This is a genomic window from Streptomyces verrucosisporus (assembly GCF_017114865.1).
Taxonomy (GTDB): domain Bacteria; phylum Actinomycetota; class Actinomycetes; order Streptomycetales; family Streptomycetaceae; genus Streptomyces; species Streptomyces fenghuangensis.
Window position 1 is genome coordinate 54756 of the sequence record NZ_JADEYH010000009.1, and the last position, 57671, is coordinate 112426.

At 72.5% G+C, this 57671-nt stretch carries 48 protein-coding genes (2 of these 48 cut by a window edge); 32 read left to right on the forward strand and 16 right to left on the reverse strand.

Annotated features, from left to right (window positions below; translation table 11 throughout):
- A protein-coding gene (locus IQ279_RS12565; protein ID WP_206348499.1) for a DUF192 domain-containing protein crosses the window boundary here: on the reverse strand, positions 1 to 12 show its 5' end (the start). Its footprint begins 345 nt before the window's first position; the window shows 12 of its 357 coding nt (coding positions 1-12); it begins with the start codon at positions 10 to 12; its stop codon lies beyond the left edge, outside the window.
- A gap of 162 nt (positions 13 to 174) precedes the next feature.
- On the opposite strand from IQ279_RS12565, the gene IQ279_RS12570 reads away from it, so the two are divergent.
- The gene (locus IQ279_RS12570; protein WP_206348500.1) at positions 175 to 966 is read left to right on the forward strand and encodes a prepilin peptidase; all 792 of its coding nucleotides are present in this window, start codon (positions 175 to 177) and stop codon (positions 964 to 966) included.
- A 142-nt stretch (positions 967 to 1108) separates the two neighbouring features.
- Here IQ279_RS12570 and mgrA read toward each other — a convergent pair whose 3' ends face one another.
- The gene (gene mgrA, locus IQ279_RS12575) at positions 1109 to 2152 is read right to left on the reverse strand and encodes an L-glyceraldehyde 3-phosphate reductase (RefSeq protein ID WP_206348501.1); all 1044 of its coding nucleotides are present in this window, start codon (positions 2150 to 2152) and stop codon (positions 1109 to 1111) included.
- Between the two features lie 280 nt (positions 2153 to 2432).
- Here mgrA and IQ279_RS12580 point away from each other — a divergent pair, with 280 nt between their 5' ends.
- From IQ279_RS12580 to IQ279_RS12620, 9 genes are all read left to right on the forward strand, one after another.
- Positions 2433 to 3230, forward strand: coding sequence for an isoprenyl transferase (locus tag IQ279_RS12580; protein ID WP_206348502.1), 798 nt, complete (start codon positions 2433 to 2435; stop codon positions 3228 to 3230).
- 302 nt (positions 3231 to 3532) lie between these two features.
- On the forward strand, positions 3533 to 4867 hold the full coding sequence (gene phoH2 / locus IQ279_RS12585) for an RNA 5'-3' helicase PhoH2 (RefSeq protein WP_206348503.1): 1335 nt from the start codon (positions 3533 to 3535) through the stop codon (positions 4865 to 4867).
- Positions 4868 to 5254: 387 nt separating this feature from the next.
- Positions 5255 to 5944: an aggregation-promoting factor C-terminal-like domain-containing protein gene (locus IQ279_RS12590; RefSeq protein ID WP_206348504.1), complete on the forward strand. Its 690-nt coding sequence runs from the start codon at positions 5255 to 5257 to the stop codon at positions 5942 to 5944.
- Between the two features lie 224 nt (positions 5945 to 6168).
- Entirely contained in the window at positions 6169 to 7524 is a 1356-nt protein-coding gene (locus IQ279_RS12595) for an AI-2E family transporter (protein ID WP_206348505.1), read from the forward strand.
- A 149-nt stretch (positions 7525 to 7673) separates the two neighbouring features.
- Positions 7674 to 8627, forward strand: coding sequence for an SPFH domain-containing protein (locus IQ279_RS12600; RefSeq protein WP_206348506.1), 954 nt, complete (start codon positions 7674 to 7676; stop codon positions 8625 to 8627).
- On the forward strand, positions 8624 to 8890 hold the full coding sequence (locus IQ279_RS12605; RefSeq protein WP_206348507.1) for a type II toxin-antitoxin system antitoxin: 267 nt from the start codon (positions 8624 to 8626) through the stop codon (positions 8888 to 8890). The genes IQ279_RS12600 and IQ279_RS12605 overlap by 4 nt, the downstream gene beginning before the upstream one ends.
- A 102-nt stretch (positions 8891 to 8992) precedes the next feature.
- Positions 8993 to 9517: a PadR family transcriptional regulator gene (locus IQ279_RS12610; RefSeq protein ID WP_206348508.1), complete on the forward strand. Its 525-nt coding sequence runs from the start codon at positions 8993 to 8995 to the stop codon at positions 9515 to 9517.
- A complete protein-coding gene (locus IQ279_RS12615) occupies positions 9514 to 10200 on the forward strand; it encodes an ABC transporter ATP-binding protein (protein ID WP_206348509.1) in 687 nt (228 codons plus the stop codon). Before IQ279_RS12610 ends, IQ279_RS12615 begins: the two co-directional genes overlap by 4 nt.
- Positions 10197 to 12629, forward strand: coding sequence for an ABC transporter permease (locus IQ279_RS12620; protein WP_307792329.1), 2433 nt, complete (start codon positions 10197 to 10199; stop codon positions 12627 to 12629). Before IQ279_RS12615 ends, IQ279_RS12620 begins: the two co-directional genes overlap by 4 nt.
- Before the next feature lie 121 nt (positions 12630 to 12750).
- Here the strand turns inward: IQ279_RS12620 and IQ279_RS12625 are convergent, their stop codons facing one another.
- Positions 12751 to 13386 (reverse strand): DUF1707 SHOCT-like domain-containing protein, encoded by a 636-nt coding sequence (locus IQ279_RS12625; protein ID WP_206348510.1) that lies wholly within the window; start codon positions 13384 to 13386, stop codon positions 12751 to 12753.
- Positions 13387 to 13556: 170 nt separating this feature from the next.
- Between IQ279_RS12625 and IQ279_RS12630 the strand changes: the two genes are divergently transcribed.
- The 5 genes from IQ279_RS12630 to IQ279_RS12650 all read left to right on the forward strand — a co-directional run bounded on the left by IQ279_RS12630 (position 13557) and on the right by IQ279_RS12650 (position 20497).
- Positions 13557 to 15263 (forward strand): fumarate hydratase, encoded by a 1707-nt coding sequence (locus IQ279_RS12630; protein ID WP_241028012.1) that lies wholly within the window; start codon positions 13557 to 13559, stop codon positions 15261 to 15263.
- A 27-nt stretch (positions 15264 to 15290) separates the two neighbouring features.
- Positions 15291 to 16697, forward strand: coding sequence for a class II fumarate hydratase (locus IQ279_RS12635; protein ID WP_206348511.1), 1407 nt, complete (start codon positions 15291 to 15293; stop codon positions 16695 to 16697).
- 91 nt (positions 16698 to 16788) lie between these two features.
- The gene (fomD, locus tag IQ279_RS12640; protein ID WP_206348512.1) at positions 16789 to 17472 is read left to right on the forward strand and encodes a cytidylyl-2-hydroxypropylphosphonate hydrolase; all 684 of its coding nucleotides are present in this window, start codon (positions 16789 to 16791) and stop codon (positions 17470 to 17472) included.
- A gap of 176 nt (positions 17473 to 17648) precedes the next feature.
- The gene (locus IQ279_RS12645) at positions 17649 to 18326 is read left to right on the forward strand and encodes a class I SAM-dependent methyltransferase (protein ID WP_206348513.1); all 678 of its coding nucleotides are present in this window, start codon (positions 17649 to 17651) and stop codon (positions 18324 to 18326) included.
- Positions 18327 to 18388: 62 nt separating this feature from the next.
- Positions 18389 to 20497 carry a SpoIIE family protein phosphatase gene (locus IQ279_RS12650; RefSeq protein ID WP_372445124.1) on the forward strand — a complete coding sequence of 703 codons (2109 nt, stop codon included), beginning with the start codon at positions 18389 to 18391 and terminating at the stop codon, positions 20495 to 20497.
- Positions 20498 to 20620: 123 nt separating this feature from the next.
- Here the strand turns inward: IQ279_RS12650 and IQ279_RS12655 are convergent, their stop codons facing one another.
- Positions 20621 to 21187, reverse strand: a complete 567-nt coding sequence (locus tag IQ279_RS12655; RefSeq protein WP_206348515.1) for an alkyl hydroperoxide reductase — start codon at positions 21185 to 21187, stop codon at positions 20621 to 20623.
- 17 nt (positions 21188 to 21204) lie between these two features.
- Positions 21205 to 21759 (reverse strand): peroxiredoxin, encoded by a 555-nt coding sequence (locus IQ279_RS12660; RefSeq protein WP_206348517.1) that lies wholly within the window; start codon positions 21757 to 21759, stop codon positions 21205 to 21207.
- 192 nt (positions 21760 to 21951) lie between these two features.
- On the opposite strand from IQ279_RS12660, the gene IQ279_RS12665 reads away from it, so the two are divergent.
- Both IQ279_RS12665 and IQ279_RS12670 read left to right on the forward strand, forming a co-directional pair.
- Positions 21952 to 22914: a hydrogen peroxide-inducible genes activator gene (locus IQ279_RS12665; protein WP_206348519.1), complete on the forward strand. Its 963-nt coding sequence runs from the start codon at positions 21952 to 21954 to the stop codon at positions 22912 to 22914.
- 265 nt (positions 22915 to 23179) lie between these two features.
- Positions 23180 to 23539, forward strand: coding sequence for a WhiB family transcriptional regulator (locus IQ279_RS12670; protein WP_206348521.1), 360 nt, complete (start codon positions 23180 to 23182; stop codon positions 23537 to 23539).
- Between the two features lie 158 nt (positions 23540 to 23697).
- On the opposite strand, the gene glpX is transcribed toward IQ279_RS12670, so the two are convergent.
- Positions 23698 to 24732, reverse strand: a complete 1035-nt coding sequence (gene glpX, locus IQ279_RS12675) for a class II fructose-bisphosphatase (protein ID WP_206348523.1) — start codon at positions 24730 to 24732, stop codon at positions 23698 to 23700.
- A gap of 151 nt (positions 24733 to 24883) precedes the next feature.
- Here glpX and IQ279_RS12680 point away from each other — a divergent pair, with 151 nt between their 5' ends.
- A complete protein-coding gene (locus tag IQ279_RS12680; protein ID WP_206348525.1) occupies positions 24884 to 25504 on the forward strand; it encodes a DUF4245 domain-containing protein in 621 nt (206 codons plus the stop codon).
- A 116-nt stretch (positions 25505 to 25620) separates the two neighbouring features.
- On the opposite strand, the gene IQ279_RS12685 is transcribed toward IQ279_RS12680, so the two are convergent.
- Both IQ279_RS12685 and xseA read right to left on the reverse strand, forming a co-directional pair.
- The gene (locus tag IQ279_RS12685; protein ID WP_206348527.1) at positions 25621 to 25896 is read right to left on the reverse strand and encodes an exodeoxyribonuclease VII small subunit; all 276 of its coding nucleotides are present in this window, start codon (positions 25894 to 25896) and stop codon (positions 25621 to 25623) included.
- Positions 25897 to 25936: 40 nt separating this feature from the next.
- Positions 25937 to 27157: an exodeoxyribonuclease VII large subunit gene (gene xseA, locus IQ279_RS12690; protein WP_206348529.1), complete on the reverse strand. Its 1221-nt coding sequence runs from the start codon at positions 27155 to 27157 to the stop codon at positions 25937 to 25939.
- Between the two features lie 106 nt (positions 27158 to 27263).
- On the opposite strand from xseA, the gene IQ279_RS12695 reads away from it, so the two are divergent.
- Positions 27264 to 28244: a 4-hydroxy-3-methylbut-2-enyl diphosphate reductase gene (locus IQ279_RS12695; RefSeq protein WP_206348531.1), complete on the forward strand. Its 981-nt coding sequence runs from the start codon at positions 27264 to 27266 to the stop codon at positions 28242 to 28244.
- Here IQ279_RS12695 and IQ279_RS12700 read toward each other — a convergent pair.
- Complete coding sequence (locus IQ279_RS12700; protein ID WP_206348533.1) at positions 28241 to 28918, reverse strand: DUF6542 domain-containing protein; 678 nt, start codon at positions 28916 to 28918, stop codon at positions 28241 to 28243. The two genes, IQ279_RS12695 and IQ279_RS12700, sit on opposite strands and share 4 nt — an antisense overlap.
- 139 nt (positions 28919 to 29057) lie before the next feature.
- Here IQ279_RS12700 and ychF point away from each other — a divergent pair, with 139 nt between their 5' ends.
- Positions 29058 to 30146, forward strand: a complete 1089-nt coding sequence (gene ychF / locus IQ279_RS12705; RefSeq protein WP_206348535.1) for a redox-regulated ATPase YchF — start codon at positions 29058 to 29060, stop codon at positions 30144 to 30146.
- Between the two features lie 142 nt (positions 30147 to 30288).
- On the opposite strand, the gene IQ279_RS12710 is transcribed toward ychF, so the two are convergent.
- The 5 genes from IQ279_RS12710 to IQ279_RS12730 all read right to left on the reverse strand — a co-directional run bounded on the left by IQ279_RS12710 (position 30289) and on the right by IQ279_RS12730 (position 35888).
- On the reverse strand, positions 30289 to 30819 hold the full coding sequence (locus IQ279_RS12710; protein WP_241028013.1) for a Pycsar system effector family protein: 531 nt from the start codon (positions 30817 to 30819) through the stop codon (positions 30289 to 30291).
- Positions 30803 to 32020: a hypothetical protein gene (locus tag IQ279_RS12715; protein WP_206348537.1), complete on the reverse strand. Its 1218-nt coding sequence runs from the start codon at positions 32018 to 32020 to the stop codon at positions 30803 to 30805. Before IQ279_RS12715 ends, IQ279_RS12710 begins: the two co-directional genes overlap by 17 nt.
- Positions 32017 to 34323 (reverse strand): hypothetical protein, encoded by a 2307-nt coding sequence (locus IQ279_RS12720; RefSeq protein ID WP_206348539.1) that lies wholly within the window; start codon positions 34321 to 34323, stop codon positions 32017 to 32019. Before IQ279_RS12720 ends, IQ279_RS12715 begins: the two co-directional genes overlap by 4 nt.
- The gene (locus IQ279_RS12725) at positions 34320 to 35096 is read right to left on the reverse strand and encodes a hypothetical protein (RefSeq protein ID WP_206348540.1); all 777 of its coding nucleotides are present in this window, start codon (positions 35094 to 35096) and stop codon (positions 34320 to 34322) included. Before IQ279_RS12725 ends, IQ279_RS12720 begins: the two co-directional genes overlap by 4 nt.
- Before the next feature lie 105 nt (positions 35097 to 35201).
- Positions 35202 to 35888, reverse strand: a complete 687-nt coding sequence (locus IQ279_RS12730) for a Crp/Fnr family transcriptional regulator (RefSeq protein ID WP_206348542.1) — start codon at positions 35886 to 35888, stop codon at positions 35202 to 35204.
- A gap of 391 nt (positions 35889 to 36279) precedes the next feature.
- On the opposite strand from IQ279_RS12730, the gene IQ279_RS12735 reads away from it, so the two are divergent.
- Entirely contained in the window at positions 36280 to 39168 is a 2889-nt protein-coding gene (locus tag IQ279_RS12735; RefSeq protein WP_206348544.1) for an AfsR/SARP family transcriptional regulator, read from the forward strand.
- A 143-nt stretch (positions 39169 to 39311) separates the two neighbouring features.
- Here the strand turns inward: IQ279_RS12735 and IQ279_RS12740 are convergent, their stop codons facing one another.
- Entirely contained in the window at positions 39312 to 39890 is a 579-nt protein-coding gene (locus IQ279_RS12740; RefSeq protein ID WP_206348546.1) for a M23 family metallopeptidase, read from the reverse strand.
- Between the two features lie 318 nt (positions 39891 to 40208).
- Between IQ279_RS12740 and IQ279_RS12745 the strand changes: the two genes are divergently transcribed.
- From IQ279_RS12745 to IQ279_RS12795, 11 genes are all read left to right on the forward strand, one after another.
- Positions 40209 to 41789, forward strand: coding sequence for a S8 family peptidase (locus IQ279_RS12745; RefSeq protein ID WP_206348548.1), 1581 nt, complete (start codon positions 40209 to 40211; stop codon positions 41787 to 41789).
- 252 nt (positions 41790 to 42041) lie between these two features.
- Positions 42042 to 42794, forward strand: a complete 753-nt coding sequence (locus IQ279_RS12750; RefSeq protein WP_206348550.1) for a GntR family transcriptional regulator — start codon at positions 42042 to 42044, stop codon at positions 42792 to 42794.
- A 180-nt stretch (positions 42795 to 42974) separates the two neighbouring features.
- Positions 42975 to 43202: an SPOR domain-containing protein gene (locus tag IQ279_RS12755; RefSeq protein ID WP_206348553.1), complete on the forward strand. Its 228-nt coding sequence runs from the start codon at positions 42975 to 42977 to the stop codon at positions 43200 to 43202.
- Between the two features lie 88 nt (positions 43203 to 43290).
- The gene (locus tag IQ279_RS12760; RefSeq protein WP_307792330.1) at positions 43291 to 45804 is read left to right on the forward strand and encodes a SpoIIE family protein phosphatase; all 2514 of its coding nucleotides are present in this window, start codon (positions 43291 to 43293) and stop codon (positions 45802 to 45804) included.
- A gap of 326 nt (positions 45805 to 46130) precedes the next feature.
- Complete coding sequence (locus IQ279_RS12765; protein ID WP_206348555.1) at positions 46131 to 48002, forward strand: ATP-binding SpoIIE family protein phosphatase; 1872 nt, start codon at positions 46131 to 46133, stop codon at positions 48000 to 48002.
- A 338-nt stretch (positions 48003 to 48340) separates the two neighbouring features.
- Positions 48341 to 50248, forward strand: coding sequence for a translational GTPase TypA (gene typA, locus IQ279_RS12770; RefSeq protein WP_206348557.1), 1908 nt, complete (start codon positions 48341 to 48343; stop codon positions 50246 to 50248).
- A gap of 838 nt (positions 50249 to 51086) precedes the next feature.
- Positions 51087 to 52124, forward strand: coding sequence for an ABC transporter permease (locus tag IQ279_RS12775; RefSeq protein WP_206348559.1), 1038 nt, complete (start codon positions 51087 to 51089; stop codon positions 52122 to 52124).
- A 99-nt stretch (positions 52125 to 52223) separates the two neighbouring features.
- The gene (locus IQ279_RS12780; RefSeq protein WP_206348561.1) at positions 52224 to 54020 is read left to right on the forward strand and encodes an ABC transporter substrate-binding protein; all 1797 of its coding nucleotides are present in this window, start codon (positions 52224 to 52226) and stop codon (positions 54018 to 54020) included.
- Between the two features lie 119 nt (positions 54021 to 54139).
- Positions 54140 to 55117: an ABC transporter permease gene (locus IQ279_RS12785; RefSeq protein ID WP_206348563.1), complete on the forward strand. Its 978-nt coding sequence runs from the start codon at positions 54140 to 54142 to the stop codon at positions 55115 to 55117.
- A 10-nt stretch (positions 55118 to 55127) separates the two neighbouring features.
- Positions 55128 to 56192 (forward strand): ABC transporter ATP-binding protein, encoded by a 1065-nt coding sequence (locus IQ279_RS12790; RefSeq protein ID WP_206348565.1) that lies wholly within the window; start codon positions 55128 to 55130, stop codon positions 56190 to 56192.
- Positions 56193 to 56204: 12 nt separating this feature from the next.
- On the forward strand, positions 56205 to 57356 hold the full coding sequence (locus IQ279_RS12795) for an ABC transporter ATP-binding protein (protein ID WP_206348575.1): 1152 nt from the start codon (positions 56205 to 56207) through the stop codon (positions 57354 to 57356).
- Between the two features lie 103 nt (positions 57357 to 57459).
- Here IQ279_RS12795 and IQ279_RS12800 read toward each other — a convergent pair whose 3' ends face one another.
- On the reverse strand, positions 57460 to 57671 hold the end of the coding sequence (locus IQ279_RS12800) for a S9 family peptidase (RefSeq protein WP_241028015.1). Its footprint extends 2008 nt past the window's final position; only the last 212 of its 2220 coding nucleotides appear in the window; the start codon falls outside the window, past its right edge; the stop codon is at positions 57460 to 57462.

Here is a 57671-nt window from a genome sequence, read left to right on the forward strand (position 1 = left end):
CCATTTCGCCATGGCCCCCGACCGTAGCGGAAGCCGTGGGCCGCCACGGTGGGCGGAGACAGCGATGCGTCCACTCCCGGAGAGGGACAGCGCCCGGCCGACCGGAGACCAGAGGCCCGGGAGTGGGCCCCTGGGCCCATGACCGGCCGGCCGCGCGGTTCTAGAGTCGGCCGCGTGTACGCCACCCTGATCACCGCCGCCGCCCTGTGGGGTCTCCTCGCGGGGCTCCTCGTTCCGCGCGCCGCGTACCGGTTGTCCGTCGAGCCGGGGGAGCCGTGGCGGGCCGCCTGCGCGGCGGGGCACCCCTTCGCGGGTCCCGGGCGCGGATGGCTCGGCGGCGCACGGTGCGCGGCCTGCGCGGCCTGCGCGGTGACCGTACCGGCCGGCGCCGGCTCCGGCGGGCGGACCGGCGACCGGACCGAGGACCTCGCGCCGTCCCCCGGTGTGCCCACCGTCACGGCGCTCTCCTGCGCCGCGCTCGCCGCGGCCACCGGCTTCCGCCCGGAACTCGCCGTGTGGCTGCTGTTCACACCGGTCGCGGTCCTGCTGGCCGTCGTGGACCGCAGGGTCCACCGGCTGCCCGACCACCTGACACTGCCCCTCGCCGCCGCGGTGACCGTACTGCTGGGTGCCGCCGCACTGGTGCCCGCGCACACCGGGTCATGGTCCACCGCGCTGCTCGGGGGCCTCCTTCTCGGCGGCTTCTACTTCGTGCTCTTCCTGATCAACCCCGACGGAATGGGTTTCGGCGATGTGAAGCTGGCGCTCTCACTCGGCGTCGTACTCGGCTGGTACGGGTGGGGCATCCTCTTCGCCGGGGCGTTCGGCGGTCTCCTGTTCGGCGCGGTCTACGGGATGTCGCTGGTCCTCGCCCGGCGGGCGAGCCGCAAGGCGGCCATACCGTTCGGGCCGTTCATGGTGGCGGGGGCCCTCGTGGGTCTGCTGGCGGGGGGACTGACCGTGTGAACCGGGCCGCGGTCGCGCGCGGCGCGGCGCGGCAGGGGCTATGGTGGAAACCCCCCCTCGGGCCGGTCCGTATCCCCCCCCCACGGACCGGCCCGCTTCGCGTCCGGGCCCCGCCCGTCCCACTTTGCTGCGGCGGCCCTCGCTAGCCCTCGCTGCTGAGGGCCCAGATGTTCGCGCCGGGCGCCGAGATCGCGTAGGTGTCGATCTCCGCCAGCTCCTCCTCGGTCAGCTCCGGGCTCCGCACCGCCGCCACGTTCGCCTCCAGCTGCGCCACGCTGCTCGCGCCGATCAGCGCCGACGTCATCCGCGGATCCCGCAGTACCCAGCTCAGCGCGAGCTGGGCCAGGGTCTGGCCGCGCCGCTCGGCGATGGCGGCCAGGGCGCGCAGCCGCCCGACGACCTCCTCGGTCAGCAGGCCGGGGTCCAGGGAGGTGCCCCGTGCAGCGCGGGAGTCCTCCGGGACGCCGTCCAGGTACTTGTCGGTGAGCAGTCCCTGGGCCAGCGGGGCGAAGGAGATGCAGCCCATGCCCTCCGCCTCCAGCGTGTCCAGCAGGCGGTCGTCCTCCGTCCAGCGGTTGATCATGGAGTAGGACGGCTGGTGGATCAGCGGTCGCACCCCCATCTCCCGCAGGATCCGCGCCGCCTCGCGCGTGCGCCGCGCGCTGTAGGAGGAGACGCCCACGTACAGAGCCTTGCCCTGGTGGACGGCGGACGCCAGCGCGCCCATCGTCTCCTCCAGCGGGGTCTCGGGATCGTAGCGGTGGGAGTAGAAGACGTCGACGTACTCCAGGCCCATGCGCCCGAGCGAGGCGTCCAGGGAGGACAGCAGGTACTTGCGCGACCCCCACTCGCCGTACGGCCCGGGGTGCATCGGGTAGCCCGCCTTGGTGGAGATCACCAGCTCGTCGCGGTGGGGGCGGAAGTCGCGGGCGAGCAGACGGCCGAAGCCGGCCTCGGCCGCTCCGGGCGGCGGGCCGTAGTTGTTGGCCAGGTCGAAGTGGGTGACGCCCAGATCGAAGGCGCGGCGCAGGATCGCCCGCTGGGCCTCCAGCGGCTTGTCGTCGCCGAAGTTGTGCCACAGGCCCAGCGAGATCTCCGGGAGCAGCAGTCCGCTGCGCCCGGTGCGGCGGTAGCGCATGGTGTCGTAGCGGGAGCCGTCCGGGCGGTAGGGGGGTGAGTCGTTCATGGGCCCTGCCTATCACTGTCTTATCGCCGTTCTGTGACATTCCCGGCTCGTGCGGTCGTACGGCGTGGCAGTAAGGTGCTGAGGACCTGTCCGTCCGGTTCCTCGCGGCCCGCCCCGGCCGGGCGCGAGCCGCGGTCCCCCCCCACATCCCTCCCGGGTCCGCCCGGGCGAGAGCGCCTTGGCGGGGAGAGGGGCCACAGGGCGCCGAGGGCCGATCCGCGAGGACGCGACCGGACAGGGCCTGGTGCTCGGGACCTGCATGGAGGGGCTGAACAAACCGATGCTGCAATCTTCCCGGGGACGCACCCGGTATCCCCGGTGGCTGCGCCGCCTGGTCTACAGGCTCTACGCCCACCGGGTGGAAGGGCGTCTCGACCACGAGCAGGTGCCCAAGCACATCGGCGTCATCCTCGACGGCAACCGCCGCTGGGCGCGCGCCTCCGGCGGCACGACCGAGCAGGGCCACCAGGCGGGGGCCGAGAAGATCCGCGAGATGCTGGGCTGGTGCGCCGAGACGGACGTCGAGGTGGTCACCCTGTGGCTGCTGTCCACGGACAACCTCAGCCGGCCGGCCGAGGAGCTCAGGCCACTGCTGGGCATCATCGAGGACGCGGTGCGCGACCTGGCCTCGGACGGCCGCTGGCGGGTGCACCACGTCGGCACGCCGGACCTGCTGCCCGACCACACCCAGCGCGTGCTGAAGGACGCGGAGGAGAGCACCCGGGGCAACCGGGGCATCCTGGTCAACGTCGCCGTCGGCTACGGCGGCCGGCAGGAGATCGTGGACGCGGTGCGCTCCCTGCTCGCCGACCGGGCCGCGAGGGGCGCGACCCTGGAGGGGCTCGCGGAGGACCTCGCCCTGGAGGACATCGCCGAGCACCTGTACACGCGCGGGCAGCCCGACCCGGACCTGGTGATCCGCACCAGCGGCGAGCAGCGGCTGTCGGGCTTCATGCTCTGGCAGAGCGCCCACTCCGAGTACTACTTCTGCGACGTGTTCTGGCCCGCCTTCCGGAAGGTGGACTTCCTGCGGGCCCTGCGCGACTACGCGGCCCGCCACCGTCGCTACGGATCCTGACGGACGCGATTTTCGGCAGCGGCCGGTCTCCCCCGAAAGGGGGACACCGGCCGTTCATCGCACCGTAGGCATATGCCGGGGCATGGCGGCGGCCCCGGCAGGGAATATCCCCTCCAGGCCGGCTCCCGGCGCAGGGAGGCGGCCCCGGGAGGCCCCTTGCACACCACGGACGACCGTGCGGGCAGACGCACGCGAGGACGCGGCGGAGGGCCGGTGCCCGGCCCGTGCACGGGACCGGGACCCGGCCTCATCCCCCGCGACGCCGTCGCACCCCGACCTCTTCCGAGGGGGTAGGTCCATCCGTGGTGACCAGCACCAAGCGCCGGGAAGACCGGCGCACCTACGTCATCGACACCAGCGTCCTGCTCGCCGATCCGGCGGCCGTGACCCGCTTCGACGAGCACGAGGTCGTGCTCCCGGTGGTCGTGGTCACGGAGTTGGAGGCCAAGCGCCACCATCCGGAGCTGGGCTACTTCGCCCGCCAGGCCCTCAGACGGCTGGACGAGTACCGCGTACTGCACGGGCGGCTGGACGCCCCGATCCCGATCGGCGAGCTGGGCGGCACGCTCAGGGTCGAACTCAACCACTCGGATCCGGCGGTGCTGCCCTCCACCATGCGCGGAGACCACGGCCGGCCGCTCGACAACGACTCGCGCATCCTGGCGGTGGCCAGGAACCTCCAGGCCGAGGGGTACGACGTCACGGTCGTCTCCAAGGACCTGCCGCTGCGCATCAAGGCCTCCTCCGTCGGCCTGCTGGCCGAGGAGTACCGGGCCGAGCTGGCCGTCACCGAGTCAGGCTGGACGGGTATGACCGAACTCGCCCTGGCGGCCGAGGACGTGGACGAACTCTTCGCCGCGGAGAGCGTGTACGTGCCCGAGGCGGCCGAACTGCCCGTGCACACCGGCCTGGTCCTGCAGTCCGAGCGCGGCAGGGCCCTGGGCAGGGTCACGCCCGAGGGGCGGATCAGGCTGGTGCGCGGTGACAGCGAGGCGTTCGGCATCCACGGGCGCAGTGCCGAGCAGCGCGTCGCGCTGGACCTGCTGCTCGACCCGGAGGTCGGCATCGTCTCGATGGGCGGCCGGGCGGGCACCGGCAAGTCCGCGCTGGCGCTGTGCGCCGGACTGGAGGCCGTGCTGGAGAGGCGGCAGCACAGCAAGGTGATGGTGTTCCGGCCGCTGTACGCGGTCGGGGGCCAGGACCTGGGCTACCTGCCGGGCACCGCCGACGAGAAGATGAACCCCTGGGCGCAGGCGGTCTTCGACACCCTCTCGGCGGTGACGACACGCGAGGTGGTCGAGGAGATCACGGCCCGCGGCATGCTGGAGGTGCTGCCGCTCACGCACATCCGCGGCCGTTCCCTGCACGACGCCTTCGTGATCGTCGACGAGGCCCAGTCGCTGGAGCGGAACGTACTGCTGACGGTCCTCTCCAGGATCGGGCAGGACTCACGGGTCGTCCTCACCCATGACGTCGCCCAGCGCGACAACCTGCGCGTGGGGCGGTACGACGGGGTGGCCGCGGTGGTCGAACGGCTCAAGGGCCACCCGCTCTTCGCGCACATCACCCTCACCCGGTCCGAGCGGTCGCCGATCGCGGCACTGGTGACCGAAATGCTGGAGGACGGCCGGATCTGAGGCGGTCCGCGAACGGCCCCGCGCGGCGAAGCGCAGCACCCTAGCCGTGCGGGGCTTTTCGCGCGCCCTTTTCCGTCCAACCGGTCGGCGAAACGGAATGTGAGCTTTCCCACGTGTCACAGAATTGCATCCACGGTTCCGTCTCCGGCAGTGTGTGGGTCCTGTCAGGCCCCGCATACGGCACACGAACACCGTCCGCACCGTCCGGCGCGGACCCACAAGTCAACAGCAGCGCGCCGTATGCCGCCCGAAGCACCACGCGGCCCTCCCCTGCGGGAAGGGCCGGCCGGGCCAGCGCCTCCCGTGGCCAGTACGTGGGGAGGCCCGAGCCAGGGGCACGATTGCGCCCGCGAGGTCACCTGAGCGGGCAGTGTGGAAGGAAACCGTGTGACTCGGATCTCGGTCCGGGGGTTCGCAGTGGCGTCCGCCACCGCGGTCACCACCGTCGGCGCCGTCGTCGGTGTGGCCTCGGGAAGTGAGCAGGGAACGGCCGAACCGGTCGAGGCCACTGCCGCTGACGCGACGCTCCTCGCCGACATACCCGCAGGCCAGCAGGCTCAGACCGCTTCCCTCACACAGCAGGCGGACAACGCCGTGGCCGCGGCCGACGCCGCGGCGAAGAAGGCCGCCGAGGAGGCGGCCCGCAAGCAGGCGGCCAAGGACGCCCAGGCCAAGAGGGAGGCGGCCGAGAAGGCCGCCGAGGAGGCGAAGAAGCGGGAGGAGGCCCGGCAGCAGGCCGCCAGCCGTTCCGCGGAGCGCACCGACTTCGCGGTGCAGAGCTCCTACACCGTCGCCGAGGTCAAGGCGATGGCCCAGCAGATCGTGGGCGGCGGCCAGTTCCAGTGCTTCTCCAGCATCATCGAGCGCGAGAGCGGCTGGAACTACAAGGCCCAGAACCCCTCCTCCGGCGCCTACGGTCTCGTCCAGGCACTGCCCGGCTCCAAGATGGCCTCGGCCGGAGCCGACTGGCAGACCAACCCGGCCACCCAGATCAAGTGGGGCCTGAACTACATGAACGACCGCTACGGCAGCCCCTGCGGCGCCTGGGAGTTCTGGCAGGCCAACCACTGGTACTGAGCCGGTACCGGTCCTTCGCGCCGAGCCGCCCCCGCGGCCGCCCCGGCTCCGCCTCGCCCCCCGCCCGCCGGCGGGGGGTTTGGCATGTCTGCAAAGGAGCAACCCTTTACCCCGGTAGCGTCGTCCCCATATGGGACGGGTCGATACGGCGGGCACGCCGGATCGGGGCGGAACGGACCATACTGGGTCCGGTCGAACAGAACACCGGGGGCGAAGGAAGCGGCATGTCGAGACTTCGGAGTCTTAGGGCGGGGGTGTCGCGTGCCGCCACCCGGCTGTCCGAGCGGCTGGCACGCGCAGAGGAGAAGGACGGTTCCGACGGGCCGATGCCGCCCTCACCCCCCGCCGGTCCGCCGCCGGGTGACCCGGCCCCCGCCCCTATCCAGTCGCCCCCGGATCCGCCCCCGCCCGCGAACATGGTGCCGTGGGGGGTGAGGGTGGCGGCCGAGGCCGGGTGGCGGCTGCTGGTCCTGGCCGGGGTCATCTACGTCCTGATGAAGGTGATCAGCGCCATCAGCCTGGTCGTCCTCGCCTTCACCATCGGCCTGCTGCTGACCGCGCTGCTCCAGCCGACGGCCGCCAGGCTGCGGCGGCTGGGGATGGGGCGCGGACTGTCCGCCGCGATCACCTTCGTGACGGGCGTGGCGATGCTGGGCCTGGTGGGCTGGTTCGTGGTCTGGCAGGTCCTGGAGAACCTCGACGACCTCACCCGGCAGGTCCAGGAGGGCATCGACGAGCTGAAGACCTGGCTGCTCAACAGCCCCTTCCACGTCACCGAGGCGCAGATCAACAACATCGCCGACAGCCTCAACGACTGGCTCGGCAGCAACAGCCAGGAGATCACCAGCGCGGGGCTCCAGGGCGTGACCGTGGTCCTGGAGTTCTTCTCCGGCGCGGTGCTGGCGATGTTCGTGACGATCTTCCTGCTCTACGACGGCCGGAACGTGTGGAACTGGTCGCTCAACTTCGCGCCCCGGGCCGCCCGCGACGCCGTGGCGGGCGCCGGGCCCCGGGCGTGGATGACGCTCACCAGCTATGTGCGCGGCACGGTGCTGGTGGCCTTCATCGACGGTTTCTTCATCGGTGTCGGGCTGTACTTCCTGGACGTGCCGATGGCCGTGCCGCTGGCCGTGTTCATCTTCCTGTTCTCCTTCGTCCCCATCGTCGGTGCGGTGGTCTCCGGAGCGCTGGCGGTGGTCGTGGCGTTCGTGGCCAACGGCGTGGTCTCCGCCCTGCTCGTCCTGGCGGTCGTGCTGGCCGTGCAGCAGTTGGAGGGGCATGTGCTCCAGCCGCTCATCCTGGGCCGGCTGGTGCGGGTGCACCCCCTGGGCGTGGTGCTGGCGGTGACCGGGGGCAGTCTGATCGCGGGCATCCCCGGCGCGGTGACGGCGGTGCCGCTGGTGGCGGTGCTCAAGTCCGTCGTCGTCTCCATGAAGTCCTACGCGGCGGCCCATGCGGTGCCGGCCGGAACGGCCGAACCGTCGTCCGTCGTGCCGCCGCCGGCCGTGGAGGCGCCCAGGTCGCCCAAGTCCCCCGGGACCGAGCCGCCTTCGGAGCCGGGGGAGGGCGGGCAGCGGTAGGCCGCGCCGAGCGCACGGTTCTCACGCCCGGGCACCGCCGTACGGCGGCGCCCGGGCGTTCTCGCACCCCGTTCTTCCGCGAGCTGCGGCACCGCGATAAAGTGATAACACTTTGCTAGAGAACTGCTTCATGGAAACGGGGGAACACCATGTCCGTTGAGACCGAGCCGGCCGTGCAGGCCGCCGGAGAACTTCCCGAGATGCCCGCCCCACGGGTGCGCGAGAGGCCCGCGCACTCCGTACCCGGCGGACTCGCCCTGCTGATGGGCCTGATGGGCCTGCTGGCCGGGGCCGGCGCCTTGGTGGGGGGCGCGCTGCTCGTCGAGGACGGTGCGAGCGGCGCCGGGGCGACGCTGGTCGTCGCCGGGGTGCTGCTGATGATCGGCTCGGTCTTCGCCATGGCCGGCCTCAACATGGTCGCACCGGGGGAGGCCCGGGTCGTCCAACTCTTCGGACGCTACACCGGCACCATCCGCAAGGACGGCCTGCGCTGGGTGAACCCGCTGACCACCCGCAAGAAGGTCTCCACCCGGGTGCGCAACCACGAGACGGCGATCCTCAAGGTCAACGACGCCTACGGCAACCCGGTCGAGCTGGCGGCCGTCGTCGTCTGGCAGGTGGAGGACACCGCCCAGGCCACCTTCGAGGTGGACGACTTCGTGGAGTTCGTCTCCACCCAGACCGAGGCGGCCGTGCGGCACATCGCCATCGAGTACCCCTACGACGCCTACGACGAGGGCGGCCTGTCGCTGCGCGGCAACGCCGAGGAGATCACCGAGAAGCTCGCCGTCGAACTGACCGCCCGGGTGCGGGCGGCGGGCGTGCGGATCGTCGAGTCGCGCTTCACACACCTGGCGTACGCCCCCGAGATCGCGGCCGCGATGCTCCAGCGCCAGCAGGCGGGCGCCGTGGTCGCGGCGCGCCGGACCATCGTGGAGGGGGCCTGCGGCATGGTCGAGGACGCCATGGAGCGGATCGCCTCCCAGGACTTCGTCGAACTGGACGAGGAGCGCAAGGCCGCCATGGTGAGCAACCTGCTGGTGGTGCTCTGCGGTGACCGCTCCCCGCAGCCGGTCCTCAACACGGGGTCGCTCTACCAGTGAGCGCCCGGCCGGAGGGGCCGCCGGAGGGCGGCGGCCCCGAGCAGGAGCGGTCGCGGCGGCCCCGGCGCGACCGCCGGCAGATGCTGCTGCGGCTGGACCCCGCCGTCCACGACGCGCTCGCGAAGTGGGCGGCGGACGAGCTGCGCAGCACCAACGCCCAGGTCGACTACCTGCTGCGCAGGGCCCTGAGCGAGGCGGGGCGCATGCCCGGCGAGGCCCGCCCCCATCCGCGCCGGGGCCGCCCGCCGCGCTCGGAGGAGTAGCCCGCGCCGACTGCCCCTGCCCGGCGCGGGCGGAGATCTGCGCACCGCCGTATGCATCATGTGTATACATCGCGTGTATACACATGGTGTACAGTCCTCGGCATGTCCATCGGCCACACCCTGCTGGGGCTCCTCGAATCCGGGCCCCGCCACGGCTACGACCTCAAGCGCGCCTTCGACGAGCGCTTCGGCCACGACCGCCCGCTCCACTACGGGCAGGTCTACTCGACCATGTCCCGGCTGCTGAAGAACGGCCTGGTGGAGGTCGAGGGCGTCGAGCCGGGGGAAGGCCCCGAGCGCAAGCGCTACGCCATCACCGACGCCGGGGTCACCGATGTCGCCGGATGGCTCGGCCGGCCCGAGAAGCCCGAGCCGTACCTCCAGTCCACCCTCTACACCAAGGTCGTCCTCGCCCTGCTGACCGGGCGCGACGCGGGGGAGCTGCTGGACGTCCAGCGGGCCGAGCACCTGCGCCTGATGCGGGAGCTGACGCAGCGCAAGAGGAACGGCGACCTGGCCGACCAGCTCATCTGCGACCACGCACTGTTCCACCTCGAAGCCGATCTGCGCTGGCTGGAGCTGACCGCCGCGCGCCTCGACCAACTCGCCCGGGAGGTACGCGGATGACCACCGCCGACCCGATGCTGAACGCCACCGGACTGCGCAAGTCCTACGGCCCCACCCCCGCCCTGGACGGGGCGGACTTCTCCGTCCGCCCCGGTGAGGTCGTCGCGGTGATGGGCCCCTCCGGCTCCGGCAAGTCCACCCTGCTGCACTGCCTGGCCGGGATCATCCGGCCCGACTCCGGCACCGTCCACTACCGGGGACGCGAGCTGTCGGCCATGTCCGACGCCGAGCGCAGTGCCCTGCGCCGCTCGGAGTTCGGCTTCATCTTCCAGTTCGGCCGACTCGTGCCCGAGCTGACCTGTACCGAGAACGTCGCCCTGCCGCTGCGGCTGACCGGCATGGGCCGCAGGGAGGCCGAGAAGCGGGCCGCCGGATGGCTGGAGCGGCTGGAGGTGGACGACGTGCGCCACCACCGCCCCGGGCAGGTCTCCGGCGGTCAGGGGCAGCGCGTCGCCGTCGCCCGGGCCCTGGTCACCGGGCCGCGCGTGGTCTTCGCCGACGAGCCGACCGGCGCGCTGGACTCCCTCAACGGCGAGCGGGTGATGCAGCTGCTGACCGACGCCGCGCGGGACACCGGCGCGGCCGTCGTGCTGGTCACCCACGAGGCCCGGGTCGCCGCGTACTCCGACCGCGAGATCGTCGTCCGCGACGGCAGGGTGCGCGACATGGCGGGCGCCCTGTGAGCGCACTGGACTCCAGAAAGCCACAGGCTTCTCCCGCCCCGGAGCCCGCCCCCGGGCCCGCTGCGCCCACCGGCCCCTCGGGGGCGGCCCGATGGGCGGCCGACCTGGCGATGGGCGTCCGCTTCGCGCTCGCCGGAGGCCGCGAGAGCTGGGTGCGCACCGTGCTCACGGCCGTCGGCGTCGGTCTCGGCGTCGCCGTGCTGCTGGTCGCGGCCTCCGTGCCGAACATGCTGGGGGCCCGCGACGCACGCGGGGAGGCCCGGGAGGCCTTCGGTTTCGGGCAGGTCGAGCGCTCCGATCACAGCGCTCTTCACATCTGGAGCGACACCGAGTTCCGCGGCGAGGGCGTCCGCGGCCGCTACATCGAGCCGGAAGGCGGCAACCCGCCGGTGCCGCCGGGCGTGGAGCGGCTTCCCGGCCCCGGCGAGATGGTCGTCTCACCGGCGCTGGGTGAACTGCTCGCCTCCCCGGAGGGGGAGCTCCTCAGGGAGCGGCTCCCCCAGCGGATCACCGGCACCATCGGCGACGAGGGCCTGCTCGGCCCGAGGGAGCTCACCTTCCTGGCGGGCAGTGACACCCTCTCCGACTTCCCGGACAGCGCGACGCGGATCGACCGGTTCGACGAGGTGGGCGAACCCGAGCCGCTGGACGCCGTACTGCTGTTGCTGGTGGTCGTCGCCTGCGTGGTGCTGTTGTTCCCGGTCTGGGTGTTCATCGCCACCTCGGTGCGCTTCGGCGGCGAACGCCGCGACCGCCGGCTGGCCGCACTGCGCCTGGTCGGCGCCGACAGCCGGATGGTTCGGCGCATCGCGGCCGGCGAGTCGCTGGTCGGCGCGCTCCTCGGGCTGGCCGTCGGCGCCGCGCTGTTCCTGCCGGTGCGCGGGACCATCGGGCGGGCGGAGATCTTCGACATCAGCGTCTTCCCCGCCGACGTACGGCCCAGCGCCCTGCTGACCGCACTGATCGTGGTGGCCGTTCCCGTCTCCGCCGTCGCCGTCGCCCTGCTCGCGCTGCGCGGGGTCGCCATCGAACCGCTCGGGGTCGTGCGCGACGCGGGCGTCCGCAGGCGCCGGCTGTGGTGGCGGCTGGTGCCGCCCGGGATCGGACTGGTGCTGCTACTGCCGCTGGTCGGCGGGGTCGACGCGGAGCGGGGGACGATCGACACCTACCGGATCGCCGCGGGCGTCGTACTGCTGCTGGCCGGTGTCACGGCCGTGCTGCCCTGGCTGGTGGAGTGGGTCGTCAACCGGATGCGCGGCGGCCCCCTGTCCGTCCAGCTCGCCGTCCGCCGCCTCCAGCTCGACAGCGGCCCCGGAGCCCGGGCGGTCAGCGGCATCACCGTCGCGGTCGCCGGCGCCATCGCCGTCCAGATGCTGTTCGGCGGGGTCGAGGACGACTACGTACGCCCCACCGGCCACGACATATCCCGCGCCGACTTCCAGGTGATGCGGGATCTCCGGGACGGACCTCAGGCCCGGGAGCTGACCGAGCGGCTTGAGAAGACCCCCGGGGTGGAACGGGCACTGGGAACGGCGGTCCTGTACGTCCCGGAAGCCGGAGCGGTCCCCGACGTCGACGCCCCGTGGACGAGGATCACCGTCGCCGAGTGCGCCACTCTGGAGCAACTGGCCCGGCTGCGCTCCTGCGAGCAGGGGGACGTCTTCGTCGTGCCCCCGGCCGAGGACGGGCCGGAGGAGTCCGGCGCCCGCCCCGGCGCGCGCTTCGACCTGAACAGCCCGGTCTACTCGCAGACGGAGGAGGCGTACGAACAGGCGGGCCGGCCGCGTCCCTGGTCCGTACCGGCCGACGCCCCCGTGGTCGAGGCCCGGCCGGACGCCATGGGCCGGTACTCCGCGGGCATCCTGGCCACCCCCGGGGCACTCGACCTCTCCCGGGCGACACGGGTCCACGCCGACATCTTCGTCAAGGCCGATCCCGCCGTGCCGGACGCGGCCGAGTACATCCGCAACGCGGTGGAGACCGGATCCCCCGGGGCCCAGGTCATGAGGCTGAGCGCGACCGAGCGGTCGAGCAGGTTCGCCGCCGTCCAGCGGGCGCTGTACGCGGGGGCGGCCGGGGTGATGCTCCTGATCGGCGCCAGCATGGTCGTCTCCACCCTGGAGCAGCTGCGCGAGCGCAGGAAGCTGCTGTCGGTGCTGGTCGCCTTCGGCACCCGGCGCTCCACGCTGGGCTGGTCGGTGCTGTGGCAGACCGCGCTGCCCGTGGCCCTCGGGCTGGCACTGTCGGTGCTCGGCGGGACCGGGCTGGGCGCGGTGCTGCTGAAGCTGGTCTCCGTGCCGGTCACCGTCCACTGGACGAGTCTGGGCGCCATGACGGGCATCGCCGCCGGGGTGGTGCTGCTGGTGACCCTCCTCAGCCTGCCGCCGCTGTGGCGGATGATACGACCGGACGGGCTGCGCACGGAGTGACCGTCCGCGCGCGGCACCGGCCGTGAGCCGCCGCACGCCGCCCGTACGGCCCGGACAGGGGGAGGGCCGTACGGGCGGCGCGCGCGTGTACGCGTCCAGGCAGCGGAACGGAAACGGGGCGTCAGCGGCGCAGGTCCCGCAGGCGCTTGCCGCGCTTCGCCTTCGCCTCGACCCCGCCGAAGACCGCGGCGCCGCGCACCACGACCACCGGGGCGTCCGGGTCCTCCGACTCCCTGGCCTCCACGTCGTAGCCGCCCATGATCCCGCTGCCCGAGCCGCGCAGGGTCACGTTCTCGGGGACCTTGATCTCGATGCCGCCGAAGACGGCCGTGGCGTTGACGACGAGTTCCCGCCGCTCGAACAGCGCCTCGGTCAGGTCGATCTCGACCCCGCCGAACAGCGCGAAGGCGGTGGTCCTGGCGCCCACCCGCCTGCGCCCCTTGCGCGAGGCCCCGCCGAAGACCGCGATCACATGGTCGTCGTCCCCGCCGGACGCCGGGCGGCCGGATTGGGGAGCCGCCTCCCGTCCGGCCGGCAGGTCGCGGACCAGCGGCCGCAACTCGCCCATCGTCCTGGCCCGGTACACCGCGTCGATCCGCTCGGCGTGCTCGCCGGCGTCCAGCCGCCCCTGAGCGAGAGCCTCGCGCAGGATCTCCGCCACCCGGTCGCGGTCGGCGTCGGAGGCGCGTACGTCCGCCGGGGACGCGGCGGGAGGCCGTGCCGCGGGCTGCTTGCGCAGGGAGGTCTTCTCGTCCACGCCGCCACCCTAGCGAACGCGATACATCGCGACCAGTGCCGCGTCGGCCGCGGTTCGGCCAGGGACCGGCCTGGAGCCCGGCCCGGCGGCTGAGCCGCACCTCACACCACCGCCACCCGTTCGGGGGTCATACCCTGTGAGGCGCCACCGTCGAGAGGAAGAGACCGTCCATGCCTGCCGACCCCCGCCCGTCCCACGCGGCCGCCTCCAGCCCGGCCTCCGAGGAGTTCGCCTACACCGAACTCCTCCCCCTGGGCGAGGACACCACCCCCTACCGCCTGGTCACCGCCGAGGGCGTCAGCACCTTCGAGGCGGGCGGACGCACCTTCCTGAAGGTCGAGCCGGAGGCGCTGCGCAAGCTCGCGGCCGAGGCGATGCACGACATCTCCCACTACCTGCGCCCGGCCCACCTGGCCCAGCTGCGCCGCATCCTGGACGACCCCGAGGCGTCCCCCAACGACCGCTTCGTGGCGCTGGACCTGCTGAAGAACGCCAACATCGCCGCCGCGGGCGTCCTGCCGATGTGCCAGGACACCGGCACCGCGATCGTGATGGGCAAGCGCGGCCAGAACGTGCTGACCGAGGGCGACGACGAGAAGGCCCTGTCCGGCGGTGTCTTCGACGCCTACGACCAGCTCAACCTGCGCTACTCCCAGATGGCCCCGCTGACCATGTGGGAGGAGAGGAACACCGGCACCAACCTCCCGGCCCAGGTCGAGCTGTACGCCACCGACGGCGACGCCTACAAGTTTCTGTTCATGGCCAAGGGCGGCGGCAGCGCCAACAAGTCCTTCCTCTACCAGGAGACCAAGGCCGTCCTGAACGAGGGCGCCATGATGCGCTTCCTGGAGGAGAGGATCCGCTCCCTGGGCACGGCCGCCTGCCCGCCGTACCACCTGGCGATCGTCGTCGGCGGCACCTCGGCCGAGTACGCGCTCAAGACCGCCAAGTACGCCTCCGCCCACTACCTGGACTCCCTGCCCACCGAGGGGTCCCCGGCCGGCCACGGCTTCCGGGACCTCCAGCTGGAGGAGAAGGTCTTCGAGCTCACCCAGAAGCTGGGCATCGGCGCCCAGTTCGGCGGCAAGTACTTCTGCCACGACGTGCGCGTGGTCCGCCTGCCCCGCCACGGCGCCTCCTGCCCGGTGGCCATCGCCGTCTCCTGCTCCGCCGACCGCCAGGCGCTGGCGAAGATCACCGCCGAGGGCGTCTTCCTGGAGGAGCTGGAGAGGGACCCGGCGCGCTTCCTGCCCGACACCACCGACGCCGACCTCGACTCGGACGTGGTGCGGATCGACCTCAACCGGCCGATGGACGAGATCCGCGCCGAGCTGTCCAAGTACCCGGTCAAGACCCGGCTGTCCCTGAGCGGCCCGCTGGTCGTGGCCCGCGACATCGCCCACGCCAAGATCAAGGAGCGGCTGGACGCGGGCGAGGAGATGCCGGCCTACCTGCGCGACCACGCCGTGTACTACGCGGGCCCGGCCAAGACCCCGCAGGGCTACGCCTCGGGCTCCTTCGGCCCGACCACCGCCGGCCGCATGGACGCCTACGTCGAGCAGTTCCAGGCCGCGGGCGGCTCCTTCGTGATGCTGGCCAAGGGCAACCGCAGCAAGCAGGTCACCGACGCCTGCGCGCAGCACGGCGGCTTCTACCTCGGCTCCATCGGCGGCCCGGCCGCGCGCCTGGCCCAGGACTGCATCAGGAAGGTGGAGGTCCTGGAGTACGAGGAGCTGGGCATGGAGGCGGTCTGGCGGATCGAGGTCGAGGACTTCCCCGCCTTCGTCGTCGTCGACGACAAGGGCAACGACTTCTTCACCGACCCGGGCCCGGCCCAGCCGTTCGTCACCTCCATCCCGGTGCGCTCCGCCGACTGACCGGCCCTGTCCGGTTAGATTCGTCCCATGACCGGGACGAGCGACGACAAGCGGCAATACCGGATCGAGCACGACTCCATGGGCGAGGTGCGGGTGCCCGCCCACGCCAGGTGGCGGGCGCAGACGCAGCGCGCCGTGGAGAACTTCCCCCTGTCGGGCCGGCGCCTGGAACGCGCGCACATCCAGGCGCTGGCCCGGATCAAGGCCGCCGCGGCCCGGGTCAACGCCGAGCTCGGCGTCCTGGACGCGGACCTGGCCCGGGCCGTCGAGCAGGCCGCCGAGGAGGTCGCCGAGGGCCGCTGGGACGACCACTTCCCCGTGGATGTCTTCCAGACCGGCTCCGGCACCTCCTCCAACATGAACACGAACGAGGTGCTGGCCACCCTCGCGAGCGAGCGGCTGGGCGCGCCGGTGCACCCCAACGACCACGTCAACGCCAGCCAGTCCTCCAACGACGTCTTCCCCTCCTCCATCCACATCGCGGCCACCGCCGCCGTCACCGGGGACCTGATCCCCGCACTGGAGCACCTGGCGCAGGCACTGGAGCGCAAGGCGGAGGAGTTCGCCGAGGTCGTCAAGTCCGGCCGAACCCATCTGATGGACGCCACGCCCGTCACGCTCGGCCAGGAGTTCGGCGGCTACGCGGCGCAGGTGCGCCACGGGGTGGAGCGGCTGCGCGCCTGCCTGCCGCGCCTGGCCGAGCTGCCGCTGGGCGGCACCGCGGTGGGCACCGGCATCAACACCCCGCCGGGCTTCCCGGCGGCCGTCATCGCCGAGGTCGCCCGCACCACAGGGCTGCCGCTGACCGAGGCCCGCGACCACTTCGAGGCCCAGGGCGCCCGGGACGCCCTGGTGGAGACCTCCGGGCAGCTGCGCACCGTCGCCGTGAGCCTGACCAAGATCTGCAACGACCTGCGCTGGATGTCCTCGGGCCCGCGCACCGGGCTGGCCGAGATCCGCCTGCCCGACCTCCAGCCCGGCTCCTCTATCATGCCCGGCAAGGTCAACCCGGTGGTCCCCGAGGCGGTCCTGATGGTCGCCGCGCAGGTCATGGGCAACGACGCCACGGTCGCGGTGGCCGGCGCGTCGGGCAACTTCGAGCTGAACGTCATGCTCCCCGTCATCGCCCGGAACCTGCTGGAGTCGATCCGGCTGCTGGCGAACTCCTCCCGGCTGCTGGCCGACCGCACGGTCGACGGCATCGAGGCCGACGCCGAGCGGGCCCGCGAGTACGCCGAGTCCTCCCCGTCCGTGGTGACCCCGCTCAACCGCTACATCGGCTACGAGGAGGCCGCGAAGGTCGCCAAGCGGTCCCTGGCCGAGCGCAGGACCATCCGTGAGGTGGTCCTGGAGGCCGGCTACGTCGAGCGCGGCGAGCTCACCCTGGAGCAGCTCGACCAGGCCCTGGACGTGCTGCGCATGACCCGTCCCTGATCCGTCCCGGACCGGCCCCGGCCCGCGGCACGGGGCCGGGGACGGGCCTAAGATCCCGGGCCCGTCCCCGGCGCGGGCCTAAGATCCGTGCATGACGGCGGACACGGCGGATCACACACACGCGGCGGGCGGCACCCGCTGGAGGGCCGGCGAGCACATCCTGTGGCGGTACCGGGCCAACGGCGGCGACGCCCTGCACATCTGCCGCCCGGTGACCGTCGTCCGCGACACCCCCGAACTGCTCGCCGTGTGGATGGCGCCGGGGACCGCCTGCGTCAAGCCGGAGCTCGCCGACGGCACGCCCGTGCACCGCGAGCCGCTGGCCACCCGCTACACCAAGCCGCGCCGGACGGTGCGGTCGCGGTGGTTCGGCACCGGGGTCCTCAAGCTCGCGCGGGCCGGCGAACCCTGGTCGGTGTGGCTGTTCTGGGACCGCGGCTGGCGGTTTCGGAACTGGTACGTCAATCTGGAGGAACCCCTGCGCCGCTGGACGGGCGGTGTGGACTCCGAGGACCACTTCCTGGACATCACCGTCCACCCCGACCGCACCTGGCAGTGGCGGGACGAGGACGAGTTCGAGCAGGCGCAGCGCGTCGGCCTGATGGACGCCGCCCAGGCCGAGCGCGTACGGGCCGCCGGGCGGCGCGCGGTGGAGGTGGTGCGCGACTGGGGCAGCCCCTTCGGCGACGGATGGGAGGACTGGCGGCCCGATCCCGCCTGGCGGATTCCGCCGCTGCCGCGGGACTGGGACCGCGAACCCGTACGGATCGGCTGAAAGGGCTGGTGGGGTGGCCGCGCGTCTCGCATGATGGCGGAGGACGTTCCGCGGTTCCTTGCCGCGCCCCCGGGCGCCGAAAGTAGGATCACCCCCGGACTCGGCGGAAAGCCCACCACAGTGAACTCCCTGTCCATGCAAGGGATTTGGCGCACCGCCGCGAGAGGAGCCCCAGCGTGAGCGACACGGAAGGCCACCAGGTGTACACGGGCTACGACAGAGCGGCCATCGACCGCGCCGGACAGGCCGAGGCGTTCGACGCGATCGGCGACCGCTACGACGACGTCTTCCCCCACAAGGAGGGGCAGCTGACCGCCGGCGCCTGGCTGGCGAAGGAGCTGCCCGCCGGTTCGCGGGTGCTCGACGTCGGCTGCGGCACCGGGGTGCCCACCGCCCGGCAGCTCGCCGACGCCGGGCACCGGGTCACCGGCATCGACATCTCCCCCGGCATGGTCGAGCTGGGCCGGGCCAACGTCCCCAACGCCGACTTCCGCCTGATGGACCTCGCCGACCTGGAGCGCGCCGGTCTGGGGCCCTTCGACGGCGCCGCCGTCTTCTTCTCGCTGCTGATGCTGCCGCGCAAGGAGATCCCCGTCGCCCTGAGGATGCTGCACGGTCAGCTGCGCCCCGGCGGGCTGCTGGCGCTCGGCATGGTCGAGGCGGACGTGGACGACTTCGCCATCCCGTTCCTGGGCCATACGATCCGGGTATCCGGTTACCTGCGGGAGGAGCTGCGCCAGGTCGTGGCCGACGCGGGCTTCGAGATCGGCGGGGAGGAGACGTTCGCGTACGCGCCGGCCAGTACGGACGTCTCCCCCGAGATACAGGTCTTCCTCAACTGCCGACGCCCCTGAGTCCTCAAGCGCTGGGCCCGCCCGATGCACGGCGCGGCCCCGGACGGATGGAAACCCAACGCGTGACGGAGTATCCGACCCCCCGACAGTCCGCTGCCCGGCCGATGGGCGGCGGTGCTCGTACGGCCGCGCCCGCGCCGGAGAGAACGGCCGGGCGCGCCGACGCCGCGCACGCCGCGCTTCCCGATCCCCGGGACGAGCCGGGGGCGTCGGATCTGGCGGCCACCGCGCCCAGGGACGCCCCCGCCCCGCCACAGACGCCCGCACCGGCCGCCGGACGCCGCCCACACACCGGCCACGCCCGGCCCGCGGGCGGCGACGAGCCGGCCTGCCGCAGCCGTCCCGCCGCGCCGGAGCCCGCCGACCCGGGCGCCGGGCCGACGGCGGCAGGGCACCCCGGCACGGACGAGCCGGAGGAGCCGGACGAGCGGGCCGAGCGGGAGCGGCGCGGGGGCGACCGACTGCGCTTCGTGGGAGCCGCCACCCGGCGGATCGCCCGCGGCGTCGACCTGGACGAGACCGTGCTCGGGCTGTGCCGGGCCAGCGTCCCGGCGTTCTCGGACGCGATCCTGGTCTATCTGCGCGATCCGCTGCCGGTGGGGGACGAGCGCCCCACCGGGCCCTTCCTGCTGCGGCTGCGCCGCACCGACCGGCTGCCCGACTACGCGGCCCCGGCCTCCGCCGAGGCCGACCCCTCCGACACCGGGGAGTTCCCGCTGCCCCTGCTCACCGCCGCGCCGGAGGGCACGGTGAGCGGGACGCCTGAGCAGATCGAGGTGCGCGGCGGCGGCCCGCTGGCCGAGGTGCTGCGCGGGGTGCGCCCGGTCTTCGGCGACGCGCCCACCGTCCGCGAGGCGCTGCCGGAGCTTCTCGGCCCCGCCCGTGAGATCCCGGCCGGACGCCGGGCGATCCTCGCCCCGCTGCGCGGGCGCCGCCGCGTCATCGGCGCGGCGGTGTTCCTGCGCCGCGCCGACCGGGCCGCCTTCGAGGGCGACGACCTGCTGGTGGCCGCGCAGTTGGCCACGCACACCGCACTGGGCGTGGACAAGGCGGTGCTCTACGGACGCGAGGCGTACATCGCCGACGAACTCCAGCGCACCATGCTCCCCGACGAGCTGCCCCAGCCCACCGGGGTGACGCTGGCCAGCCGCTACCTCCCGGCGGCCGAGACCGCCCGGGTGGGCGGCGACTGGTACGACGCGATACCGCTGCCCGGCGGCCGGGTGGCCCTGGTCGTCGGCGACGTCATGGGCCACTCCATGACCTCCGCGGCGATCATGGGCCAGCTGCGCACCACCGCCCAGACCCTGGCCGGGCTCGACCTGCCGCCGCAGGAGGTGCTGCACCACCTCGACGAGCAGGCCCAGCGCCTGGGCAGCGACCGCATGGCGACCTGCCTGTACGCCGTCTACGACCCCGTGGCCCACCGGATCGTGGTGGCCAACGCCGGGCACCCGCCGCCGGTGATGCTGCACCGCGACGGCCACGCCGAGGTGCTGCGCGTCCCGGCCGGGGCGCCCATCGGGGTGGGGGGCGTGGACTTCGAGGCGGTGGAGCTGGACGCCCCGGCCGGCGCCACGCTGCTGCTCTACACCGACGGCCTGGTGGAGTCCCGCCACCGGGACGTGTGGACCGGGATCGAGCAGCTGCGCGAGAAGCTCACCGACACCGCCGGGCTGACCCGCCCCGACACCCCGCCGCCGCTGGAACCGCTGTGCGACGAGGTGCTGGACATCCTCGGCCCCGGCGACCGGGACGACGACATCGCGCTGCTGGCCGCCCGCTTCGACGGCATCCCGCCCAGCGACGTGGCCTACTGGTACCTCGACCCGCGCGCCCAGACCGCGCGGCAGGCCCGCCGCCTGGCCCGGCGCGCGCTGGAGCGCTGGGACCTGGCGGATCTGTCGGACTCGGTGGAGCTGCTGGTCAGTGAGGTGGTGACCAACGCCGTCCGCTACGCCGAGCGGCCCATCACGCTGCGGCTGCTGCGCACCGACACACTGCGCTGCGAGGTCGGCGACGACGTGCCGCAGCTGCCCAGGCTGCGGCAGGCCAGGGCGACGGACGAGGGCGGCCGGGGCCTGTACCTGGTCAACCGGCTGGCCCGGCGCTGGGGCGCGACCCGGCTGAGCACCGGCAAGGTGGTCTGGTTCGAGCTGCCCATACCGTAGCGCGGCCGCGGGGCGAACGGACGGGCCCCGCACCACTGGTGGTGGTGCGGGGCCCGTCCGTTCACGCCGGGGGTTCGCGACGGCCCGCCGGGCCGAGGCGATCGGTCGGGCCGGGACGGTCCGTCAGACCGCCGCGGCCGCCGGGGCGTCCGCCTGCGCTCCGGCCAGCGTGGCCTCGGCTTCCAGCACCGTGCCGACGGCCTGGACGACGGAGGCGATCTTGAAGGCCTCCTGGACCGTCTCGCGGTCCACACCGGCCTTGCGGAGCACCTGCTCGTGGGAGTCCAGGCACTGCCCGCAGCCGTTGACCGCGGAGACGGCCAGCGACCACAGCTCGAAGTCGGCCTTGTCCACGCCCGGGTTGCCGATGACGTTCATCCGCAGGCCCGCGCGCAGGGTGCCGTACTCCGGGTCCGACAGCAGGTGCCGGGTGCGGTAGAAGACGTTGTTCATCGCCATGACGGCCGCGGCCGCCTTGGCGGCGGTGTACGCCTCGGGGGAGAGGTTGGCCTTCGCCTCCGGCTCCAGCTCGGTGAGCACCTTCGGCGAGCGCGAGGCGATCGCGCAGGCCAGCACCGTGCCCCACAGCTGCTGCCGGGGCAGGTCGGAGTTGCCTATCACGGAGCCGAGGTTGAGCTTGAGGTCCTTGGCGTATGCCGGCAGCGCCGACTTCAGGTCGTCGAGAGCCATGTCGTCGTCTCAGCCCCTCACTCGCCCGAGAGCAGCTTGACCGGGTCGAGGGTGTCCTCGCCCTTGGACCAGTTGCAGGGGCACAGCTCGTCGGTCTGCAGGGCGTCCAGGACCCGCAGGACCTCCTTGGGGTTACGGCCGACGGAGCCGGCGGTCACCATGGTGAACTGAATCTCGTTGTTCTGGTCGACGATGAAGACGGCGCGCTGGGCGTAGCCGTCCTCGCCCTCGACGCCGCAGGCCCGCATCAGCTCGTGCTTGGGGTCGGCCAGCATCGGGAAGGGCAGGTCGCGCAGGTCGGCGTGGTCCTTGCGCCAGGCGTGGTGCACGAACTCCGAGTCGCCCGAGACGCCGAGGATCTGGGCGTCGCGGTCGGCGAACTCGTCGTTCAGCTTGCCGAAGGCGGCGATCTCGGTCGGGCAGACGAAGGTGAAGTCCTTCGGCCAGAAGAAGACGACCTTCCACTTGCCCTCGTACGTCTTGTGGTTGATCTCCTCGAACGCCTTGTCGGCGTCGAGGTCCACACAGGCGGTCAGGTCGAACTCGGGGAACTTGTCACCGACAGTGAGCACGCTCGCTCCTTGTTGCGTGGAAACGCCCCGCCGTGGGGCTTTCCTGAGGGTTGGACGCGATCCACACTGCCATAGCCAACATTGATCACAGAAATAGCTAGACTCACTGGCATTGATCGGAGGTGGTTATCAGTGACCCTGTCGGCGCACAGACCGGACCAGGAGTCCCGCAGGCGCCCCCACCAGGGGCCCGTGTCGCACGGCAGGGGGGGCCGCAAACCCACGCTGTCCCAGTTGCGGGCGTTCGCGGCCGTGGCGGACCATCTCCACTTCCGTGAGGCCGCCGCTGAGATCGGGATGAGCCAGCCGGCTCTCTCGGGTGCCGTCGCGGCGCTGGAGGAGTCGCTCGGAGTGAAGCTGCTGGAGCGTACGACGCGAAGAGTACTGCTCTCCCCGGCGGGTGAGCGCCTGGCGTCCAGAGCCCGGACAGTGCTGGACGCGGTGGAGGGGCTGCTGGAGGAGGCGGAGGCGGCACGCGCCCCCTTCACGGGCGCGCTGCGACTGGGGGTGATCCCGACCTGCGCACCCTACCTGCTGCCGACGGTCCTGAGGCTCGTTCACGATCGTTATCCGGCACTGGATCTGCAGGTGCACGAGGAGCAGACCGCCTCACTGCTCGACGGCCTGGTGGCCGGACGGCTCGACCTGCTGCTGCTCGCGGTGCCGCCCGGCGCACCGCGGACCGCGGACGCCGGCGGGGTGGAGACGGTGCCCCTGTTCGACGAGGACTTCGTGCTGGTGACCCCGAGCGGACACGAACTGGCCGGCCGGGGCCGCCTGCCCCGCGAGACGCTGCGCGGTCTCGACCTGCTGCTCCTGGACGAGGGGCACTGCCTGCGCGAGCAGGCCCTGGACGTGTGCCGCGAGGCCGGGCGGACCGACGGGGTGCCGGCCACCACGAGCGCGGCGGGGCTGTCCACCCTGGTCCAGCTCGTCGCGGGCGGGCTGGGCGTGACGCTGCTGCCGCGCACCTCGCTGCACGTGGAGACGGAGCGCAACGAGCTGCTGGCGACCGCCCGCTTCGCCGACCCCGCGCCCTCGCGGCGGATCGGTCTGGCGATGCGGGCGGGAGCGGCGCGGCGGGACGAGTTCGCGGTGCTCGCCAAGGATTTGCGGGAGGCAATGCGTCCGCTTCCGGTGCGCATCGTGGACTGACGGCGCGCCGGATCGGTGCGGCGGCCCGGCCCGCCGCACGTCACGCTGCGCACACGGCGGCCGCGCCCCTCGCCGGGCGCCGCCGAAGGGACGCGCGGCGGGCCGTCCGGCCGTACGCCACCGTATGCATAAGCGTGCGCACAGTGGGTAGAGCCGATGCATCGTCTCTCGTACGGCCGCAGCGCGAACTGCCGTGCGCAGCAAGGCGGGTCAGGGTGACTCAGTCGAAAGATCGAACAGCCGTAGCCGTCGTCAGGAGTGGACCGTGCTGCAAACGCCGCATCAGTCTCCGCAGGCCACCGTCGTCCCCGTCCAGCGCACCTCCTCGCGCGAGCAAACCGGACCGTGGCACTCCGAGGCGGTCTGCCGCAGGGACGAGGCCGGTCTGTTCTTCGCGCCCTCCAAGGAGCCCACGGCGGCCCGCCTCTCGCGCGAGCAGGCGGCCAAGCGGGTCTGCGCACGCTGCCCGGTGCTCGTGGAGTGCCGTGAGCACGCGCTGCTCCAGCCCGAACCGTACGGAGTGTGGGGCGGGCTGACCGCGGCCGAGCGCAGAGTGGTGCTCGCCCGCCGCCGTCGCCACGATGCCGAGCTGGGGCAGCCGGCCCAGGTGTCCCGCATCGCCTGACGGCCCCGCCCCATCCCGGCCCTCACCCGGATCCCACCCGGCACCGGCACGTCACCGCCCCCGGTACCGGTCCCGGCGCCGGCTCCGCCTTCCGGCCGGTCCGGGACCTCGCCCCGCACCCCCGCGGCGGCGGGCCGCCCGGCCCGCCGCCGGGCGCGTCAGCGGGCCCGGTCGAAGTCGACCGCGCTGTAGGCGCGCAGCTTGGACAGCTTGTGGGTGGAGTCGATCTGGCGGATCGTGCCGGACCTCGACCGCATCACCAGGGACTGGGTGGTGGCCGTCTCCGCCCGGTAGCGCACCCCCCGCAGCAGGTCGCCGTCGGTGATGCCGGTGGCGACGAAGAACACGTTGTCGCCGTTGACGAGGTCGTCGGTGGTCAGCACCCGGTCCAGGTCGTGGCCCGCGTCGACCGCTTTGTGCCGCTCCTCGTCGTCCTTGGGCCACAGCCGGCCCTGGATCACACCGCCCAGGCACTTGATCGCGCAGGCGGCGATGATGCCCTCCGGCGTACCGCCGATGCCCAGCAGCAGGTCCACGCCCGTGCCCTCGCGGACGGCCATGATCGCGCCCGCCACGTCGCCGTCGGAGATGAACTTGATCCGGGCGCCGGACTCCCGCACCTCCTTGACGATGCCGTCGTGGCGCGGCCGGTCGAGGATGACGACGGTGACGTCCTCCGGCGCGCCGCCCTTGGCCTTGGCGACCCGGCGGATGTTGACCGCGGGCGGGGCGGTGATGTCGACGAACTCGGCGGCCTCCGGGCCGGTGGCGAGCTTGTCCATGTAGAACACGGCCGAGGGGTCGAACATCGAGCCGCGCTCGGCCACGGCCAGCACCGACACCGCGTTGCCCATGCCCTTGGCGGTCAGGGTCGTGCCGTCCACCGGGTCCACGGCCACGTCGCACTCCGGGCCGGTCCCGTCGCCCACGCGCTCTCCGTTGTAGAGCATCGGGGCCTCGTCCTTCTCCCCCTCGCCGATGACGACGACGCCGTTCATCGAGACGGTGGAGACCAGGGTGCGCATCGCGCGGACGGCCGCACCGTCCGCGCCGTTCTTGTCGCCGCGGCCGACCCAGCGGCCCGATGCCATGGCGCCCGCCTCGGTCACGCGGACGAGTTCGAGGGCGAGGTTGCGGTCGGGTGCCTCGGGGCTTACTTCGAGCTGGGAGGGAAGGTGGTGGTGATCGGTCATCGTGACGCACCTTTCTGCACGTCTGTACGGCGTCCGAACGCGACGGCCGAAGTGTTGAGGGTGCCTTCGACCCTATCCGGAGCAGTGGCAAAGTGAGCAGGCTGCCCCACGGATGAGCGCGGTGGGGGTGGTGGTCCGGGCGGAAACGGGCATGGGGGACCATGGAGGCGTGGCAAGCACGGAGAACAAGCGCGGTAGGCAGACGGCACGGGACATGGTGCTGTCGTTGCTGGTGATCCTTCTGGGTGCGGGGTTCGTGTACCTGCTCGTCCCGCACGACGACTCACTGGACCCGGTCCGCCCGATCAGCTACGACCTGGAGCTGGTCACGGCGCGGCGCGCGGCGCCGTACCCGGTGGTGGCGCCCGCGGGGCTGCCGGACACCTGGCGCGCGACCTCGGTGAGCTACAAGCGGCAGAGCGACCTCGGGGCCGTGTGGCACCTGGGCTTCATGAATCCGGACGACCAGTACGCGGCCGTCGAGCAGAGCGACGGCGAGCCGGAGAAGTTCGTCCGGAGCGTCACCCACGGGGCGGAACCGGCCGACCGCACCCAGACCGTCGGCGGCGAGGAGTGGGAGCGCTACGAGGGCGAGAAGTACGACGCGCTGGTCCGGCGGGAGTCCGGGGTGACCACGGTGGTGACGGGCACGGCGCCCTTCGAGAGCCTCACACGGCTGGCCGCCTCGCTGGAGGCGGAGCGGGCCGGGGAGCCGGGGGAGACCGGGGCGCCCGCGGACGCCGGCGAGACCGGGACGCCCGGGAGGAACTGAGCGGAAGCCGGGACGGGACGCGGGCCGCCGGGGCCCGCCCGGCGGCCCGGCGCGCTCCCGGACGGCGGCGACGGCGTCCTCACGGACCGGGCCCGGGGCCGGTGCGGCCCCCGCCGTCACTCCCGGCCGTCCCCCGGCCCTTCCTCGTCCGCGGCCTCGCCGACGGCGTCCTCCCCGTTCTCGGCCAGCACCGCGTCCAGCCGCGCACGGGCGCCCTCCAGCCGTCGGCGGCAGACCGCGGCCAGCTCCTCGCCCCGCTCCCACAGCGCCAGCGACTCCTCCAGCGTGGAGCCGCCCGCCTCCAGACGGCGGACCACGGTGACCAGCTCGTCACGCGCCTGCTCGTAGCCCATCTCCCCGGCCGGCGGGGCGTGGGTGCTCGTGTCTGTCATGCGCCTCAGCCTAGTGTCGGGGCCTGACAGCGCGGCTTGCTCACTCCTCCTCGCCGCGCCGCGCGACCACCGTCAGCTCCCCCTCGGCCACCCGGGCGCGCAGCCGCTCGCCGTCGGCCACCTCCCGCGCCACCCGCACCGCGCTCCCGTCGGCCCGCTGCAGCACCGCGTAGCCGCGTGCGAGCGTCGCGGCGGGGGAGAGGGCGACGACCCGGGCGGTGGTGTGCTCCAGCTCCGCCTCGGCCCGCGCCAGCAGATGCCCGAACGTCCGCCGGGCGCGGTCGAGCACCGCCGCGACCTGCTCCTCGCGCTCGGCCACCATCGCCTGCGGCCGGGCCATCACCGGGCGGCTCATGGTGTCCGCCAGCCCTCGCTCCTGCCGCTCCAGCATCCCCCGAACCGCCCGCATCGCCCGCTCGCGCAGCTGCCGCACCCGCTCCATCTCCTCGCGCACGTCCGGCACGACGTCCTTGGCGGCATGGGTGGGCGTACGGGAGCGCAGGTCGGCGACCAGATCCAGCAGCGGGGTGTCCGGCTCGTGCCCGATGGCCGAGACCACCGGGGTGGCGCAGCCGGCCACCGCCCGCACCAGCCGCTCGTCGGAGAAGGGCAGCAGATCCTCCACGCTGCCGCCGCCCCGGGCCACGATGATCACGTCCACGGCCGGGTCGGCGTCCAGCTCCCGCACCGCGTCGATCACCTGCGGCACCGCGTGCACGCCCTGCACGGCCACGTTTCGCACGGCGAAGCGGACGGCGGGCCAGCGCTGCCGGGCCGTCTCCAGCACGTCCCGCTCGGCGGCGGAGGCGCGGCCGGTGACCAGGCCGACCACACCGGGCAGGAACGGCAGCGGCTTCTTCCGCTCGGCCGCGAACAGGCCCTCGGCGGCCAGCGACTTCTTCAGCTGCTCCAGTCGCGCCAGCAGCTCGCCCATCCCCACCGGCCGGATCTCGCTCACCCGCAGGGAGAGCTGACCGCGCGGCGCGTACCACTCCGGTTTGCCCAGCGCCACGATCCGGGCGCCCTCGCCCACCACCTCCGCCACCTTGTCGAAGACGGCGCGGTAGCAGGTCACGGTCAGCGAGACGTCGTAGGAGGGGTCGCGCAGGGTCAGGAACACCATCCCCGCGCCGGGGCGCCGGGAGAGCTGGGTGATCTGCCCCTCGACCCACACCGCGCCCAGCCGGTCGATCCATCCGCCGATCAGCCGCGACACCTCGCCGACGGGGACCGGCGCCTCGGGCGACGTGTTGAGAGCCATGGAAGGAGGCTAGCCGCACCCGCCGACAACCGGGGCCCGCCCACCTTTCCCACCCGCACCGTCCGCCCCGCCGGGCGTCCGCGGACCGGGCCCGTACGATGGCCACATGACTGCTACGACCGCACGCCGGGTCCTCCTCGCCGCGCCCCGCGGCTACTGCGCGGGCGTCGACCGCGCCGTGATCGCCGTCGAGAAGGCGCTGGAGCAGTACGGCGCGCCGATCTACGTGCGCAAGGAGATCGTCCACAACAAGTACGTCGTGGAGACCCTGCGCAAGAAGGGCGCGATCTTCGTCGACGAGACGGAGGAGGTGCCCGAGGGCTCCATCGTGATCTTCTCCGCCCACGGGGTCGCCCCGGTCGTCCACGAGGAGGCCGAGCGGCGGAAGCTGGCGACCGTCGACGCCACCTGCCCCCTGGTGACCAAGGTCCACAAGGAGGCCGTCCGCTTCGCCAAGGACGACTACGACATCCTCCTGATCGGCCACGAGGGCCACGAGGAGGTCATCGGCACCAGCGGCGAGGCGCCCGACCACATCACACTGGTCGACGGCCCCGGGGACGTGGAGAACGTCGAGGTGCGCGACCCCGAGAAGGTCGTCTGGCTCTCCCAGACCACGCTGTCGGTCGACGAGACGATGGAGACGGTCGACGCGCTCAAGCAGCGGTTCCCGGCGCTGGTCAGCCCGCCGAGCGACGACATCTGCTACGCCACCCAGAACCGCCAGACCGCGGTCAAGCAGGTAGCCGCCGAATCCGACCTGGTCATCGTCGTCGGCTCGAAGAACTCCTCCAACTCCGTCCGCCTGGTCGAGGTCGCCCTCGGCGCGGGAGCGAAGGACGGTCACCTGGTCGACAACGCCTCCGAGATCGACGAGGCGTGGCTGGAGGGGGTCGCCACCGTCGGCGTCACCTCGGGCGCCTCGGTGCCGGACGTACTGGTCGAGGGCGTTCTGGAGTGGCTGGCCGAGCGAGGCTACGGCGATGTGGAGGTCGTCCAGCCGATGGAGGAGAAGCTGACCTTCTCCCTCCCCAAGGAGCTGCGCCGGGACCTGCGGGCCGAGGCCGGGCGCAAGGCCGCCGGCTAACCGGCGGGCTGCCGTGCGGGCCGCTCCCCGCCCTCCTCCGCGCCGGCGGGGGCGGCCGGGGCCGGGGCCCGCCCCCGCCCCCGCGTCCCGGCCTTCCCGCTCCGCGCCCCGGCCCTCCTCGCCCCGCCGGGTCCGGCACGCCTGGCGCCGGGCCCGCGGGCGACCGCCACGGCCACGGCCGTCAGCGTGCCCCCGTAGAGCCAGCCGGTGTGCACGGCCAGCGCGGTCACCAGCTCCACCAGCCGGTCCGCCGGCCCGCCCGAGCCTCCGCTGACGAAGACCAGCCCGGCGGTGAACGCGATCGGCACGGCGATCGGCGCGGCGGCCAGGTCGGCCGGGCGCACCCACAGCGCGCACACGGCGCTGACCAGCACGAAGGAGATCCCGTAGACGGCCGGGTCGCCGCCCAGCAGCAGCGCGTCCAGCCCGCCGGCCAGCAGCATCGCGCCCGTGGCCAGCAGCCCGCAGCCCAGCCCGGTCAGGCGCGCGCCCGGCGGCCACTCGCGCCGGGCGGGCGGGCCGGTCCGGGCGGTCCGGGTATCCGCGCGCGGCGGGTCCGGATCGGGCCGCTCCGGCGCGTCCCGGCGTGTGCTCTTCGCGGCTTCGGGGGATGAGGGCTGCGCCGTCCGGCGTCGCGGACGGAGACGGGGGATGCGCGCACTGTGTTGCTCCACCGCACCAACGTAGGCCGGGCACCGGCCCGGAGCCGGGCACGGACACGCCAAGGGCGTCCTTTGGAGTGCCCGTAGACTGGTGGATCGGCCCCCATCCGGGCCGGTCCACCCAGATCCTCTCGCTACGGGAAGTCGCCACGTGTCGCTCACGATCGGAATCGTCGGCCTGCCCAACGTCGGCAAGTCGACCCTGTTCAACGCCCTGACCAAGAACGACGTGCTGGCGGCCAACTACCCGTTCGCCACCATCGAGCCGAACGTCGGCGTCGTCGGCGTCCCCGACCCCCGGCTCGCCCGGCTCGCGGAGATCTTCGACTCCCAGCGCGTTCTGCCCGCGACCGTCGACTTCGTCGACATCGCCGGCATCGTGCGCGGCGCGAGCGAGGGGGAGGGGCTGGGCAACAAGTTCCTGGCGAACATCCGGGAGTCGGACGCGATCTGCCAGGTCATCCGCGCCTTCGACGACGAGAACGTGGTCCACGTCGACGGCCGGGTCTCGCCGAAGGACGACATCGAGACGATCGACACCGAGCTGATCCTCGCCGACATCCAGACCATCGAGAAGGTCCTGCCCCGGCTCCAGAAGGAGTCCCGGATCAAGAAGGACGTCCAGCCCAAGGTCAAGGCCGTCGAGGAGGCCAAGGCCATCCTGGACGAGGGCCGCACGCTGTTCTCGGCCGGCATCGTCCAGGGCTCCGAGCGGGCCGGACTCCTGCACGACCTGCACCTGCTCACCACCAAGCCCTTCCTCTACGTCTTCAACGTGGACGAGGACGAGCTGGGCGACGAGGCGTTCAAGGAGGAGCAGCGCAAGCTGGTCGCCCCGGCCGAGGCGATCTTCCTCAACGCCAAGCTGGAGTCCGACCTCGCCGAACTGGACGAGGACGAGGCCCTGGAACTGCTCCAGTCGGTCGGCCAGGAGGAGCCGGGCCTGGCAACCCTCGCCCGCGTCGGCTTCGACACCCTCGGCCTCCAGACCTACCTGACGGCGGGCCCGAAGGAGGCCCGCGCCTGGACGATCAGGAAGGGCGCCACGGCCCCCGAGGCGGCCGGCGTGATCCACACCGACTTCCAGAAGGGCTTCATCAAGGCCGAGGTCATCTCCTTCGAGGACCTGGTCGAGGCGGGCTCGGTGGCCGAGGCCCGCGCCCGCGGCAAGGCCCGCATGGAGGGCAAGGACTACGTGATGCGCGACGGCGACGTGGTGGAGTTCCGCTTCAACGTGTAGCGGGCGGCTGTGGCATGGACCAGCCGGTTCGGCAGGCGGCAGGTCGGGCGGGGCCGTGCTCTTCGGGGCGCGGCCCCGCTTCCGTCCCCGTCCCGGGCCCGGCGGGAGCGCGCCCGCCGGGCCCGGGAGGGGCGACCGCTCGCTACAGCGAACTCACCAGGGCCGCCCCGCACAGCATGAGGCCGGTGGCCAGACAGCAGGTGCCCCACCGCAGCCAGCGGTACTTGGAGTCGAGGATGAGGCTGACGTCCACCAGCTGCACCGTCAGCCACGACACCCGGTCGAGGGCCGCCGCGGTGATCGCCCGGACGAGCCGCTCGGTGTCCGGCGACGCCATGACGATGTCCCTGAAGAACGTCGTCCCGGGCCCCGGCCGGGCGGTGCCGGTGCGGGGCAGGACGACCCAGGCCAGCAGCGCCGTACCGACGGCCCACAAGGTCCCTCCGGCGAGGAGCAGGGCCTTCGTGGCGCCGGTCACCGAGGACGGGGTCCACACTTCTCCGCCCAGGAGCAGCACGGGTGCCGCGAAGGCGCCCGAGAGCAGTACGGCCGCCTTGGTGTCGGCCCGGGCGAGATCCTCCCGAGCGGTGGACAGAAGCCGTTCGGCCACGTAGACGGCCTGTTCCCGGCCGGTCGGGGGCACGTCGGTGGCGGACTCACCCGTTGTGCTCATCCTGGTCCTCCCGACTGGGCCGGTGCCGTTCCTGCTTGATGTAGTTCACCCTCCCGCCGCCGGACCCCGCCGGCGGCTCGTCCCGCGTCTCCGCCGTGTCCGGCGGTACGGCGGAGGGGACCTGCGGCGGTACGGGCGGCATGGGGGGAGTGCCCGGCGCGAGCGGGGCGGGGGGCGTGTCCGCGGCCTGTGCGGCCGGTTCCCGGGCCGTGGTGATCCACTGTCCGGACGCCGGGTCGGCCGGCGGCACCGGCAGTGCCGTCGGGGGCTGCGGCAGACCGCTGTCGAACAGCGCTCTGCCGGTCGACCTGGCGTAGTCGATGAGCTGCTGCACCTGACCCTCCACCTGATGGCGCTGTACGACGCCCTGGTCGATCAGCCGTGTGAGGTACTCCAGGGCCCCCTGCCGCTGCTGCCGCGCCTGGCCCTGCAGTTCGTGCAGGATCTCCTGGGCGCGGGCCGGGTCCTGCGCGAGCATGTGGGCGTACTGCCCGGCCTCGCCCGCGGCGATGAGCTCCTGCGCGGCGGCCAGGTTGGACTGCACCCGGGCGGCGTCCGCCTGGTCCCTGGCCGACTGCACGATCGCGGTGTGCTGCACGTCCAGCAGGGCCTGCTTGTGGTCGGCGGCGGCCCGGCCCAGGTCGATGCGTACGTACACCGTCGTGGCCAGGCCGATGTCGGCGCCGAGGGAGGACTGGTTCCCGGTGGCCAGTTCGGCCTGGATCGCCTCGTCGGCCTGCTGGGCGCCGTCGAGCCCGTAGCGCCTGGTGAAGGTCCGCAGCCGGGCCAGCAGGGGAGCGCGCAGCATCCTCTCGACGTCCACCACCCGCTTCTCCGCGGCCAGCAGGAAGTCCTGGACCTCCCAGTGGATGTCCACCGCGCAGGTGAAGTTGCCCTCGTCGCCCCGGGTGGGCAACCGCATCTCGAAGGAGGTCTGGTGCCGTCCCTGGGCGATCAGGCAGACCGACACCGGCCGCCTTCCCACCCGGGGCCTGTTGTGGTGCAGCGCGCCGCGTACGGTGATGACGCTGTGGCCGCCGTTTCGGTAGTGCACGACCGACGCCTGCTGCAGCCCGATGTGCCGGTAGGGGCCGTCCGGCGTGATCTCGAACAGGAACGGCCCCCGCAGCTCGTCCGGCAACGTCACACTGTTGTCGAGGGGCCCGCCTGCCGGTGCCTGGTGGTGGATGTTCTGGTTCATGGGGTTCTTCCTGTCTGGAGCGTCCGCAGGAGGCGGTGGACGTATTCCCGGGCCAGCGGTTCGTCGGGGTCCTGGGAGAGTTTTCCGACCAGCGAGAGCATCCGCTGCCGGTCGTCGTCGGTCAGCACCAGCAGTGGCAGGAAGCCGAGGACGGCCGCCTCCCACGGCTTGCCGGGGCATGTGCGCAGCCAGGAGGCCACGGTGTCCAGCGCCGCCCGGTAGGAGCGGCTGGTGTTGAGGGCCGTCCACAGCAGTCCGGCGACCTCGGACGCCTGGTCCGGGCGTGTCGCGCAGATCGCCAGTGCCAGCGGCCACTTCTCGCGGCCGACGAACTCCGGGACCGGATTCCAGAGGGCCTCCACCAGCGTCTCGGCCAGGAACAGCGTGCTGACCAGGCCGAGGTTCTGATGCTGCCGCCTGCTGTCGCCGAGCCACGCCCGGATCCGGGCCAGCGGTTCCCGGCCCGAGGCGGAGCCGGCCAGGTGCGCGACGCTCTCCGCCGCGATGGACCGCAGCCGGCCGTCCTCCCAGGTGCCGATCCGGCCGAGCCTGCCCAGCGCCTCGTCCACGGTCCGGGTCGCGGTGCCCCGGCTGAGCACCGCGGCAGCCGTCCAGCGGAGGTTGCCGTTGCCGTGGGAGCCCCACTTCTTCACCAGCGACCGCAGGGCCCCGCCGACCGTCGGGTCGTCGAGCACGTCCTGCAGCGCGGTGGCGACGAACAGGCCGCGGCGGGCCCGGTCGGCCTCGGCCATCGGGACGAGCAGCTCCCTGAGCGTGTGGGAGCAGTCGAGCCGGCACAGCTCGCCCGCCGCCACGGCGGCCCTGGTCCACACCTCGTCGCGCGGGTCCTGGCAGAGCGAGTCGAGCCAGCGCAGCACCGGGCCGCGCATGTTGTGGTGGTGCTCCCACAGATGGGCGAGCAGGGCCGGCGCGAGGGCGGTACCGAGGAACTGCACGGTGCGGACCGGGATCTCCTCGTCCGCCACCACCGGCTGGAGACTGATCCGGGTGGTGGCGCGGGCCGAGGTGAGCCTGGCCTCCAGGCCGTCGCTGAGCAGCGGCCGTCCGGGCACCCGCTCGGGATCGGCGGTCACCGCCAGTTCCCAGGTGAGGAGCTCCGCGGCCTCGGCGGCGACGTTGAAGGAGCTGTTGCCGAACACCGCGAGTGCGATCCGGTACGCCGCGTCCCGCAGCGCGGGCAGGGTCTCGGCCGCCGGGCCTCCGGCGAACCACTCGCGGACCTGCTCGGCGGCGAATCCGCGGCAGGCGGTCAGCAGCTCCTCCTCGGTCAGCTCGCCGGTGACGTGCCGGGCCACGAGGCCGGCGAGCCTGGCGGCCTCGGCGGGCAGCAGCGTCTCCAGTCCCAGCGCGGCCCGTACGGTGTCCCGGCGGGCCAGCAGCCGGGCCGCCCGTCTCACCTCGGCGGGTGCGCTGTCGAGTTCCGCTGCCAGGTGGCCGTCGAGTACGGCGTCCTCGGCGGCGGGCGTGTGCGCGCGGCGGTAGCGGGCCTGCGGCGCGCCGGGGACGCCGGTGTCGGGTACGGACAGCAGCACGGCGTAGGCGCCGCGGTCGGCGAGCAGGCGGCGCAGCCGGTCCAGGTGCAGTTCCGCGGGCAGCCGGCCGTCGGCCGGCTCCAGGGCGTAGCCGTGGCCCTCGGCCACACGGCCGCCCTCGTCGTCCGAGTCCGGGCCGGTGAGGTCGGAACCGGGGTCCAGCCGGGACACCTTCCCGCGGGTGAGGTCGTCGAGGAGCGACAGGGCGGTGTACGTCCGCCCGCTGCCGGGCTGACCGCAGAGCACCAGCAGGCGGTCGTCGCGCAGCTGCCGCTTGAAGTCCTCGTAGTCCGGCGGCCGGGCGAACCGCCGCCGCAGCCGTCGCAGCTCGTCCTCGGGCAGCGGTCCGGCGAGCAGGGACGCCCGGGCGGTTTCCCCGAAGCGGAAGTTGACCGCACCGATGGTGCCGCCGACGTAGGTGCTGGAGTCGCGCAGGAAGAACGCCCGGGACTCGCGCGCGATGCGGGCGGCGGCCCCTCCCGCCGCCGCCCGCCCCTCCTTGGCCGACGGGTCGGTCCCGGAGTCGCCGAAGAGCTCGTCCTCCGGCGGTCCGTCGGACGCGGCGGGCCCGCCGTCCTGCCGTGGCCCGCCGTCCTGCCGCGGTCCGCGGTCCTGCCCCCCGGACCGGTCCGGCTGCGGTCGGCCGCCGTCGCCACGGCCGCCGCCGCCACCGCCGCCACCGCCGCCTCCGTCCGTTCCGGGCGCGCTGTCCGCCCGGGCCTCGGGGGTGTCCGTGTCGCCGGTGCTCATGCGCGCTCCCCGGCGCCGCCGTGACGCTGGTCGAAGGTGAGGTCTCCGAACCTGCCCTGCAGCACCTGCCCGGACCCGTAGTGGGTCACGGTGCCGAACCGGAAGTCGTCCCCGGCGTCCTCCCCCCGCCCGGTGTCCGCCTCCGGCGGCCCGTCCGCCTCCGGTGGTGCGGCGCTCCCCTCCTGACCGGGGAGCGGCGGCGGTGCGGTGCGGCCCGGCACCGTGAACCAGGGCTGATGTGCCCCTTCCTTGAGCAGGACGCGGTACCGGCGGTAGTGGTCCGGCTCGATCCACCGGCCCCCGTGCCGGATGACGTCCCGGTAGAGCTGCTCGGTGACGGCCACCAGCAGCGGCGAGCCGGGGGCGGCGGCCAGTACGGCCTTGGCCTCGGGGCAGTTGCCGATCCGGCAGGCGAGGTCGACCGCGGCGCCGGAGAAGCCCTGCCCGTCGGGGGTGAACGGGCCGACGTTGAGGCCGGCACGCAACCGCAGCGGCCGGCTCAGCTCCCGGTTGACCTGGCGCAGGTTCTGGTGGAGGTACTCCACCCACTCACCCGCGAGCGCTTCGGTGCGGCGTGGCTCCACCACGGCGAGAATGCCGTCACCGCGATCCTCCTGGACCAGCCTGGCGTCGCCGATGCCCGCCCTGTCGAACGCGTCCTCCGCCACCCGGTGGATCCGTGCGCGCAACCCGGGGCGGTCCGGGTCGGGGGTGGTGCCCGATCCCTGGGCGTCCAGGCTGATGATGAATCCGTACCGCGTCTCGCCGTGCATCGCTCCACTGCCTTTCGCCCCGGCCTGCCCGGTGTTCGTCCCGGCCCTGCCGCCACTGTCCCGCGGCGGCGGGGACCGCGCTGTAGCCGTTTACACACCCGGCCGTCACGTCGGCGTCGCGGAACCGCCGAGCAGCCGCAGCGGTTCCGGATCGTTGACCACGATGACCTTCGGCCCGGTGCGTACGAGCCCCTCCTCGCGGAGCAGCCGCAGCGCCTTCGCCACCGCCTCACGGGTCGAGCCCACCGCCGCGGCGATCTCTTGCTGGGACAGCGGGAGACGGATCACCGTCGAGCCGCTCTCCTGGCGGCCGGTGCGGTCGGCGAGTTCGACGAGGCAGGCGGCGAGCCGCTCCAGGACGGTGGCCGAGGCCAGGGAGCGGCGCTGGTCGTCGGCGCTGCGCAGCCGCTCGGTGAGCTGCGCCATCACCAGGCCGGTCACGAAAGGGCGGGCCGACATGAAGTGCCGGAAGCGGTCGCCCGGCACCACGAGGGCCTCCACGGTGCCCAGCGCACTCACCGTGGCGCTGCGCGGGCGTCCGTCCAGGGCGGCCATCTCGCCGACGAGTTCACCGGCCTGACGCAGCGCCAGGATGAGGCGCCCGCGCTCGGTGGCCCGCCACACCGTGCACCAGCCGGTCAGGATCAGCAGGACGAAGGTGGTCGCCGAACCCTCGCCGACGAGTTCCTCCTGCGACCGGTAGACGTGCCGGTGGCCGAGCGCCAGCAGCGACTGCTGGTCGGTGTGGGCCAGTCTGCTCAGAAAAACCTGGTTCTCTCCGAATAACCCCACGGTCCCCCCATGGTGCTCGGCAGGGCACACAGGGTATTCCAGCGGGTGTCGTATTTCAGACGATTGGCCGAAGTGGGACAGAGCATCGGTGTCCGGCGCACCGGCGCGGCGCCCGGTCCTTCCGGCCGTACCGCCCGGCCCCGGGAGGAGGCGGGGGCCTCCGCGCCCCGCGTACGCCGCCGTGCCCGGCCGGCGGCGGAGGGGCGTGGACGTCCGGCCGCCGTCAACGGCCCGCAGGACCGCCCGGGGACACCCGCGCGGCACTCGTACGACGCCGGAGGGACGGCCGGTGTTCGCCGCGGGGAGCGGCGTTCCGCGCGCACCTGTCCGACACCCTCGTACGCCAGTACGCTGTGCCCCCGGGCCACGGACCGTCGCGGAGGGCGCGTGGATGGGGGAGCCGACTTTCGGGGTGCTGGGGCCGCTGAGGGTACGGGGGCGCGGTACCGAGGTCCGTCTCGGCGGTCCCAAGCCGAGGGCGGTCCTCGCCACGCTGCTGCTGCAGCCAGGCGCCTTCGTCTCGCTCGACATGCTGACCGAGGTCCTGTGGCCCGGCGGCGCCCCCCGCTCCGCCGTCGCCAACGTCCGCACCTATGTGCGCACACTGCGCCGCGCCCTGTCGGAGGCGGGGGTCGCCACCGGCGGGCTGAGCACCAGACCGTCGGGGTACGCGTTCGACGTCGCGCCCGGTGACACCGACCTGTCGCTCTTCGAGCAGCGGCTGGAGCGGGCCCGCGCGGAGCGCGACCACGGCGGGGACGAGGCGGCGCTGCGCCGCTACGAGTCGGCCCTCGGGCTCTGGCGCGGCAGCGTGCTGCAGGACGTGCCGTCCAGCGTGGTGTGGGATCCGGTGGTCGCCAGGGCCGAGGAGGCGCGGTCGGCCGCGGTCGGCGAGTGCCTCGAAGTGCGGCTGCGCATGGGGGAGTACGCGCCGCTGGTCGTGGAGCTGCGCTCACGTCTGGCCGGGGACCCGTTACGCGAGGACCTGTGGCAGATGCTGGTGCGGGCGCTGCACGGGTCGGGCCGCACCGCGCAGGCCCGTGCCGCCTACGCCGAGGCCGAGCGGATCCTGGCGGCCGAGCTCGGCGTCGAACCGGGCGCCTCCCTGCGCCGCACCGGGGAGGAGGTCAACGGCTACACCGGCCGGCGCCGGCCCGTGCCGGCCGAGCCGGTGTGCCAGCTGCCGATGGACGTGCCGGACTTCACCGGACGGTCCGAGGAGGTCGCCGCGCTGGAGCGGCTGCTGTCGGCGGCCGGCCGGCAGCCGGTCGTCGCCGTCCTGTCGGGCCCGCCGGGCTCGGGGAAGACGACCCTGGCGGTCCATGTGGCGCACCGGGTGCGCCGGGCCTTCCCCGACGGCCAGCTCTTCGTGGACCTGGGCGGGATGAGCGACCGCCCGCGCGAGCCGGCCGACGTCCTGGCCGAGATGCTGCGGGGGCTCGGCGTCATCGACAGCGCGGTCCCCGGCGAGCTGGGCGAACGGGCCGCGCTGCTGCGCTCGCGCATGGCGCAGCGCCGGTACCTCGTCGTCCTCGACGACGCGGCGGGCGGCGCGCAGGTGCGCCCCCTGCTTCCGGGGACCGGCGGATCGGCGGTGGTCGTCAGCTCGCGCCGCCGGACGCCGGGGCTGCCGGCGCACCACTTCCCCATCGGGGTGATGAGACGCGACGAGGCCCGCGCGCTCCTGGGCGCGATCGTGGGGGAGAACCGGCTGCGCAGGGAGGGCGCCGATACCGACCGGGTGCTCACCGGCTGCGGTTCGCTGCCGCTGGCCGTACGGATCGCCGGCTCCCGGCTGGCCAACAGGCCGGGCTGGAGCGTCGGCACGCTGGCCGATTTCCTGCACGACGAGCGCGGACGGCTGGACCAGCTCCAGACGGGCGAGATGGAGGTGCGGGCGAGCGCGGAGCTGAGCTACCGCCATCTGCCCGAGCGGGCGGCGGCGGCCTTCCGCGCCTTCGGGCACCTGAGCGGCGACGCGGTGCCCGGCTGGCTCGTCGCGGTGGCGATGGGCCGCCCGGACGGGGCCGCCGGGGAGCTGGAGGCGCTGGCCGACGAGCACCTGGTCGAGGTGGTGGGCACCGACCGGCTGGGGCTGCAGCGCTACCGGATGCACGACCTGCTGCGCTGCTACGCCGGGGAGCTGGCCGAGGAGGACGGCGCGGGCGTGCTCCGGCGGCTCCGGCTGCAGGTCGTCGACGAGCTGATCGCGCTCGCCCGCTGCGCGAACTCGGCGATGCCCACCCGCTTCCTCGGGGTGCTCGGGGAGCCGGTCCGGCCCACCGGGCCGGCCGCCGCGGTCGCGCACGCGGTACGAGCCCGGCCCGTCGAGTGGTTCGAGACCGAGCGCCGGCTGCTGGTCCGGTCGGTGGAGTCCGCGCTGCGGCTGGGCCGGGTCTCCCGGGCCGCCGACCTCGCCGTCGAGCTGGCGGGCTTCTTCGACATGCGCGGCTACTACGGCGACTGGCTGAGAACGCACCGGCTCGTGCTCGACGCGATGCCCGACCCGGCCGACATCCGGGCCGCGGCGCTGCTGCGCAACCTGGGCCAGCTCCACCTCTACCAGGACCGGTACGCGGAGGCGCTGGAGTCGTTCCGGACCTCGCGCGCCCTCTTCGCCCGGCTGGGGCATCCGCCGGGCGAGGCGGTCGCCGCGGTGGGGGCCGGCTCCGTGCACCGGGTGGTGGGCGATCTCGGCGCCGCTCTGAAGGCGTTCACCGACGCGCTGCGCGGGTTCGGCGGTGTGGGCGACCCGCACGGTGAGGCGGTCGCGCACAACGCGATCGCCTCGGTGTGGCTGGAGCGCCGGGAGCCGGACGCCGCGGCGCCCTGGCTCGACGGCGCCCTGGAGCTGTCCCGCGCCGTCGGCGACCGGCACCGGGAGGCGCAGGTGCGCCGCCGGATCGCGGTACTGCACGAGCTGCGCGGTGAACCGCAGGCCGCACGGGCGGAGTTGGAGCGGGCGCTGGGCATCTTCGACGAGCTGGCCGACACGCACTGCGCGGCCTATGTGCAGCAGAGCATCGGGGAGCTGTGCCTGCGGCAGGGCGACGCGGGCCAGGCGTCGGCGCTGCTGGTGGACGCGCTCGCCGTGCAGCGGCAGCTCGGCGACCGCCGGGCCGAGGCGCGCGTCGCGTGCCTGCTGGGTGAACTGCACCGGGCGACCGGCCGGGAGCAGACCGCCAGGCGCTACTTCCACCGTTCCCTTTCGACGTGGCGCCGGCTCCAGGTGTGCGATCAGGCCGAGCTCGTGGACGCCAAGCTGCGTTCGCCGTGCTGACGCGTTCGCCTTGCCGGTGCGTTCGCGGCCCTGACGGGTTCGCGGGGGCGTGTCGCCTCCGGCGCCGGAGGCGGCACGCCCCCGCGAGGGGCGGACGGCGGGTGCGGCGGGCCCGGCCGTCCGCCCCTCGCGGGGGCGTCACATCAGCACTTGTTGGTGCTCTTCTGGTAGCGCGTGGTGTAGTCGGGGTAGCCGACCCCCTGCACGACCGCGGTGACGACCGACCCGTTGTGGATCTGCTCGTAGTGCAGGTGGGGGGAGAGGCTGTACTTGGCGGACGACTTGCCGACCCGGCCGATCCGCTGGCCGGCCTTGACCTTGTCGCCCTTGCCGACCCCCCGGCTGTACAGATGGGCGTAGCGCGTCCGCCAGCCGTTCCCGTGGCCGATCACGATGGTGTGGCCGTAGCCGGTGGTGGTGGAGTAGTGGGAGGAGAGGACGGTGCCGCCGGCGCTGGCGAACACCCGGCGCTTGTAGTCGTCCGGGTTGCCGTTCGCGTCGTAGTGGTTCCAGTCGATCGAGCGGGCCGGGCTGTGCCCGTTCCAGTTGCTGCCGCGCCAGACCTGGCCGCACAGGAACGGCATCTTGAAGTTGGGCCGGGCCAGGGCCTGTACGGCGTCCGGTGAGCTCTCCTGCGGTGTCGCGACGGCGTTGGGGGCCGTGGCCGCGAGGGCGGCGACCGCGCTCGCGGCCGCGAGTATCCGGCGGGAACGTCTCTGCATGGGCTTCCCCTTGTGGTCGGTGACGGGGCGATTGAAGGGGGCGCCCATACAAAGCGGATACAACCGCCGGGCCTCCTCCGGCGGCCGGGCGGACCGGTGGGGCGGCACCGGCCCGGGGGCCAGGGCGTCGTGGCCGGAAGTGTGTTGACGGCATGTGACATGTACGTGTCTTTGTGCACGCACCCTTGTGTCTTTCCTATGGATCGGCGAATCTTTCGAGCGGCGAACCGTTCGGGCACCGCGCACCTCCCGGTGCTTGGTTTGTCATGTTCATGCGCAATCCCTCGGTAGCGCACCCCACAGGAGGAGGACCCCCACATGGCAGCGATGCGTCCCACCCGACGCAGACGTGCCCGTGCGGCCACGGTGACCGCCGCGGCCCTGGCCATCGGCTTCGTGCCCGCGGTGACCGCCGTGGCCGCTCCGCCGGCCGAAGGCGTGATCCAGAACGCCGGCGCCCCCGGAGCGATCGAGAACAGCTACATCGTGACCCTCGACGAGGACGCGGCCGACGCCGGCTCCTCGAAGGGCAAGTCGCTGGTGAAGAAGTACGGCGCCTCCATCAAGCGCACCTACCGCGAGGCGCTCAACGGCTACGCGGTCCAGCTGAGCGAGGCCGAGGCGAAGAGGCTCGCCGCCGACCCGGCCGTGGACGCGGTGGCGCAGGACCAGAAGGTCTCCATCGCCGGCACCCAGACCAACCCCCCGTCCTGGGGCCTGGACCGCATCGACCAGCGGTCCCTGCCGCTCGACAACAGCTACACCTACCCGGACTCCGCCGGCCAGGGCGTGAACGCCTACATCATCGACACCGGCGTGCGGATCAGCCACAGCGACTTCGGCGGCCGGGCCGTGAACGGCTACGACGCCGTGGACGGCGACAACGTCGCGCAGGACGGCAACGGCCACGGCACCCACGTCGCCGGCACCGTCGCGGGCACGTCCCACGGTGTCGCCAAGAAGGCGAAGATCGTGGCCGTGCGCGTGCTGGACAACAACGGCTCCGGCACCATCTCCGGCGTGGTCGCGGGCGTCGACTGGGTGACGCGGAACGCCGTCAAGCCCGCGGTGGCCAACATGAGCCTGGGCGGCGGCGCCAACTCCACCCTCGACACCGCCGTGCGCAACTCCATCGCCTCCGGTGTCACCTACGCGGTGGCCGCGGGCAACTCCAACACCGACGCGTCGAGTTCCTCGCCCGCCCGGGTCGCCGAGGCCATCACCGTCGGATCCACCACCAGCTCCGACGCGCGCTCGTCGTTCTCCAACTACGGCAGCATCCTGGACATCTTCGCGCCGGGCTCGTCCATCACCTCCACCTGGCACACCTCGGACAGCGCCACCAACACCATCTCGGGGACGTCGATGGCGGCGCCGCACGTCGCCGGTGCCGCCGCGCTGTACCTGGGGGACAACCCCGGCGCCACCCCGTCCCAGGTCGCGGCCGGGCTGGACTCCGCCGCCGTCACCGGCGTGATCTCCGGCCCCGGCAGCGGCTCCCCGAACAAGCTGCTGAACGTGGGCGAGGGCGACCCGGGCGACCCCGGTGACCCGGGCGACCGCTTCGAGAACACCACCGACTACCCGATCAGCGACAACTCCACCGTGGAGTCCCCGATCACCGTCTCGGGCGTCAGCGGCAACGCCCCCTCCGACCTGAAGGTCGAGGTCGACATCCGGCACACCTACAGCGGCGACCTCCGGGTCGACCTGGTCGCCCCCGACGGCAGTGCCTACCGCCTCAAGGACTACGGGACGGGCGGCAGCGCCGACAACGTGATCGGCACCTACACCGTCAACGCCTCCTCGGAGACCGCGAACGGGACCTGGAAGCTGCGGGTCAGCGACAACGCCTGGTGGGACACCGGCACGATCAACTCCTGGGCGCTGCAGTTCTGAGCCCCCGAAACCCCTGTTCCACGGACCGGCCTCCGGCCTGAACTCCGGGCCGATCCGCGGTCCGGTCCCCGGCGGCTCCGACCGCCCGTGCACAGCCCCGGCCCCCACGGCTCCGCCGTGGGGGCCGGTTTCGTGCTTGAAACCTGCCCTGAGCAGCACTTCATCACATCGGGTGAAACCCTGGCCGATTATTGCGGCGTACAACCTTCCGTTGCCAAGCTGTTGCACACCGTCAAGCTGTTGGGAGGACATGTGCCTTTCGGTGAACAGCCCGCGTATCTGCGTGTGGCCGGGGATCTCCGCCGGAAGATCGCCGACGGCACGCTTCCGCCGCGCACCCGGCTGCCGTCGCAGGCCCGCATCCGCGCGGAGTACGGCGTCTCGGACACCGTCGCACTGGAGGCCCGCAAGGTGCTGATGGCCGAGGGGCTGGTGGAGGGCCGCTCCGGGTCGGGGACGTACGTGCGCGAGCGGCCCGTGCCGCGCAGGGTGGTCCGCACCGGCTACCGGCCGGCAGGCGAGACCGGCCCGTTCCGCCAGGAGCAGGCCGACGAGCGGATCACGGGCACCTGGGAGTCGCACAGCGAGCAGGAGGAGGCGGGCCCGGGGATCGCCGAGCGGCTGCGGATCAAGGAGGGGGAGCGGGTGATGCGCACCCACTACCTGTTCCGGGTCGGCGGGGAGCCCTCGATGCTCTCCACCTCCTGGGAGCCGCTGGCCGTCACCGGGCGCACCCCCGTGATGCTGCCGGAGGAGGGGCCGCTCGGAGGACGGGGGGTGGTGGAGCGGATGGCGGCCATCGACATCGTCGTGGACAACGTGGTGGAGGAGGTCGGAGCCCGGCCCGGACTGGCCGAGGAGATGCTCGTGCTGGGCGGGGTGCCGGGGCACACCGTGCTGGTGATCGAACGGACGTACCGCGCCGGCGGACGCCCGGTGGAGACCGCGGACGTGATCGTGCCCGCGGACCGCCACCGCGCCGTGTACCACCTCCCGGTGCGCTGAATCACTCCCGCGCGCCCCCTGCGGATGCCGCGGTCACTCGCACACCTGGCCGAAACCATGTCGCATTGTGCCAACGCGAATGCGTTGAGTGAAGTCCGGGCGTAGGGTCGGGCATATGCAGACCGGTGGATCGTTGGGGGAAGTCGCGCGGCGCGGGGCGCCGGGCGGGAGGGGTGCGTGATGAGTGAGGGCAAGGCCGTGCTCCCCTGGATGGTCATACGGCAGGATCCGAACGGCAACCGCTACCGCGTCGGCCGCTACGCCACCCGGGCCGAGGCCCTGAGCATGGCCGAGCGGCTGGGCGGGGACCGGGCGGGCGGCGCCGGGGCGGAAGGGGCGGACGGAGGGGCGCAGGAGCGGCGCTACCTGGTCGAGCGCCTGCGCCGCGGAAGCGGTGATCACGCCTGACCCGTTGCACAATCGGGTATACGGACAAACAGTCCCAAAAGGCCCGGGTGCGCGCCCGGGCGAGAGCCCGAGCGTGGACGAGGACGGCGTGAACGACCCACCCAAGGCATTCCACGGCGCGGTCGAGGGCGTGACCACCTCGCTGCTCGACACCCTGCGCGTCGGTGTCGTCATGTTCGACACCGACGGCTGCATCGTGCTGTGGAGCCCCACGGTCGAGGAGATCCTCGGGTGGCCCGCCGAAGCCATGGTCGGCCACTACTACGGCGGCTACCTCACGGACGTCCCCGTCGAGGCGTCCTCGGGAGCCCCGGTCTCGCGCGACGGGATCTACCGGACGCTCCGGGAGAACAGGTACTGGCGCGGCAGCATGCGCGTCCGCCACCGCGACGGGCACGCCGTGGAGGTGGAGGCCCGCGCCTCCCTGCTCACGCCCCCCGACCGCGAACCATTCGTTCTGGCCAACATCGTCGAGACCTCCCGGCTGCGCGCCGTCGAACAGGACCTCGCGGCCCTCGACGCCCTCTTCGCCACATCCCCGCTCGGCATCGCCGTCTTCGACCCCGAGCGCCGCTACGTCCGCGCCAACGAGGCACTCGCCCGGCTCAACGGGAGGCCGGTCCACGAGATCCTCGGCAGGACCGTCCACGACGTCCTGCCGCAGGCCATGGCCGACACCCTCGCCCAGATCCAGTCCCTGGTGCTGGAGACCGGCCGCCCGGTGGTGGACACCGTCCTGGCCGCACCCGACGGGCACGGCTGGCGCTCGGTGTCCTACGGCAGACTCACCAGCCCCGACGGACGCGTCCTCGGCGTCAGCTCCACGGTGATGGACGTCACCGAGCGGCGCGACGCGATGGAGAAGATCGAGCGCGCCCGGCAGCGGCTGAAGCTCCTGGACGACGTCGGTGTGGCCCTCGGCGACCTGCTCGACGTCCCCAGGATCGCCAGGACGCTCGCCGGCGCCCTCGTCCCGCGCTTCGCCGACTACTCCAGCGTGATGCTCTACGCCGCCGTCGCCCACGGCGGCGAACTGCCCCGCGCCGTCCGGCCGTCCGGCGCCCCGCTGCTCCAGCTCGGCGCCGCGGCCAAGGCCCGCGGCCCGGTCGTGGAGCGGATGCTGAGGGTCGGCCAGGACATCGCCCTGGAGAGGGGGTCGATCTTCGAGAGCGTGCTCACCTCCGCCGCCCCCCATCTGGTGATGTCCCGCGAGGAGCTGGTCTCCGCCTCCTACCCGGGCGACCCCAGGGTCCAGGCCGCCCTCGACCTGGACATCCACTCCCTGATGGTCGTCCCGCTGCGTGCCCGGGGCACCGTCCTGGGGCTGCTGCTGCTCAACCGGGCCGGGGGCCGCGCCGCCTTCGACCGCGACGACCTCGCGCTCGCGATGGAACTGGCCGGGCGCGCCGGCATCAGCCTGGACAACGCCCGCCTCTACGCCCGCGAGCGCGAGAGCGCCCTGATGCTCCAGCGCAGCCTGATGCCCCAGCAGGTGCCCTCGCCGCCCGGCGTGCAGATCGCCTACCGCTACGTCCCCGGGGGCAGCCACACCGAGGCCGAGGCCGAGGCGGGCGGAGACTGGTTCGACGTGATCCCCCTGGCGGGCGGCCGGGTCGCCCTCGTCGTCGGCGACGTGATGGGCCACGGGCTGCGCGCCGCGGCCACCATGGGGCAGCTGCGCACGGCGGTGCGCACCCTGGCCGCCCTCGACCTGCCGCCCGACGAACTGCTGCGCCGCGTCAACGACCTGGCCGACGACCTGGCCCAGGGCCCCGACGAGCCCCTGATGGCCACCTGCGTCTACGCCGTCTACGACCCCTCCACCCGCCAGTGCACCCTGGCCACCGCGGGGCACGTGCCGCCGCTGCTGCTGACCGGCCGGGGCGACGGCTGGGAGATCACCCCCGTCGAGGCGCCCTCGGGCGCCCCGCTGGGCGTCGGAGGGGTGGAGTTCGAGTCCGTGGGCCTGGAGGTGGAGGACGGGGCGGTCCTCGTGCTCTACACCGACGGACTGATCGAGCACCGGGGCGAGGACATCACCGAGGGACTGGACCGCCTTGTGTCCCTGCTCCGCGGCCTGCCCCCCCAGCCGTTCCTGGAGGACGTCTGCGACCGGGTGCTCGGCGGCATGGGCCCGGGCGCCGGGCCGGCCGGTCCCGGAGGCCCGGCGGGATCGATGGGATCGGTGGACGACGTGGCGCTGCTGATGGCCCGGCTCGGCTGCCTCCCCGAGGACAGCGCCGCCTCCTGGACCTTCCCCGCCGAGACGTACGCCGTGCGCCGGGCCCGTGATGCCGTCCGCGGCGTCCTGCGGGGCTGGGGGCTGGAGGCGCTGACCGACGACACCGTGCTGCTCGTCAGTGAACTGGTCACCAACTCCATGCGCCACGCACACGGACCCATCGGCGTACGGATGGTGCGCGGCACCTCCCTGCTGGTGGAGGTCTCCGACCCGCTGCCCGCCCCGCCCCGCGAACGCAACGCCGCCGTGGACGACGAGGGCGGGCGCGGCATCCAGCTCGTCGCCCGCGGGGCGCGCCGCTGGGGGACCCGCCACGGCCCGATCGGCAAGACCGTCTGGTTCGAACTGAGCCTTCCATGACGGAAGGTGGGCTCGATCCCAGTTCCCGGCCCCGTGACAGCGGTCCCACCTGCGCCTTGACGCTGTGTCCAACACACCGGAAAAATTGCGCCACACCACATCGTGCGCCTTGCGACTCCGGCCGAGGTGCCGCCGCCGGACCCGGCCGGGAACGGCCACGCCGTCATGGCGCGTGGTTCGAGCGGACCCCGCCTGGTTAGGAGAGAGAGGACGGGAGCGGCCCGGGTTCCGCCGGAGGTGGCGGAAACCGGGCGGCGGACGGGCCCAGCGGGCTCCGGGCGGAGTGTGCCCGGGAAGATGCTGGACCGGAACAGGAAGGGGCGGCGTTGAGCGACATTCCGGCCGAGGCGGGAAAGCCCGACGACGTACGCCGGGCCCTGGCGCTGCTGAACGCCGCGGGGGCCCGGATAGGCAACTCCCTCGATCTGGACACCACCGCCCGCGAACTCCTCGACGTGGCCGTGCCCCAGTTCTGCGACCTGGCCTCCGTGGACCTGTACCCGGAGGTGTTCTCCGGGGAGGACCCCCGGGCGGCGGAAGGCCCGGACGGCACCCGTCCACTGCGGCGCGTGGCCTTCGCCAGTGCCGTCTCCGACGGCCCGATCACCCTCGGCCACCACACGGGCGGCGCCCCCGACCCGGACCACGTCGAACCGGGCAGCGTCCACCGCTACCCCACCGGCTCCCCGTACGCCGACGCGCTGCGCACCGCCCGCGTCCAGCGCGTCCCGGGCACCCTGGTGCAGTCAACCCTCGCCGTGCCGATGGTCGCGCGCGGCCGGGTACTCGGACTGGTGCAGTTCTCCCGGACCAAGGGCAGCGAGCCCTTCGGCGAGCGGGACGCCGCACTCGGCGCGGAGCTGGCCGCCCGCGCGGCCGTGTGCGTCGACAACGCGCGGCTGTACCGCAGGGAGCACGAGCGCGCGCTCATACTCCAGCGCAGTCTGCTGCCCCCGGACGACCCCGAGGCCGCCGGGCTCGACATCGCCTGCCGCTATCTGCCGGGCAGTACGGCCAGCGAGGTGGGCGGCGACTGGTTCGACGTCATCGAACTGCCCGGACACCGCACCGCCCTGGTGGTCGGCGACGTGATGGGCCGGGGCCTGCGCGCGGCCGTGGCCATGGGCGAGTTGCGCAGCGCGGTGCGCACCCTGGCCCTGCTGGACCTGGAACCCGCCGAGGTGCTGGGCGCGTTGGACGAGATCGCCCAGGGGCTGGGCGCCTCCCGCAACGGCCGCGGCGACCGCGAGGGCCGGTCCGGCCAGGACGCCGACCTCTCCGAGGTGTACCTGGCCACCTGCGTCTACGCCGTCTACGACCCCGTCACCCGCCGCTGCACCTTCGCCAACGCCGGGCATCTGCCGCCCGTGCTGGTCGAGCCGCGCGACGACGGCGGCGAGCAGTCCGCGCTGCTGCTGGAGGTCCCCAAGGGCGTGCCGCTGGGCGTGGGCGGCGAGCCGTTCGAGGAGTCCGAGGTCGAGCTGCCCGACGGTTCCCTGCTCGCCCTCTACACCGACGGACTGGTCGAGTCCCGCCACCAGTCCCTGGACGAGGGGCTCCATGCGCTGCGCGCCACCCTGTCGGGCCCCGACCGCCCGCTGGAGGATGTCTGCGACGAGGTGCTGGGCGCACTGGAGACCCACCACGGCGAGGACGACATCGCCCTGCTGCTGGCCCGGATCCAGGGGCTTCCGGCGGAGTCGGTGGGCGACTGGACGCTGCCGGCCGAGCCCCGTTCGGTCGCCCGCGCCCGCGATCTGACCCGCCGCCGGCTCGCCGCCTGGGGGCTGGAGGACCTCGCCGACACCACCGAACTGCTCGTCAGCGAGCTGGTCACCAACGCCCTGCGCCACGGCATGGGAGTCTCCTCCGCGCAGCCGGGGGCGGGCGCCCTTCCGGCGCAGCCGGGGGTGGGGGTCCCCCCGGCAGCGCCGGGGGGAGAGATACGGCTGCGCCTGCTGCTGGACCGCACCCTGGTCTGCGAGGTGTGGGATTCCGGGCTCGTCCAGCCGCGCCGCCGCCGCGCCCGCGACACCGACGAGGGCGGACGCGGTCTGCAACTGGTCGACCTGCTCTCCTCGGGCTGGGGCAGCCGCCGTACCCCGCGGGGGAAGACGGTCTGGTTCGAGCTCGCCCTCCCCCAGGAGGGTGAGCCCAAGCCGCCGGACTCGGCCGAGGCGCTGCTCAGCATGTTCTGAAGGGGCGGCCGGCGCCGTCTTCGACCCCGCCCCCGCCGTGCGCGCGGGCGGGAGTGCCGCACGTCACACCGCCCGCCGCACGGGAGTCGCGCCCGCGCCCCGGCGCGGGCGAAGCCCCCGGTCGGCGGGCGGTCACCCGGGTGTCACCGGGCGGACACGGGCGAGGTCTACGGTCGCAGCGGGCGCGGGCCGGGGGCCGCGGGGAGCCGTCGGGCCCCGTACGCCGGCGCCGGGCCCGTAACATGGAGGGATGACAGGCCGTGGCGATGATCAGCCCGGCGGGCGCGCGACGCACCGGTCGCGCCGCCATCCACGATTCCGGGAGAAGCGCCCCCAGTATGCCCACGCGCCACGACATCCGTAACGTCGCCATCGTCGCCCACGTCGACCACGGCAAGACGACCCTGGTCGACGCCATGCTCAAGCAGGCCGGCGCCTTCGCCGCCCACCAGCTGGAGTCGGTCGACGACCGCGTGATGGACTCCAACGATCTGGAGCGCGAGAAGGGCATCACCATTCTCGCCAAGAACACCGCGGTCAAGTACCACCCCAAGGACGGCGGCGCCCCGGTCACCATCAACATCATCGACACCCCCGGCCACGCCGACTTCGGCGGCGAGGTCGAGCGCGGCCTGTCCATGGTGGACGCGGTGGTGCTGCTGGTGGACGCCTCCGAGGGCCCGCTGCCGCAGACCCGCTTCGTGCTGCGCAAGGCGCTCCAGGCCCGGCTGCCGGTCATCCTGTGCATCAACAAGACCGACCGGCCCGACTCCCGCATCGACGAGGTCGTCGACGAGGCCTACGACCTCTTCCTGGACCTGGACGCGGACGAGGAGCAGATCGAGTTCCCCATCGTCTACGCCTGCGCCCGTGACGGCGTGGCCTCGCTCACCAAGCCGGCCGACGGCACCGTCCCGGCCGACAGCGACAGCCTGGAGCCGTTCTTCTCCACGCTGCTGGAGCACGTCCCGGCCCCCTCCTACGAGGAGGGCGCCCCGCTCCAGGCCCACGTCACCAACCTGGACGCCGACAACTTCCTCGGCCGCATCGCGCTGCTGCGCGTGGCCCACGGGGAGCTGCGCAAGGGCCAGACGGTGGCCTGGATGAAGCGCGACGGCTCGGTGCAGAACGTGCGCATCACCGAGCTGCTGATGACGGAGGCGCTCACCCGCAAGCCGGCCGAGGTGGCGGGCCCGGGAGACATCTGCGCCGTCGCCGGCATCCCGGACATCACCATCGGCGAGACGCTGGCCGACCCGGAGAACCCGGTCGCCCTGCCGCTGATCACCGTCGACGAGCCGGCGATCTCCATGACCATCGGCACCAACACCTCGCCGCTGGTCGGCCGGGGCGGCACCGGCAAGGGCGCGGACGCCAAGTCGGCCGTCAAGGACCGCAAGGTCACCGCCCGCCAGGTCAGGGACCGCCTCGACCGGGAGCTGATCGGCAACGTCTCGCTGCGCGTGCTGGACACCGAGCGCCCCGACGCCTGGGAGGTGCAGGGCCGCGGGGAGCTGGCGCTGGCCATCCTGGTGGAGACCATGCGCCGGGAGGGCTACGAGCTGACCGTCGGCAAGCCGCAGGTGGTGACCAAGGAGGTCGACGGCAAGGTCCACGAGCCGGTCGAGCGCCTGACCATCGACGTGCCCGAGGAGCACATGGGCGCCGTCACGCAGCTCATGGGCACCCGCAAGGGCCGGATGGACAACATGTCCAACCACGGCTCGGGCTGGGTGCGCCTGGAGTTCGTCGTGCCCTCCCGCGGCCTGATCGGCTTCCGCACGGAGTTCCTGACCCAGACCCGCGGCACCGGTATCGCGCACTCCATCCACGAGGGCCACGAGCCCTGGTTCGGAGAGCTGAAGACCCGCAACAACGGCTCGCTCGTAGCGGACCGCGCAGGGGCCGTCACCGCCTTCGCCATGACCAACCTCCAGGAGCGCGGCGTGCTCTTCGTCGAGCCGGGCACCGAGGTGTACGAGGGCATGATCGTCGGTGAGAACTCCCGCTCCGACGACATGGACGTCAACATCACCAAGGAGAAGAAGCTCACCAACATGCGGTCCTCGACCGCCGACGTGACCGAGTCGATCGTCCCGCCGCGCAAGCTGTCGCTGGAGCAGTCCCTGGAGTTCTGCCGTGACGACGAGTGTGTGGAGGTGACCCCGGAAGCCGTGCGCATCCGCAAGGTCGTCCTCGACCACAAGGAGCGCGCCCGCGCCGCTTCCCGGGCCAAGCACGCCTGACACACCCGGCGATTCCTTCCGAAGGGGCGCCGCGGACCACAGCGGTCCGCGGCGCCCCTTCGCGCGGTCCGGGGCCGTCCGGAGCCGTCCGGGACGGCCCGGGGCCCACGGCCCCGGCGGTGTGCGGGAGCCGTGCGGCATCCGGGCGGCCGCCGGAACACTCCGCGAGCCCGTTGGGCGTAGCGGCGGGAAAAGTCTCTTATGAGGTGATATGGCTCCGGAGAGAGGGTGTCCAGGCCCTGAAGGAGGCGCTTGTGCGAGGAGCCGTTCCCACCGCTTTGGCGGCGCGGTGCCGGCGCCCGCCCACGCGTCCGGGGGCGGGCCCGGCGGGCGTGAGCGGGGGGCGCGCGGCAGGTGGCCGGCGCGGACGGTTCCACAGGGCCCCGCCCCCGTCGGCGCGGTGGCGCGGAACGGGCCGGGCGAACATGCCATTGTTTGCCATCGCAACGGCTTTGGTGGTCTTCCGTGCGAGATGGGTCTACGCGCGTCCACTCTTCCGGGGGACATCTCCCGGGTTTCGGGTGTGTCACGAGGAGGCCGTACGCAGTTCAGAACGGCACGTTCGTATATCGGCGCAGCGACGGCTAGGTTGCGGATTCATTAACTCTCTATGGGCCCAAAGTGGCTATATGTCCGACTCTTCTGGAGCTTGTCAAGCACGCTGGGACCTCAATCTGCAAAACCTTCGCTCAAGATGTGCGGAGAGTGGCCAACCGAGGGCCAAGACCTCTTGACTGAGCTGGGAACCGATTGCAAAAGTCCGCTCAGCCCATGGCATTTCCCAGTGCCGAAGAAAGAGCGGGTTCCGCCAACACCCACAGCGCGGGGGCGCAACGCGATGACGAGTCCAACCCAGGCTGCGACAGCCCAGGCCGACAACCCTGGCCCGGACGCCGAGAGCCTGAGCAAAGAGCAGACCGCCGGCAGTGGCGGCCAGCTCGCCGGCCGTTCACCCGGCCAGCTGATGTGGCTGCGCTTCAAGCGCGACCGTGTCGGTGTGATCAGTGCTTTCGTGGTGATCTTCTTCTTCCTGATCGCCGCGCTCGCACCGGTCGTCTCCTGGCTCTACGGCAAGGACCCGTACACGCTGTACGGTCAGGAGCAGTACGAACTGCTGGACGAGTTCGGCTTCCCGGCCGGTCCCAACGGAGGCATCTCCTCCGAGTTCTGGTTCGGCATCGAGCCGGAGCTCGGCCGCGATGTGTTCATGCAGCTGCTGTACGGCATGCGGACATCGCTGTACACCGCTCTCCCGGTGACGATCCTGATGGTGGTCACCGGTGTGCTGATCGGTCTGGTCGGAGGCTACTTCGGCGGGAAGGTCGACTACTGGATCGGCCGGGTCACCGACTTCATGATGGCCCTCCCCAGCCAGCTCACCCTGATCGCGGCGATGCCCGTGGTGGTGGCCGTCTTCGTGTCGCCCGTCGACGAGACCCCGGTCTACGTCCGGGCGTCCGCGATCATCGTCGTCCTGTGGCTCCTCGGGTGGATGGGCATGGCGCGCCTGGTGCGCAGCCAGGCCCTCACCCTGCGCGAACGCGAGTTCGTGGAGGCCGCCAAGGTCTCGGGGGCGTCGCCCTGGCGGATCATCCGCAAGGAGCTGCTGCCGAACCTGGTCACCCCGATCCTGGTGCAGGCCACCTACATGCTCCCCGCGACGATCCTCTCCGTGGCCTTCCTGTCCTTCGTGGGCGTGGGCTACGTGGAGCCGACGCCGGACTGGGGGCGCATGTTCAGGACCGCGGCCAAGATCTACCAGGACAACCCGACGTACATGTTCTTCCCCGGTATCGCCATGGTGATCTTCGTGGTGGCCTTCAACCTTCTCGGCGACTCCGTGCGGGACGCCTTCGACCCCAAGTCCGGACGCTGATCACGTCCATCTGAGGGGGGCTGCCACCCCCGCACCCGGGAGACCGGATGCGACAGGGCAGCAGACGGATCCCAACTGACAGGCAGGTGCACAAGCATCATGAATCCCATCCGATCGCGCACACTGCGAGGTGCGCTCGTCGCCCTCGCCGCCGGCTCGCTGGTGCTGACCGGCTGCGGCAGCGGCAGCGACAACGGCAGCAAGAGCGAGGAGAGCGCCAAGGACAAGGAGGCCGCCAAGGCCCAGTCCGCGGCGGTCGAGTACGGCGACGCCGCCGCCTCCAAGGGCCCGGCCGAGCCGGTCGAGGGCGCCCAGGAGGGGGGCACCATCCGGGTCTACCAGGAGGACGACTTCTCCCACCTGGACCCGGGCCAGATCTACGTCAGCGACGCCGGCCAGCTCTCCGGTCTCATCCACCGCGGTCTGACCACCTACACCCAGGCCGAGGACGGCAGCCTGACCGTCGTGGGCGACCTCGCCACCGACTCGGGCAAGCAGTCCGACGACGGCAAGACCTGGACGTACACGCTCAAGGACGGCATCAAGGACCAGGAAGGTGACCCGATCACCTCCAAGGACATCCGCCACACCATCGAGCGCCTGTACGCCAAGCACATCACCGACGGCCCGACCTACATCCAGCAGTGGCTGTCCGGTGGCCCCGACTACCGCGACGAGCTGCCCGACGGTCCGTACGAGGGCGACCACCTGCCCGACTCCGTCCTGGAGACCCCGGACGAGAAGACGATCGTCTTCCACTTCGAGACCGCGCAGCCCGACCTGCCGCAGGCGCTCGCGATGCCGGGCTACTCCATCGTCCCCGAAGAGGACGACACCAAGGCGAAGTACGACCAGAAGCCCGTGGCGCTCGGCCCGTACAAGATCGCCGACTTCAAGCCCGGCAAGTCCATGAAGCTGGTAAAGAACACCGAGTGGGACCCGAAGACGGACCCCTCCCGCCACCAGTACGTGGACGGCTGGAACATCACGTTCAACCACGACCGCGCGGACCAGACCGAGCGCATCCTGGCCGACCGCGGTGAGTCCGCCAACGCCATCCAGATGAGCGGCTCGGTGGACTCCACCAAGATCAAGCAGGTCATCGAAGAGGCCGACAAGCGCACGATCAAGGGCTACCAGCCCTACGTGTGGCAGCTCAACATGAACATGGACCGCCTCAAGGACAAGAAGGTCCGTGACGCGATCACCCACGCGCTGCCCAACGGCCAGATCCTGCGCCCCGACGGCGGCTCCTACGCCGGTGAGCCGGCCGGCGGTCTGCTCGCCCCGACCCTGCCGGGTTACGAGGACGGCTACGACCCGTACGGCAAGCTCGACAAGCCCAACGGCGACATCGAGAAGGCGAAGCAGCTTCTGAAGGAAGCCGGCAAGGAGGGCATGAAGCTCACCTACGCCTACGCCAACGCCCCGCACCGCCAGAAGCAGGCGGTCATCATCGAGACCGCCCTGGAGAAGGCCGGCTTCGACGTCCAGAAGAAGGACATCGACCCCTCCACCTGGTACGAGCAGGTCGGCAAGGTCGACAACGGCCTGGACATCTACATGACCGGCTGGGGCCAGGACTGGCCGTCGCCCTCCACCGTCATCCCGCCGGTGTACGACGGTGACCAGATCGCCGACGGCGCGTCGAACTACTCGCACATCAACGACAAGCACGTCAACGGCGAGATCGACCGGATCTCCAAGATCCAGGACCCGGAAGAGGCCACCAAGGAGTGGGTCGAGCTGCACAAGTACATCGTGGAAGAGGTCAACCCGGCCGCTCCGCTGTACTACACCAAGCAGCTGCAGATCTACGGCTCCAACATCGGTGGTGCCCGGTACAGCACGGTCAAGAGCTACATCGACCTCACCCAGCTGTACCTGAAGAAGTAACCGGCTCATGAGGTGGGTCCCCGGGGGAGAACCCCCCGGGGACCCGCCCACGGGCTTTCGCTTCGCACGTCCCACCCCCGTCGTCGTTGTCGCCGTGCTGAGAGCTGCGAACCACCACCATGTTTAAATTCCTCATTCGCCGGTCGGTCGGCGCCTTCGTCATCCTGATCCTGATCAGTGCCTTCACCTTCGCCATGTTCTTCGCCATCCCGCAGGACCCGGCCCTGCTGGCGTGCGGCAAGAACTGCACCCCGCAGAACCTGGCGATCATTCACGAGAACCTCGGACTGGACAAGCCGATCACGGCGCAGTACTGGGAGTTCATGAAGGGCATCGTGGCGGGGCGGGACTTCGCCGTCGGCCACTGCGACGCCCCCTGCTTCGGCGTGTCGTTCAACGACGACCGGTTCGTGTGGGACACGATCATCGACCGGCTGCCCCTGACCCTCTCCCTGACCGTCGGCGGCCTGGTCATCTTCCTGACCCTCGGCCTCGGCGCCGGCATGATCGCCGCCCGCAACAAGGGCACCTTCGTCGACAAGGCCTTCAGCTCCGCCTCGCTGGTCCTCAGCTCGATGCAGATCTACTTCCTGGGCCCGATCGTGCTGGGCCTGCTGGTCTACAGCACCGGCTGGCTGTCCTCCCCGAAGTACGTGCCGATCACGGAGAACCCGGTGGCCTGGTTCGTCGGCCTGCTGATCCCGTGGTTCGTGATGTCGCTGATCTTCACCGCGAACTACACCCGTATGTCGCGGTCCACCCTGATCGAGCAGATGCAGGAGGACCACGTCCGCACGGCGAAGGCCAAGGGCATGTCCGAGAAGTACGTCTTCTTCCGGTACGCCTGGCGCGGCTCGCTGACCCCGATCGTCACGATCCTGGGCATCGACCTGGGCGCGCTGCTCGGCGGCGCCATCGTGACCGAGCTGACCTTCAGCCTCGCCGGCGTCGGACGCCTGGCCGTCGAGTCGGTCCTCTACAAGGACCTGCCCCTGACCATGGGCGTCATGCTGGTCAGCGCCGCCTTCATCCTGCTCTGCAACCTCGTCGTGGACGCCGTGTACGGGTTCATCGACCCGCGTGTGCGCCTGTCCTAGGAGAACGACCGTGACCACACTCACCAAGACCGAGGGCGCGCCGTCCCCGACCGGGGCGGGTTCCTTCCTCTCGGTTCGCGACCTCAACGTCCGGTTCTCCACCGAGGACGGCATCGTCAAGGCCGTGAACGACCTCTCCTTCGACGTCGAGCGCGGCAAGACGCTCGGCATCGTGGGCGAGTCCGGCTCCGGGAAGTCGGTCACCAACCTCGCCATCCTGGGCCTGCACAACCCGCGGTCCACGGAGATCACCGGCGAGATCGTCCTGGACGGCCAGGAGCTGACCGGCGCCCCCGAGAAGACGATGGAGGGGCTGCGCGGCAACAAGATGGCGATGATCTTCCAGGATCCGCTGACCGCGCTGTCGCCGTACTACACCATCGGCCGCCAGATCGGGGAGCCCTTCCGCAAGCACACGGGCGCCTCCAAGCGCGAGGCGCGCGAACGCGCCATCGAGATGCTGGAGAAGGTGGGCATCCCCCACCCCAAGACCCGCGTCGACGACTACCCGCACCAGTTCTCGGGCGGTATGCGGCAGCGCGCGATGATCGCCATGGCGCTGGTGTGCGACCCCGATCTGCTGATCGCGGACGAGCCGACCACCGCCCTGGACGTCACCGTCCAGGCCCAGATCCTCGACCTGCTCAAGGATCTCCAGCAGGAGTTCGGGTCGGCGATCATCTTCATCACCCACGACCTCGGCGTGATCGCCGACGTGGCCGACGACATCATGGTGATGTACGGCGGCCGGGCCGTGGAGCGGGGCACCACCGGCGAGGTGCTGCGGGCCCCCCAGCACCCCTACACCTGGGGTCTGCTCAGCTCGATGCCCAGGCTCGGCGGGGATGTGAACCAGAAGCTCCGGCCGATCGAGGGCACTCCGCCCAGCCTGCTCAACCCGCCGTCGGGCTGCCCCTTCCACCCGCGCTGCGAGTTCAGGGACAAGGTCCCCGGCGGTGTCTCCTGCACCGGTGACAGGCCCCTGCTGCCCGAGGGCCGCGGAGCCGCCTGCCACCTGACGCCGGAGCAGAAGCGGACGTACTTCATCGAGCAGATCAAGCCCCGGCTGGGCTAGGGAGCAAGAGACATGAGCGACGAACTCACCCTGACCAGGCCGGCGGAGCCGGCCGTGGGCACAGGCGAGCCCCTGCTGGAGGTCAAGGGGCTGACCAAGCACTTCCCGATCAAGGGCGGCTTCCCGATCAAGCGGACCGTCGGCGCGGTCCAGGCCGTGGACGGGGTCGACATGACCGTGCTCGCGGGCGAGAGCTTCGGCCTCGTCGGCGAGTCCGGCTGCGGCAAGTCCACCACCGGCCGGCTGCTGACCCGGCTGCTGGAGCCGACCGGCGGCACGATCAACTACCGTGGCCGGGACATCACCCACGCCAAGCGCAAGCAGCTGGCGCCCATCCGGTCCGAGATCCAGATGATCTTCCAGGACCCGTACTCCTCGCTGAACCCGCGCCAGACGGTCGGCAAGATCATCGGCGGGCCGATGGAGATCAACGGCATCAACCCGCCCGGAGGACGCGAGAAGCGGGTCCGCGAGCTGCTGGAGATCGTCGGGCTCAACCCCGAGCACTACAACCGCTTCCCGCACGAGTTCTCCGGCGGTCAGCGCCAGCGCATCGGAGTGGCCCGCGCGCTCGCGCTGGAGCCGAAGCTGATCGTGGCCGACGAGCCGGTCTCCGCGCTGGACGTCTCCATCCAGGCGCAGGTCGTCAACCTGCTCCAGCAGGTGCAGCGGGACATGGGCATCGCCTTCGTCTTCATCGCGCACGACCTGGCGGTCGTACGGCACTTCTCGCAGCGTGTCGCGGTGATGTACCTCGGCAAGATCGTGGAGGTCGGGGACCGCGAGTCGATCTACACCCGCCCGAGGCACCCCTACACCCACGCGCTGCTGTCCGCCGTCCCCGAGGCGGTGCTGCGCGACGAGGACGAGACCGGGGGGCGCGAGCGCATCCGCCTCGCCGGCGACGTGCCCTCGCCCATCTCGCCGCCGTCCGGCTGCCGCTTCCGTACCCGCTGCTGGAAGGCGCAGGACAAGTGCGCGACGGAGGCGCCGCCACTGGTGCAGATCGAGGGCAACACCCCCGGTCACCTGACGGCGTGCCACTTCCCGGAGGCCGGGACCATCGAGGGCGGCAGGGAGGTCGTCCTCGACCCGGGCCTGGCCGCCATGGAGCACAGGGACACCGGGACCGCCGGGGCCGCCGACTCCGGCAAGGAGTCCTGAGCGCAGGGCCCCTGAACCCGCACGGACGCCGCCGCGCCCCCTCCCGGGGGGCGCGGCGGCGTCCGTGTCGTGCGGCTGTGCGGTCCGGTGCGGCCCGGTGCGGTCACGCCACGCCCAGCGACCTCTTGAGGAAGGCCACCTGGAGCAGCAGCAGGTTCTCGGCCACCTGCTCCTGCGGGGTCATGTGCGTCACCCCGGACAGCGGCAGTACCTCGTGCATGCGGCCCGCGGCCAGCAGCGCCGAGGACAGCCGCAGGGTGTGGGCGGCCACCACGTTGTCGTCGGCCAGACCGTGGACGATCATCAGCGGCCGGT

Coding starts and splice junctions, on each gene's coding strand:
- mgrA (WP_206348501.1), bottom strand. CDS start 2,152: ATGAACGACTCACCCCCCTACCGCCCGGACGGCTCCCGCTACGACACC.
- IQ279_RS12580 (WP_206348502.1), top strand. CDS start 2,433: ATGCTGCAATCTTCCCGGGGACGCACCCGGTATCCCCGGTGGCTGCGC.
- IQ279_RS12595 (WP_206348505.1), top strand. CDS start 6,169: ATGTCGAGACTTCGGAGTCTTAGGGCGGGGGTGTCGCGTGCCGCCACC.
- IQ279_RS12600 (WP_206348506.1), top strand. CDS start 7,674: ATGTCCGTTGAGACCGAGCCGGCCGTGCAGGCCGCCGGAGAACTTCCC.
- IQ279_RS12610 (WP_206348508.1), top strand. CDS start 8,993: ATGTCCATCGGCCACACCCTGCTGGGGCTCCTCGAATCCGGGCCCCGC.
- IQ279_RS12615 (WP_206348509.1), top strand. CDS start 9,514: ATGACCACCGCCGACCCGATGCTGAACGCCACCGGACTGCGCAAGTCC.
- IQ279_RS12630 (WP_241028012.1), top strand. CDS start 13,557: ATGCCTGCCGACCCCCGCCCGTCCCACGCGGCCGCCTCCAGCCCGGCC.
- IQ279_RS12635 (WP_206348511.1), top strand. CDS start 15,291: ATGACCGGGACGAGCGACGACAAGCGGCAATACCGGATCGAGCACGAC.
- fomD (WP_206348512.1), top strand. CDS start 16,789: ATGACGGCGGACACGGCGGATCACACACACGCGGCGGGCGGCACCCGC.
- IQ279_RS12655 (WP_206348515.1), bottom strand. CDS start 21,187: ATGGCTCTCGACGACCTGAAGTCGGCGCTGCCGGCATACGCCAAGGAC.
- glpX (WP_206348523.1), bottom strand. CDS start 24,732: ATGACCGATCACCACCACCTTCCCTCCCAGCTCGAAGTAAGCCCCGAG.
- IQ279_RS12680 (WP_206348525.1), top strand. CDS start 24,884: ATGGGGGACCATGGAGGCGTGGCAAGCACGGAGAACAAGCGCGGTAGG.
- IQ279_RS12685 (WP_206348527.1), bottom strand. CDS start 25,896: ATGACAGACACGAGCACCCACGCCCCGCCGGCCGGGGAGATGGGCTAC.
- xseA (WP_206348529.1), bottom strand. CDS start 27,157: ATGGCTCTCAACACGTCGCCCGAGGCGCCGGTCCCCGTCGGCGAGGTG.
- IQ279_RS12695 (WP_206348531.1), top strand. CDS start 27,264: ATGACTGCTACGACCGCACGCCGGGTCCTCCTCGCCGCGCCCCGCGGC.
- IQ279_RS12710 (WP_241028013.1), bottom strand. CDS start 30,819: ATGAGCACAACGGGTGAGTCCGCCACCGACGTGCCCCCGACCGGCCGG.
- IQ279_RS12715 (WP_206348537.1), bottom strand. CDS start 32,020: ATGAACCAGAACATCCACCACCAGGCACCGGCAGGCGGGCCCCTCGAC.
- IQ279_RS12720 (WP_206348539.1), bottom strand. CDS start 34,323: ATGAGCACCGGCGACACGGACACCCCCGAGGCCCGGGCGGACAGCGCG.
- IQ279_RS12725 (WP_206348540.1), bottom strand. CDS start 35,096: ATGCACGGCGAGACGCGGTACGGATTCATCATCAGCCTGGACGCCCAG.
- IQ279_RS12735 (WP_206348544.1), top strand. CDS start 36,280: ATGGGGGAGCCGACTTTCGGGGTGCTGGGGCCGCTGAGGGTACGGGGG.
- IQ279_RS12740 (WP_206348546.1), bottom strand. CDS start 39,890: ATGCAGAGACGTTCCCGCCGGATACTCGCGGCCGCGAGCGCGGTCGCC.
- IQ279_RS12745 (WP_206348548.1), top strand. CDS start 40,209: ATGGCAGCGATGCGTCCCACCCGACGCAGACGTGCCCGTGCGGCCACG.
- IQ279_RS12755 (WP_206348553.1), top strand. CDS start 42,975: ATGAGTGAGGGCAAGGCCGTGCTCCCCTGGATGGTCATACGGCAGGAT.
- typA (WP_206348557.1), top strand. CDS start 48,341: ATGCCCACGCGCCACGACATCCGTAACGTCGCCATCGTCGCCCACGTC.
- IQ279_RS12775 (WP_206348559.1), top strand. CDS start 51,087: ATGACGAGTCCAACCCAGGCTGCGACAGCCCAGGCCGACAACCCTGGC.
- IQ279_RS12780 (WP_206348561.1), top strand. CDS start 52,224: ATGAATCCCATCCGATCGCGCACACTGCGAGGTGCGCTCGTCGCCCTC.
- IQ279_RS12785 (WP_206348563.1), top strand. CDS start 54,140: ATGTTTAAATTCCTCATTCGCCGGTCGGTCGGCGCCTTCGTCATCCTG.
- IQ279_RS12795 (WP_206348575.1), top strand. CDS start 56,205: ATGAGCGACGAACTCACCCTGACCAGGCCGGCGGAGCCGGCCGTGGGC.